Genomic DNA, 56,148 nt, shown 5'->3' with positions numbered 1-56,148 from the left:
GATGAAAGGCTGACGGACCCGGCCTCCCCCCGCACGCATCGCGCCCTTGATGAACAGCATGGCACAACCTGCTCCAAGCGCGCAGGTCGCGGGCCACTTTCGCCCCTTGTGCTCGCTGAACGCCCCTTCACTGGTACAGGCGTCGTGGCCGATAGTATGCTGGCGGCTTCAACCTTTACCAGGGAAGGGTTTACATGAAGCTGTGCGCCGTCCAACTGGCATCGCTCAAAGGCGAGGTCTCAGCCAACCTGCAGCGCCATCTGGCCTGCATCGAACAGGCTGCAGCGCTTGGCGCCGAACTGGTGGTGTTTCCCGAGTTGTCGCTGACCGGCTATGAGCCCAGTGTGGTACGCCAGGCGGCCATGCCGGCGCTGCTGGCAAACTGCATCGGCGAAGGCCTCATCGTCGATACCCGCCAGGCCAATGCCATTGCCCTGCCACTGGACCCGGTATGACCTATTTCGTACTGGCCCTGCTCAGCTATGCGTGTGCCTACTACCTGACCGGCCTGATCATTCGGGGGCAAATGGCCGACGTGGCCGAGCATTTGCGTCACCGGCCCGATGCGCCGACACCCGGCGCCTACCTGCGTGAAGTGCAACAGGCTGCGCGGCGGGCCCACCGGCACTACACCCTGATGGCAGGTTCGGTACTGGCGGTGCTGGCTTGCCTGATCGCCAGCTGGTTCGGTTGAACCGCTACAGGTCCAGCGCCAGGCTCTGCCGCCCTTCCAGCGCCAGCAGGTATTGCTTGGCCGCCAGCCCGCCGGCAAACCCGGTCAAGTTGCCTGATGAACCGATGACCCGGTGGCAAGGCGCGATGATCGAGATGGGATTGCGGCCATTGGCCGCGCCCACCGCACGCACCGCACCGGGGTTGCCGACCTGCCGGGCAATTTCGGCGTAGCTGCGGGTTTCACCGAAGGGTATGGCCAGCAACGCGGCCCACACCTGGCGCTGGAACCCGGTACCGGCAAAATCCAGCGGCAGCTCGAACTGTCGGCGCTTGCCGCTGAAGTACTCACCTAGTTGGCGAGCGGTTTCCAGCAGCACCGGGCATTGATCGTCACTGTGCAGTGCGCCCAGGCGCACGCGGTTTTCGCGCTCGTTCTCCCACAGCACGGCTGCCAGGCGATCGCCGCGCGCTACCAGGGTAAGCGTGCCGACAGGCGATTGCATCATGGTGAATGCGCTGGACATCAGCGGGCTCCTGCAGATTGCGATGCCGCCACTGTAAGTCTCTACCGTCTGTGGCGCATCCGCTTTCTTGCTCGGGTAACTGCCCAGCCGGCACTGATCCGCACCGGACGGGCGGACTGAGGCGTCCACACTATCACTTTGTGATTAACCCTAATCGAACTGAGTCACGCGTTCTTCTGATGGGTCGAGAATTATGAATGCAGTCAATTCATGAGGTGAACCATGACCATCGTGGCAGAAACGCTCGCCCAGCTCGCCCAGGCACTCAAGGCTCAGGGGGCGCGGCGCATCGCGGACCTTACCTTCATCCGTGCGCCCTATCGCTGCGGCAAGCGCTGGATATGCAGTGTGGTACGCCGAGGGGCCGGGCGCAAACTGATCAAGCAATCGTAAGCCCGGTTGAAACCTGGCGCGGTCTGAAAGGACCCAGCCGCGCTCGGCGCTGTTTCAGTCCAGGCATTCCTTGGCCGCCTGGCGCAACTTGTCCCCGGACAAGAAACTGCCTTTGTAGAACGTAGCACGGCTGCCTTCGCCTGAATCGATCACCTCCAGTACATCGTCACTGGCCACGGCACTGGATGCCGTCAGCCGATAGCCGTGGGCAATCGATTTCTGCGTGGCTTGCGGGGCCACAGCCTGCCATTTCGGCAACACGCAGGCCGCATATTCCTGGGGCTTTTTCGAACTGAGCTTGCTGGCCGTCGGCTTGCCAGGCGTCGCACAACCGGCGAGGCCGGCGATTAACAATGAACTGATAAAAATACGAAAAGTATGCATTTGCAATTGACTCGTATGGATATGCTGCATTCTAACGAGACCGATACCGACTGACCAATCAACCAAAGGTCTTGCATTGAGTAGCCTGTTGTTCAACGGCAGCGCATCACAGCGATTATTTGCGTCTAACAACGGAACGAATTGAATCCGCTCCGCTTCTGATGAGCAACAGGCAGCGCAGATTCGGGCTGGCCCTGTTCACTTACCTTGACTCAGTGCTCGCTTCGTTCAGGAGATTGCCATGCTCTGGTGGCTGGAACTACTCACCCAATATGCAACCGCCACTGGCTTGGCTGTCCTCTGCATCCTGGTGTTCTGGGCTTTTGGGCTGGCGTTCGGACGCGCCTATCTGAAGTTGCTTTCTGGCTTGCTAGCCACCATGCTGCTGATGATCGCCGCGTTCCCGCACGGCGTGGACTTCGCCCTGAGGAACCACCTCACTCCGGGCGACGTCAGCGCCCTGCTATTGTTCATTGCCGACGCATCGGGCGTAATCACCGCGGTGCTGCTGGCCTCGTTCTTCTTCGATCCGGAACTGTTGCTGGATGAGGCCTGATCACTCAGGCCGGCCTTTGCTGACCCCAGGCGCAACAGCATCAGACAATCAGGCCCCGCATTATGGAAACGCTTCGCACCATCAAGTCAGATCTGGTCAGGACAGCAGAGCACCTGGACCAGCTTAGCCAGGCCATGAGTGGCCATGTGCGCTTCATGCTGGCTCGCGGCAGTTCGCCAGGCGACATCGATGTCACCGCGCACGTGCGCGCTATTGATGGGGTTGCGGAGCAACTGCGCGCCGTTGCTGCGAGAATGGACGGCGGCGAGCGCGCAGGTGAAAGCTGGCCGCAGCGCCAGCCTAGCGAAACTTGAGCTTCACGACTTTACTGAGTGCCCAGCCGCTGAAAACGTAGAATGCGTCCAGATAAAAACGGCCTGCATAATTGGGCAACGGCGCGTTGTTGAGCAGCACATCAGGATCAGGCGCTGGCGGAAACAGCGCATAGATACCATTGGGCAGCACTGCCAGTGCCAGCAACAACAGGTAAGTCGATACTTGCAACAGGGCGGCCCGGCTGCCGAACCTGACCGACCATTTCAAACCGTAATAGGCTACCAGGCCGGCCACCGGCAATACCCAGAAATGCGTCGGGATTCCAATGAACATTTCGGCGACAACGCTTCTTGCTTCCACCCGCTGCTCTCCATTCAAACTGCTTTAATAGTGCGTAATGCTGTATCACCCGTTAAGGGGCTGCTGGGCAGCCCATCGCAGGTCAGCCAGCTCCCGCAGGTACCGCAGGCGCTGGTTCGTGGTTTCAAAGCGCGTGGGCAATCAAGCTTTCGAGCACAGCAGAGCGGCATCAAGCAGCCTGCCGTGGTCGTACCAGGCGTCACGCTGGTAGGCCGCGTATTGGCGCTGGGGCCCTTGCCCCTTCAACTCGACAAGGCCATCGGCCTTGTCAGGATCGGTGCTTTCAACGAACAGCCTGACCGAGTCGCTACTCTGGATTTCATAGGTTTTCACCTGGGCTGGAAGTTCGCTTCTGACGCAACCCAGGTACGTGGGTGGGCTTTTCGCGGTGGTCCCGTAAGTGTTGTCATGACTGTCGCGCACATCACCATCATGGGCACAGCCTGCCAACAACAGGGTACTTACCCCAACCATCAACACAGCGCCTGCCAGCGATTGGAATTTCATCATGCGACACGCTCCTGTTACCCCCACGAGAAACCGAGAACGTACTACCAGGTAAGCCGCCTTTTTAATTGTCTTTGCGCCATCATACTACCGAGTCTCACTCGGAAAAACTGACAGGTCAGAAGTGACTACGCCTCAGTGGCCGGGCGCTCCTTGTACAACTGAACCATGAAGGTAGTGCCGTACACGGCATTGGAGGTCATGGAGATGTGCCCGCCGTGGGCGTGGGCAACTTCCTTGACAATGAACAGACCAAGGCCGATGGACCGCAGCCCTTCCTGGCGGTCGCTGCCGCGCGTCATTGGCTCGTACAACGTGGGTATCACTGCTTCGGCGATGGCGGGGCCGTGGTTGTGCACACTGATCAGCACGCTGTCCGCAAAACAGTCAGTGGTCACCGTAATCGGCTGGCGCAAGTCACCGTAGGCAACGCTATTGGCGACCAGGTTGCCGATCATTTGCTGCAGCCTGTCCTGATCCACTTCGAACATGGCCTGCCCGCGGGAAAGATGACGAATGCTGGCGTGGCTGAAGGTGATCCTCAGCTCGCTGACACATTGATCCACCACCCGCAACAGGTCGACTCGCTGACGCTTGATGCTGATGCCCTGGCCTAGCCTGACCGAGGCGAAATCCAGCAGGTCGACGATCATGCGCTGCGCGCGCTCGGCCGATGTGTTGATGCTGCCCAACAGGCGCCGGGCCCGCTCGCCCTGGGCATCACGCCCCAGCAGTTCGGTGGCCATCCGGATAGCGGTCATGGGGTTTTTCAAATCATGGCTGGCAACCGCCACCATCTGCTCGGCCAGTAGCGCACGCCGCTGGGCCTCGGCGTAGGCCAGGGCCAGGTCGTCCTGTGCGCGCTGCAGGGCATGCTCGGCGCTGATTTTTTGCGCCAGCAGTTCCTCGGCCCGTTGCATGGCCTGAAACACCGTGTGCTCGTTGCGATCACGCTCGCTGGTACTAAACAAGGCCAGCTGAAAGCGAACCCCTTCAGCGGTTTCACGGCGCACGGCATTGAGCAGCATGGCCACCACATGACCATCGCGGTGACGCAGGCCGACCTTCACCTCTGAAATCGAGCCCTGCAAGTTCAGCAAAGGCCCCCAGTGGGTAAGCTGGAAGGTACGGCCCACGGTGGTCAGCAACTGATCGAAACTGCGCTGTTTCAACTGCGCTACGTCATACCCCAGCCAGTTGCCAAAGGTGGCGTTGCAGCGCAGCAGTGTGCCGTCCGCCTCCATGACGACCAGGCCGCAAGGCGCATGCTCGAAGTAAGACGCGTCGAACATCACGGTCGGATCATTCACGGCCCAGCCCCAGGCGGGCGAAAAACCCGTCCATGGCCGCGGCGCAGGCGCTGGAGGCGCTGAGCTGCGGGTAATGGCCCATGTTGTCCACCAGTACAAGCTGGCTGCTGGGCATCACCCTTTCCAGGTACTCGCCCACGGCCACTGGAACTACCGGGTCCACTCTGCTCTGCAGGATCAGCGTCGGCACATTCAAGCCTTTCACATCCTCGCGGTGGTCAGACAAGAAGATCACGCGGGCGAAATGCCGGGCGATCTCCGCGTTGGTGCGACGGAAGCTGCTGGCCAATTCTTCCTGCATCGCGGGCTCACCCGACGCACCCATCAGCACAGGCGCCATGGTGCTGGACCAGCCCAGGTAATTCTCATCGATCATCGACAGCAGCCCCAGCACATCCTCCTGGCTGAAGCCGCCGTTGTAACCGTCCGAGTCGATGTAACAAGGCGACCCCCCGATCAACACCAGCCCCGCGATTCTGCCTGGCTGCCGTAGCTCGGCCAGCACACCGATCATGGCACTGACCGAATGCCCCGCAATAATGACCGGGCCCTGGCCGAAATCATCGATGATTGCGTTCAGGTCATCGGCATAGCCCAACAGGGTCGAGTATTTCGCTCTGTCGTAGGCAGCGAGATCGGACTGCCCAGCACCGACCAGATCGTAGGTGATGACACGCATGTGTGGAATGAAATGCGGCGACAACGCCTTCCACATCGACTGGTCGCAGCCAAAACCGTGAGACAGAATCAGGGTAGCCGGGCCGTCACCCTCGATATGTACATTGTTACGCTGCTGTACAGTCATACATATCCCGATTTCGGTCGACATTGCGCTGATAAAACCAACCAGTCCATGCTGCCTGAGAGCATAGTGGACTGCAGATCAAGCTGCCTGTAGTGCTTGCTGAACGACATTGAGCGCGAAGCCGATCCACTTTCGAAGCCTTAAACCGGCACCATACAGGATGCAGATGGATAGTTCCGAAAAAACCATCGATCACGCAGCTTTTTGTATGCCTTAGCGCTCGGTCAGGTGAACGCCGATAGCAAAAGCCGCCACGACCAGCACCACCTCGACCACGACATAAGCAACCAGGAATTCATCGGAAAACATGACAGGGTCTCTGAGACGCCGCAGCGCACAATGCGCTGTGGGAATGGCTCAGAGCCATCAACGCCGGCAAAAGTTCAGCCATGGTGCGGCGCTGCCCAGCAGGGGGCTGGGGCGGCTGAAGCCGTGCACCGTTTTCGGGAAAAGGCTCGGCTGCGACAGGCAGGTTTTCGAACCGCATTTGCCCGGTTTGCGCAATAATCTATGCGCTGTAATCGCCTATTTCCGCGCATACCAATCGAATAGCCTGGCGCCATCACATTCAAGGAGCCTGACGATGGCCGCTATGAAATTGCACTTTCTGTTCGACCCGCTCTGTGGTTGGTGCTATGCCAGCGCCGACACGCTGAGGCACCTGGCAGAGCGCTTCGCCGGTGAGCTGGAGATGCACCCTACAGGGCTTTTCGCAGGGCCAGGTGCACGGCAGATAAACGCTGAGTTTGCCCACTTCGCCCGGGCCAACGACTTGCGAATCGCTTCACTCACCGGCCAGCCTTTCAGCGAGTTGTATTTCAAGCAGATTCTCGGTGGCCGCTCGCTGCGGTTCGACTCAATGCCGGTCAGCCGTGCGCTTACCCTCGCCCGAGGGTACGGCAAGACGCTGGAGCCAAAGCTGTACGCGGCACTGCAAACAGCGCGCTACGTGGATGGCCTTGATACCTCGTCGCCCGACGTAGTGGCGGCCTGCACTGCCAACTTCCTGGGCCAGGTGGGTTTCACGGCCGATACGCAGGCACTGCTCGCGGCGCTTACCCAGCAAGCGCGACTGGCCAGCCAAACCTCGGCCCGCTTCACCGAAGCGCAGGCACTGATGCGCAAAGCGGGCGCAAATGGTGTGCCGCTGTTGCTGGTCGAGCTCGACCAGCGCATGCATGCCTTCAGCGGGCCAGACCTCTACAACCAGCCAGACCGCCTGATCGCTACGATCGAGCAGTTCAGGCAGGCTGCAGTCTGAAGCCGCCGAGCACGGTGTTTGCCGCCAGGCTGCACTAGAAGTTGGCGCCCACGCTGAACGGCAAAGTGCGCATCGGGTGATCAGTGCGACAGTGCAGGAGCCTTCCAGTACCCGCACCACTTCATCCACCGACAGCCGCGCATTGATCGGCACCCTGACCATCGCCGCCTTGTACAGCGCCACTTCCGCTTCGACCAGTTCCACGCGTTTGGCGGCAAGAATCGCCACATGCTCGCCAACGCCCACGCCAAGCGTACCCAGCGCGCACGCCAGGCGGTTGCTGCGCCGTTCCAACTGCGCGTAGGTCAGGCGCGTCTGGCTGACCGCCACGGCGATGTGGTCCGCCCAGTAGCGGGCACTTCGGGTAATGATCGATCCAAGGTTCACGTTATTGTTCTCGTCGACAGAAAGACATCGACGATGCTAATCAGCTGTGCGCGCGCAGATGAAATGCCAGATTCAGATGTGGCCCATACCTTTATTGGCTGGCGTACCGCGAGTGGCCGCCGACAGCTCGTAAGCTTTTCCCCTGAAGCCATCTCCAGGGAGCTTACGAAGCGTAAGGTTTTTGTAGCTTTGTTCGGCGACGACATTGTTGGCACTGCCGGTCTTGACGGCGAGGTGGTCAGGAGTGTTTTCGTTGACCCGGCCCGCCAGAAACGCGGTATCGGGCGGCATTTGATGGATGTCATTCATACAGCTGCTGCCAGTGCAGGCGTTGAGGCTGTACGTGTGCCATCGTCAATTACGGCTGAAGCGTTTTATACCGCGTTGGGGTATGAAAAAATCCGCGACGTGTTTCATGGGGCGGAACGCACCATCGTTATGGAGAAGCGGCTGGGCTGAGGGCGTTTCTCGCCATGGTTGCGCCGAATTGAAGGCATTCCTGAACGACCCAGGCCTTGAGCGGTTTTGGCCAAGAGCTCCGAGCGTCATCAACCAGGCGCTATCGACCCATTGCAGCCCTTCGCATGGGGCGGCAGTCGGCCAGAAGTACACGCTAGACAGGACGGCTACCCAACCTCGCTCAGATTCGAATTGGATCTACTAAATTGCCGTATGGCCGGGGTATCGTTATCAGTGGCTGGCGAATTCACAAGTATTGAGGGAACATTCGGAGTATCAGGTACTAGCCTCCAAGGAACGGAAATGGCACTGACCAGCAAGATCATCCCCTATGACCCCACTTGGCCCACCCGCTTTCTGGCAGACAAGCCACTCATCGCTTCGGCCTTTGGCGATGAACTGATTGCCATACAGCATATTGGAAGTACCTCCGTTCCAGGGCTCGCGGCGAAGCCTGAGATCGATGTGCTCATCGAGGTTCACGATCATAGCAACGCCTCGGCGCGGGACGAGGTGTTGATGGGCCTGGGATATGTGCGAGGAAGCGACTTATCGGAAGGGCATCATTTCTATCGACGTAATGTGAATGGGATTCGCACGCACAAGCTCCACGCTTGTGTCAGTGGACACCTTGCGATCACCCAGATGGTGGGGTTCAGAGATTTGCTTAGATGCGATGCCTCGATGCGCCAGCAGTATGAAGCACTGAAGCTCCAACTTGAGTCGAGCAATACAGGTGGGATGGCTGAGTATCTGGAGAAAAAGTCTCCGTTTATTATCGCGGCACTAGTGCATGCCGGCATCGTACCTGGATGACCGATGGGTTGCTAAGCGCCGCCGGTATCAAGTGTCTGCATTGGATCGGGAGCAGCCGATCACCATTGCCTTTCTCGGCCCAATGCGCACGCTTATGCCCGATGGCGGCATTACCGTTGGCTAGGTTGCCCATCATCACGATCAATGGCCTGAGATACGGGAGTCTGTTCGCAGCCCGCTACTCAGCCGCCTGCATCAGCTCCAGCGTAATGTTATCTGGCCCGGTCACATACACCACCAGCGTACCCTTGCGTGGGCCGGCGGGAATCGGTTGAGGCGTACCCCTGGCCTGCCAGCCCGCTTGCTCGATGCGACCGAGTACGGCGTGCATGTCTTGCACGCTCAATGCCAGATGCGCTGAGCCAATCGCAGATGCCGTAGGCGGAGTGACACCGTGGCGGGCACCCTGCGAATATTCCAGCAACTCCACTCGGCTGCCATCCGGCCCTTTCACTATCGCCGTTCGCACCTTCGGGTCGTCGGTGCCGGTTACATCGAGAATGAATGGTCCTCCCATTTCCGACTGGCGTTCGAGCGTGAAACCAAGCCCGATTGTCCAGAAGCGAATGGCTTCTTCCAGTGAGCTGACGGCGAAGCCAATATGATCGACGGCATAGACGCTGTGGTTGGAATTCATCAAGTCATCCTTCAAGTGGGGAACTGTCACGTCGGACCGGCATCAACCATGGCGGCCGATCTTCGCAGGTTTGGGGATCAGGTACCGCCCCCGTATAACTGCCGCCACACCTATGCGACAATACGCTCAATGTCTGGTCTCAACCCCACATTTATCGCCCAACAGCTCGGGCATGGCGTGCAGATGCTCTTATCGACTTATGCGCGCTGGATTGACTCGTCCAACCACTGGTCAGAACTGGAAAAGCGCCAGACTGGTCCCAAATTGGTCCGCAGCTGCGAAGAAGCCACGTAAGTTATTGATAGGTAAGCTCCTTGATCTCCACCGCCAACATCACCATGCAGTTCGGCTCCAAGCCGCTGTTCGAAAACGTTTCTGTCAAATTCAACAACGGCAACCGCTACGGCCTGATCGGCGCCAACGGCTGCGGCAAGTCGACTTTCATGAAGATCCTCGGCGGTGACCTGGAGCCTTCGGGTGGCCAGGTCATGCTCGAACCCAACACCCGCCTGGGCAAGCTGCGCCAGGACCAGTTCGCCTACGAGGAATTCACCGTCATCGACACGGTGATCATGGGCCACGGCCAGCTGTGGAAGGTCAAGGCTGAGCGCGACCGTATCTACTCGCTGCCGGAAATGTCCGAGGAAGACGGCATGGCCGTCGCCGAACTGGAAACCGAATTCGCCGAAATGGACGGCTACACCGCCGAGTCGCGCGCCGGCGAACTGCTGCTGGGCCTGGGTATTCCGCTGGAGCAGCACTTCGGCCCGATGAGCGAAGTGGCCCCTGGCTGGAAGCTGCGTGTGCTGCTGGCCCAGGCGCTGTTCTCGGACCCGGACGTGCTGCTGCTCGACGAACCGACCAACCACCTGGACATCAACACCATCCGCTGGCTCGAAACGATCCTCACGGCGCGTAACAGCACCATGATCATCATTTCCCACGACCGCCACTTCCTCAACAGCGTGTGCACCCACATGGCTGACCTGGACTACGGCGAGCTGCGCCTGTTCCCGGGCAACTACGACGAGTACATGACGGCCGCCACCCAGTCGCGCGAGCAATTGTTGGCGGACAACGCCAAGAAGAAAGCCCAGATCGCCGAACTGCAGACCTTCGTCAGCCGCTTCTCGGCCAACGCTTCGAAAGCCAAGCAGGCCACTTCGCGCGCCAAGCAGATCGACAAGATCCAGCTGGCCGAGGTGAAACCGTCCAGCCGCGTCAGCCCGTTCATTCGCTTCGAGCAGACCAAGAAGCTGCACCGCCAGGCCGTGGTCGTCGAGAAAATGGCCAAAGCCTTCGATGACAAGGTGCTGTTCAAGAACTTCGACCTTACCGTGGAAGCGGGTGAGCGCGTGGCGATCATCGGCCCGAACGGTATCGGCAAGACCACCCTGCTGCGCACCCTGGTCGGCGAAATGGCCCCGGATGCCGGTTCGGTGAAGTGGACCGACAGCGCCGAAGTCGGCTACTACGCGCAAGACCACGCCCACGACTTCGAAGACGACATGACCCTGTTCGACTGGATGGGCCAGTGGACATCCGGCGAGCAGGTGATCCGCGGCACCCTGGGGCGCATGCTGTTCTCCAACGACGAGATCCTCAAGTCGGTGAAGGTGATTTCCGGTGGTGAACAAGGCCGCATGCTGTTCGGCAAGCTGATCCTGCAAAAACCCAACGTGCTGGTGATGGACGAACCGACCAACCACCTGGACATGGAGTCGATCGAAGCACTCAACCTGGCGCTGGAAAACTACCCAGGCACCCTGCTGTTCGTCAGCCACGACCGCGAATTCGTTTCGTCGCTGGCTACCCGCATCATCGAGCTCTCGGCCGATGGCGTGGTGGACTTCAGCGGTACCTACGACGACTACCTGCGTAGCCAGGGTGTATTGGTCTGATTGAGCGGTAAGGCCTGGCCGCCTTCGGCGGCCAGGCCTTGCGCCACAGCGCAGGCCTCTCCACGAAAAATTCGTTAGCCTGCTTTCATTTCCTTCGCGCAACGGCCATGATGGGTTCACGCCCAACCGCCCGCCCGCGAACGAGCCCATGACCGCGCAACAACCTGCTCCCCCCAGTGATAGCTTGCACATAACCCTGCAAATCCTGTCGATCGTCTTCTACACCTTCATTGCCTTCCTCTGCATCGGCCTGCCGATTGCGGTACTGCCCAGCCATGTGCACGATCAGCTGGGCTTCGGCGCCGTGATAGCGGGCGTGACCATCGCCTTGCAATACCTGGCCACCCTGCTCAGCCGGCCATTAGCCGGCAGGGTGGCCGATACCCTGGGCGGCAAGCGGGCAATACGCTATGGCCTGCTGGGTATCGCCGGCTGCGGTGTGCTGACCCTGCTGTCCGCCTGGGCGCTGAACCTGCCAATCCTCAGCCTGGGCCTACTGCTTGCCGGGCGCCTGCTGCTGGGCATAGCCCAAGGGTTGATCGGCGTGGCGACCCTGAGCTGGGGAATCAGCCAGGTCGGCCCTGAACACACCGCCCGGGTCATTTCATGGAACGGCATCGCCTCTTACGGTGCCATCGCCATCGGCGCGCCGGTGGGTGTGCTGGCCGTGGACGGGCTGGGCTTCAGCGTGCTGGGCCCGGCGCTGCTGGGGTTGGCAGCCATTGCCCTGCTGGTGCTGCGCAAACGCCCCGACGTGGCGGTGACGCGCGGCGAGCGCCTGCCCTTCTGGTCGGCGTTCGGCCGGGTGGCGCCGTGTGGTGTTGGCCTGACCCTGGCTTCCATCGGGTACGGCACCCTGACCACCTTTGTCACCCTGTATTACCTTGAGCGTGGCTGGGCCGGAGCAGCCTGGTGCCTGAGCGCGTTTGGCGTGTGCTTCATCATCTCCCGGCTGCTGTTCGTCAACGCGGTCAACCGCTTTGGTGGCTACAACGTCGCGGTCGCCTGCATGGCCACCGAAGTGCTCGGCCTTGGCCTGCTGTGGCTGGCGCCCTCACCACCGTGGGCGTTGCTGGGTGCCGGGCTGACCGGCTTTGGGCTGTCGCTGGTGTACCCGGCACTGGGGGTCGAAGCCATCAGGCAGGTACCCAGCAGCAGCCGGGGTGCCGGGCTGAGCGCCTACGCGGTGTTCTTCGACATGGCCCTGGCCCTCGCCGGGCCGGTAATGGGGGCGGTTGCCGCGCACCTGGGCTATGCCTCGATCTTCTGCGTGGCCGCCCTGCTGGCATTGGCCGGCGTTGGGCTGACGCTGCTACTGGCGCGGCGTGGCCGTGGCCGCTGAGCGCTCGGCCAATTGCGGCGCCCCCAGCGCCTCGCTGAAGAACGCTGCGGTTTCACGTTGCAGTGAGTGGTGGATATGCCGACGGTCAACGCCTTCGGCATCCTTGCACAGCACCGGCATGCGCTGGTATTGCTCGGCATCGCAACGGGCCATGAACACAAAATGCCCGGCACCGGCCAACAGCCGGTAATCCGGTGTGACTGGCAGCTTGCGGGCCAGCGCTGCGGCGTTGCGGTCCACGGCCACCAACTGGTCGCTGTCGCCGCTGTAGATCAATGCCGGCACCTGCACCCCGGCCAGGGCATGCCGCCCGAACAGCAGGCTGAGCGGCGCCATCAACATCACCGCGCCGACACGCGGGTCGGCCTTGGGGCCAAGCTCACTGCGGTCGGCTATCAATATGCCGTGGGTCTTGCAGGCGTCGGCGTCGTTCGGGCGTTCCAAGCAGTACTGGCGCAAGCGCTCCAGGTCCGGATGCGCGCCAGACAAGATCAACGCCGTTTCACCACCCGCCGAGTAGCCGATCACACCCACCTTGCCGTCCGTCAGGTACGGGCCCACCACGCCGTCTGCGCGGGCCGCAGTGATCGCGGCGCTGAGCTGCAACGGCCGGCCATACAGATTGCTCAGGGTGCCCAGGCGGCTGTGGTCGCGGGTGTTGTCCCCGGGGTGGACCACCGCCACCACCACGAACCCTGCGCGCGCCAACGCCGTAGCCAGATAATGCAACGCCAGCGGGCTGCCGGTATTGCCGTGCGACAGCACCAACAGCGGGAAGCGCCCCATGGCGATGGGGGCCTCTTCGGCCACGTCGAGCGGGTAGCCATCGATACGGCTACTGCGGGCCGGGCCCAGCGCTGGGTAGAACGCCAGCGCCTGCATGGGCCGGTTATCGACCGGGTCGGTCAGGGTCATGTGATGCAGCCCTGCTGCCCATTGCGCAGCCTCGGCATGGGCCAGCAGGCAGGCGCACAGCGCCAGCGCCAACACGCAACGGGGGAGATTCATCAGCCAGCGGCTCCTTGCGTGGCAATGCGATAACCCAGCATAGGCCTGGCCCCGCAGGCGCCGCATGAAAACTGGATGAAACCAGCGTTATGCCAGGCCTGCACGCGCACCCTGCATTTGCACCTGGCGGCGAACCCGTGGCATAGATGACGGTCAACGGTTTTATCTGACCGCTTCAGCGCCCTTGAAGGAGTTTCATGCATGAGCAAACCTACCTACGTGCCACCCAAGGTCTGGCGCCCTGACGCTGCATCCGGGGGCCAGTTCGCCAGCATCAACCGCCCTGTCGCCGGCCCTACCCACGACAAGGACCTGCCCAAGGGCAAGCAACCGCTGCAGCTGTATTCGCTGGCCACACCCAACGGCGTGAAGGTCACCATTGCCCTGGAAGAGCTGCTTGAACTCGGCCACGCTGGCGCGGAATACGATGCCTGGCTGATCCGCATCGGCGAAGGCGACCAGTTTTCCAGCGGCTTCGTCAAGGTCAACCCCAACTCCAAGATCCCCGCACTGCTCGACTGCAGCCAGGAACCACCGGTGCGAGTCTTCGAGTCCGGCTCGATCCTGTTGTACCTGGCAGAAAAGTTCGGCGCCCTGCTGCCGACAGCGCCTGCTGCCCGCACCGAGTGCCTGAACTGGCTGTTCTGGCAGATGGGAGCGGCGCCCTACCTGGGTGGCGGCTTCGGTCATTTCTATGTGTACGCGCCGGAGAAGTTCGAGTACGCCATCAACCGCTTCACCATGGAAGCCAAGCGTCAGCTCGATGTGCTTGACCGGCGCCTGGCCGAAAGCCGCTACCTGGGCGGTGAGGCATACAGCATCGCCGATATTGCCGTATGGCCCTGGTACGGCCAGTTGGTACTGGGCAACCTGTACGGCGCAGCAGAGTTCCTGGCGGTGCACGAGTACCCGAACGTACAGCGCTGGGCCCAAGAGATTGCCCAGCGCAAGGCAGTGCAACGCGGCACCCGGGTGAACCGCACCTGGGGCGACGAAGCCAGCCAGGTGCCTGAACGGCATTCGGCTGCGGATCTGGACAACTGATACAACGCACGCCGAAGGTGGCCCTGTGGTGATACAGGGCCGCCGCTGCCAATGCCCGCCGCGTACTCGGGCATGACAATGCCCACCTGCACAAAACCGTTTGCCCCTGCGCAAACCTGCGTCCGCGTAGCCCTTCTTGTACACTCCCCGCAATAGCCCCCACCTGTACATTGTTTGGTGAACGCATGATCGAGGTAACCGAGGTTTCCATTGCCGAGCTGCGCGACGCGCTCGAATCGGGCCGCACGACGGCGGTCGAGCTGGTCAAGGCCTACCTGGCCCGCATTGATGCCTACGACGGCGCCGACACGGCCACCGCCCTGAACGCCGTAGTGGTGCGCAACCCGCAGGCGCTGCAAGAAGCCGAGGCCTCCGATGCCCGCCGCGCCAAAGGCCAGCTGCTGAGCCCGCTGGACGGCATTCCCTACACTGCCAAGGACAGCTACCTGGTCAAAGGCCTGACTGCGGCATCGGGCAGCCCGGCCTTCAAAGACCTGGTGGCCCAGCGCGACGCTTTCACCATCGAGCGCCTGCGCGCCGCCGGGGCCATATGCCTGGGCAAGACCAACATGCCGCCCATGGCCAACGGGGGCATGCAGCGCGGTGTGTATGGCCGCGCCGAAAGCCCGTACAACGCCCATTACCTGACCGCGCCGTTCGCCTCGGGCTCGTCCAACGGCGCCGGCACGGCTACCGCCGCCAGTTTCAGCGCCTTCGGCCTGGCCGAAGAAACCTGGTCCAGTGGCCGCGGCCCCGCCTCGAACAATGGCCTGTGCGCCTACACGCCCTCGCGTGGGGTGATTTCGGTGCGCGGCAACTGGCCGCTGACCCCGACCATGGATGTGGTGGTGCCCTATGCGCGCACCATGGCCGACCTGCTGGAAGTACTCGACGTGGTGGTCGCCGATGACCCCGACAAGCGTGGCGACCTGTGGCGCCTGCAGCCCTGGGTGCCGATCCCCGCGGCCTCGGCGGTGCGCCCGGCGTCGTACCTGGACCTGGCCGCCGATGCCGGCGCCCTCAAGGGCAAACGCTTCGGCGTGCCGCGCATGTACATCAATGCCGACGACGCAGCCGGCACTTCGCAAAAGCCCGGTATCGGGGGCCCTACCGGCCAGCGCATCCACACCCGCGCGAGCGTTATCGCCCTGTGGCAACAGGCCCGTCAGGCCCTGGAAGCGGCCGGCGCGCAAGTGGAGGAAGTCGATTTCCCGCTGGTGTCCAACTGCGAAGGGGACCGCCCCGGCGCACCCACGGTGTACAACCGCGGCATCGTCAGCAAGGAATTCCTGCACGACGAGTTGTGGGAGCTGTCGGGCTGGGGCTTCGATGATTTCCTGCGCGCCAATGGCGACCCCAAGCTCAACCGTCTGGCGGATGTCGATGGGCCTCAGATTTTCCCGCACGACCCGGGCACCCTGCCCAACCGCGAAGACGACCTTGCAGCCGGCATGGACGAATACGTCAACATGGCCAAGCGTGGCCTGAAAACCTGGGACCAGATCGAGACCCTGCCCGATGGGCTGCGCGGCCTGGAGCGGACCCGCAAGCTGGACCTGGAAGACTGGATGGACGCCCAAGGCCTGGACGCCGTGCTGTTCCCCACCGTGGCCGATGTCGGCCCGGCCGATGCCGACGTCAACCCGGTATCGGCGGACATCGCCTGGAGCAACGGCGTATGGGTGGCCAATGGCAACCTGGCGATCCGCCACCTTGGCGTACCGACCGTGACCGTACCGATGGGCGTCATGGCCGACATCGGCATGCCGGTGGGCCTGACCTTCGCCGGGCGGGCCTACAGCGACAATGCCCTGCTGACCTTTGCGGCCGCCTTTGAAGCGACCGGTTCGCGCCGCATCGTGCCGCCGCGCACCCCCGCCCTGGGTTGAGCCCCCCACGGCAACGACCTTCAGGCAACCGTCGCTAAAATCAACGATTCGTGTAAATATACACAAATCGTTGATTTTTTCGGCTCGTTGCCCATGACACCCACTGCCGAGCGCCAGCTCACCCTCACCGTGCTCAAGGCCGCCATCCAGGCCTTGGGCAGCGTTGCCGCGCGCAACATGGAAATCCTCCTGCACGACCTCGACCACCCCGAGCACTCGGTGGTGGCTATCGTCAATGGCCACCTTTCCGGTCGCAGTATCGGCAGCCCGATCCTTGCCGCCCCGGAACAGGACCAGGGTTTCAAGGCCCTGATGCAGGCCTCGGCCGACCAGCAGGGTTGTGAGCCGGTGGTGCTGCCCGACTACCCCACTACCCTCAAGGGCCGCACGCTGCGCAGCGCCACCGCGATATTCCGCGACAGCAGCGGGCACCCGTTTGCCAGCCTGTGCGTGAACACCGATGTCACCGGCCTGGACGCGGCCATGCAGTTCCTCCAGCACTTCCAGCCCCTGGGCGCTACGCCAACCGCCACCGAGCCTGCCGACATGGCGCTGCTGATGAGCGAGATCATCCAGGGCGCACTGCAGCGCAACGGCCAAGGGCGAATGAACAAGCAGGCCAAGCTCGAAGCTGTGCGCGTGATGCAGGAGCGTGGCCTGTTCATCGTCAAGGGCGGCGTCGAGAAGGCCGCCAGCGCGCTCGGCGTGACCCGCTACACCATCTACAACTACCTCGAACAACTGCGCGGAGCCAGCCTATGACCTTGCACATCCCTACGCCCCTGATCGAATCACGCCCGCTGTCGCTGGCTGCCGGGCGCAACATCTGGCTCAAGCTTGACGCCCTGCAGCCTTGTGGCTCGTTCAAGCTGCGCGGGGTGGGCCACGCCTGCGAGGTTCACTACGCGCGGGGTGCCAGGCACCTGGTGTCGTCCTCGGGGGGCAATGCCGGCCTGGCGGTAGCCTACGCCGGGCGCAAACTGGGGGTGCCGGTGACCGTGGTGGTGCCCGAGACCACCACCGAACGGGCCAAGGAACTGCTGCGCCTGGAAAATGCCAAGGTACTGGTACACGGCAGCTCGTGGCAGGAAGCCAACGAACTGGCACTGACCCTGATAGGCGCTGGCGATGCCTTCATTCACCCCTTCGACGACCCGCTGCTGTGGGCCGGGCATGCCAGCCTGGTCGACGAAGTGGTTGCGGCCGGCTTCAAGCCCGATGCGGTCGTGCTGTCGGTGGGGGGTGGCGGGCTGCTCAGCGGCGTGGTCGAAGGGCTGCAACGCAATGGCTGGGCGGACGTGCCGGTGCTGGCCGTGGAGACGACCGGCGCTGCCTCGCTGCACGCGGCCATGCAAGCCGGGCACACCGTGGCGTTGCCGCGCATTGCCTCGATCGCCGGCTCGCTGGGTGCCAAGCGGGTGGCCGAACAGGCGCTGGCCTGTACGCATCGGCAACCGGTACACAGCCACCTGGTCAGCGACCGTGCCGCGCTGCAGGCTTGCGAGCGCTTTCTGCAAGACCATCGGCTACTGGTGGAGCCCGCCTGTGGCGCCGCGTTGGCGCTGGCCTATGACGCCAGCGCCATGGCGCGTTACCCGAACGTGCTGGTGGTGGTATGCGGGGGTGCTACCGCCACTTTGGAACAGATACAGGCGTGGTTGCGACAGGTCGACTGATACGGGCTGTCATCAGTCTGTTTCCTTTGCCGTGTATCACTGAACCCGACCCTGCCGGCGACTCTGCCCGGCAGTGGCAGCCACGCAAAGGAAAAATGCCCTGCGCCCTTTCGATCTGCGGCAAGGGAAGGCACAATGCATGTCCTTTTTTTGGCCGGCCTGGCCGGGGGCCTTTAAATGATCAAGACGCCGTACTACCTCATCGATAAAACCAAGCTGCTCAGCAACATGGAGAAGATCGCCTACGTGCGCGAGCACTCCGGTGCCAAGGCACTGCTCGCCCTCAAGTGCTTTGCCACCTGGTCGGTATTCGACCTGATGCAGCAGTACATGGACGGCACCACCTCGTCTTCCCTGTTCGAGCTCAAGCTCGGCCGCCAGAAGTTTGCCGGCGAGACCCACGCCTACAGCGTGGCCTGGGCCGACGACGAGGTCGAGGAAATGCTCGATAACTGCGACAAGATCATCTTCAACTCGATCGGCCAGTTGCAACGCTTTGCCGACCAGTCCGAAGGCAAGGTGCGTGGCCTGCGCGTCAACCCGCAGGTCAGCAGCTCCGACTACCTGCTGGCCGACCCGGCCCGGCCGTTCAGCCGCCTGGGCGAATGGGACCCGGCCAAGATCGAGCAGGTGATCGGCCAGATCTCTGGCTTCATGTTCCACAACAACTGCGAGAACGGTGACTTCGGCCTGTTCGACAAGATGCTCACGCACATCGAAGAACGCTTCGGCCACCTGCTGCACCAGGTCGAGTGGGTCAGCCTGGGCGGCGGCATCCACTTCACCGGTGAAGACTACGCAGTAGACGCCTTCTGCGCGCGCCTCAAGGCCTTCGCGCAAACCTACGGGGTGCAGGTGTACCTGGAGCCTGGCGAAGCCGCCATCACCAACAGCGCCTCGCTGGAGGTGACCGTGCTCGACACCTTGTACAACGGCAAGCACCTGGCCGTGGTCGACAGCTCGATCGAAGCGCACCTGCTCGACCTGCTGATCTACCGCCTGAACGCCAAGATGGCCCCCAATGACGGCGAGCACACCTACATGGTCTGCGGCAAATCGTGCCTGGCCGGTGACATCTTCGGTGAGTACCAGTTCGACCGCCCATTGGCAATTGGCGATCGCCTGTCGTTCGTAGACACGGCCGGTTACACCATGGTCAAGAAAAACTGGTTCAACGGTTTGAAAATGCCGTCCATCGCGGTCAAGCAACTCGACGGCAGCGTCGAGGTCGTCCGTGAGTTCGGTTTTGAAGACTACGTTTCCAGCCTGTCGTAAGGCAGGCTTCCCAAGTAAGGAGCAACAGGTAAATTGAAGAAGAACGTTCTTATCATTGGTGCAGGAGGTGTCGCCAAGGTGGTGGCCCACAAGTGCGCGCAGCATAACGACGAACTGGGTCGTATCGCTATCGCGTCACGGAACATCTCCAAATGCCAGGCCATCATCGACAGCGTCAAGGCCAAGGGTAGCCTCAAGGTTCCCGCCGACATCCAGGCCTTCTCGCTCAATGCCCTCGATGTCGAGGCGACCAAGGCGCTGATCCGCGAGACCGAGTCGCAGATCGTGATCAACGTCGGTTCCGCCTTCCTCAACATGTCGGTGCTGCGTGCCTGCATCGATACCGGTGTCGCCTACCTGGACACCGCCATCCACGAAGAGCCGGGCAAGATCTGCGAGACCCCGCCGTGGTACGGCAACTACGAGTGGAAACACCTCGAAGAGTGCCAACAAAAGAACATTACCGCCATTCTCGGGGTCGGCTTTGACCCGGGTGTGGTCAACAGCTACGCAAAACTTGCGCAGCAACAGTATTTCGACAGCATTGATTCGATCGACATTCTCGACGTCAATGCCGGCTCGCATGGCAAGTACTTCGCCACCAACTTCGACCCGGAAATCAACTTCCGCGAGTTCACCGGGCAAGTGTGGAGCTGGCAGAACAGCCAGTGGACCAGCAACACCATGTTCGAAGTCAAGCGTACCGACGACCTGCCGGTGGTCGGCTCGCAAAACCTCTACCTCACCGGCCATGACGAAGTTCACTCGATTTCGAAGAACCTCAACGTGCCGAACGTACGCTTCTGGATGAGCTTCGGCGAGCACTACATCAATGTGTTCACGGTGCTGAAAAACCTTGGCCTGCTCAGCGAGCAGCCGGTGAAAACGGCCGAAGGCCTGGAAGTGGTGCCGCTGAAAGTGGTCAAGGCCGTGCTGCCAGACCCGGCCTCGCTGGCCCCGGGCTACACCGGCAAGACCTGCATCGGCGACCTGGTCAAAGGCACCAAGAACGGTCAACCGCGGGAAGTGTTCATCTACAACGTGGCCGACCACGAAGAGGCCTACGCCGAAACCGACAGCCAGGGCATCTCCTACACCGCAGGCGTACCGCCAGTGGCTGCCGCCCTGCTGGTTGCCCGTGGCGAGTGGGATGCCAAACGCATGGTCAACGTCGAGGAGCTGCCAGCCGAGCCGTTCCTCAAGGCGCTGGACGTGATGGGCCTGCCGACCCGCGTCAAGGATGAAAAAGGTGATCGTCCTTGGGACGCTGAAGCCTAAGCGGTAAACAAGAAGGGGCGCCACTGTGGCGCCCCTTCTGCTTTGGCTGGCCGCTTACGCTTCAGTTGGCCTCGGCCGTGAGCTTCGCGCGCTCACCGAGTTTTTTCAGCAACGCCTTGGCCAGGGCCTTGTCCGAGAACGGGTTCTGCCCGGTAATCAACTCGCGATCCACCACCACATTCGGTTGCCAGGGCTTGGCATAACCCATGTCGCCGCCGGCCATCGCCATCGCGTTCGCCGGGTAGAACAACAAGCGCTGGCCGTTGAGCGAACGCTCGAACACCTGCTCCTCCGGGTCAGAGAAGATAGTCATCTTGTAGCCCTGGTACACCCAGTCTTTGGCTGCCGCCCGCTCGCCACGCGCCAGTGCGGCCTGGTAGCCAACCGGGTCTTGCTGCGCCGACAGCAAAGCGATTGGGCCGTGGCAGATAGCCGCAGTGGGTTTGCCTGCCTGGTGGAAATGCCGCAACAAGGCGCCGACATCCGGGTTGTTGGCCAAGTCGATCAAAGGCGCGTGGCCGCCGGGGATGAACAGCCCGGCATAGCGGTCGAGGTCGCCAGCCAGCACTTCTTTCACCGACAGGGTATCGCCGATGTCTGGCAGCCCCTGCACCACCTTTTCAATCCGGCGCATCTCTGTGGCATCACCGGCGAAATACTGCGGGTCGACCGAGCGTGGGTCCACACGCGGGGCATTACCCTTGGGTGTCACCAGCACCAGGCGGTAGTCAGCCTTGAGCAATTGGTCGGCGGGCACACCGAACTCATTGAGGTAATAGCCGGTGGCGTAGTGTTCGCCGTTCTGCAACGGCAGCTGGTGTTCACTGGACAGCAACACCAGTACCTCGCCCTTGGGCGCCGATTGGGCACCACCGGCAAGCAAAGCGCCGGTGACTGCCAGCGCCAGTGTGGTCGGCTTCTTCATGCGTTAACTCCTGATCAGGCAAGCGCCTGCAATACCAAAGTGGCGGAGCGCAGGGTGTAATTGGCAGCTCCGGGTCAGTCATCACTGGGGGAATGCTACCGCTGCGGCTATGATTCGATAATTCTAAAGTGATCATGGCTGCCATTCGGAATATGAATATCGCCAACAAGGACTTGAACCTGCTCTATCTGTTCCATGTGCTTTACCAGGAGCGCAGCGCCACACTCGCCGCCCAACGCATGGCGCTTAGCCAGCCCGCACTCAGCCACAAGCTCGGCAAACTGCGTGATCAGCTCGGCGACCCCCTGTTCGTGCGTGCGCCCAGGGGGCTTACCCCCACACCACGGGCCCATAAGCTGGCGCCGGAGGTAGAACGCCTGGTAGCGGGCCTGGAAGGCTTCTATGAACGCTGCGAGGGGCAAGACTTTCTCTCCCGCCCTGCCCGCGTACACCTGTACAGCACCGATTATGTGGAGCAGACACTGCTGCCCAGGCTGTTACCAATACTGCGCAGCCAAGCGCCCAACCTGACGCTGATCACACACAACACCCGCGGCATGCTACCCCGTGAAGCGCTGGAAAAAGGCACCTGTGACCTGGCTGTCGCCGGCTTCTACACCGACTTGCCCGATACCTTCCACCAGCAGCGGCTGCTCAGGGAGCAGTTCGTAGTCCTTGCCTCGCGCAGCCATCCGGGCCTGGCCAGCGGCTTGGACTCGGACTTGGACTTGGACACATTTCTGGCCAGCGACCATCTGCTCACCACCCTGACCGGTGACCTTGATGGGCTGGTTGATCGCGCCCTGCACAGCCAGGGCAAGCAACGCCGGGTGGTGGCAGGCCTGTCCAGCTTCATCGCACCCATGCGCTTGCTGCGGGGTACCGACCTGCTTCTGACCTGCCTGCGCTCGCTGGCCCTCGAAGCTATCGACCGTGACCAGGACCTGCGCATGTTCCCGCTACCGCTGGAACTGCCGCCCGTGGAGGTGATGCAGATCTGGCATGCGCGTACCCATGCCGACCCCTTGCGGCGCTGGCTTCGCCAGCAGCTGTGGGCCGTGGCCCAGCAATAGGGATGTTTCCGACGAAAGTAGTCGGGTATGGCGAACAACTTCTTGCAATCCGGAAGATCTCAAAATACTGTATGAATATTCAGTACAGCGAGACGCCCCCATGCAACTCATCGCCAAACTCGGTATTTTGGCCGACGCTGCCAAGTACGACGCTTCCTGCGCCAGCAGCGGCGCGCCCAAGCGCAATTCGCGCGGTGGCGATGGCCTGGGTGCTACCAACGGCATGGGTATTTGTCACAGCTATACGCCCGACGGCCGCTGCGTGTCGCTGCTGAAGGTGCTGCTGACCAATTTTTGCCTGTACGACTGCCAGTACTGTGTCAACCGCCGCTCCAGCAACGTGCCTCGGGCACGTTTCAGCCCGGAAGAGGTGGTGCGCCTGACCTTGGATTTCTATCGGCGCAACTGCATCAGCGGCCTGTTCCTCAGCTCTGGCATCATCCGTTCGGCGGACTACACCATGGAGCAGCTGATTCGCGTGGCCCGGCTGTTGCGCGAAGAACACAACTTCCGCGGCTACATCCACCTGAAGACCATCCCCGACGCCGACCCGCTGCTGATCGAAGAAGCCGGGCGCCTGGCCGACCGGCTCAGCGTCAACATCGAGCTGCCGACCGACGACAGCCTCAAGCGCCTGGCACCCGAAAAGCAGGCACACACCATTCGCCAGGCCATGGGCGTCATTCACCAGGGCCAGCTAGCCATAGCCAATGAGCCCAGGGCACCGCGCTTTACCCCGGCGGGGCAAAGTACCCAGGTCATCGTCGGTGCCGACAGCACCGATGACAGCACCTTGTTGCGCAATGCCGAATCGCTTTACCAGGGTTACGGCCTCAAGCGGGTGTACTACTCCGCGTTCAGCCCGATCCCCGACAGCCCAGGTAGCGTGCCGTTGGCCGCACCCCCACTGTTGCGCGAGCACCGCCTGTACCAGGCTGACTTCCTGCTCCGGGGCTATGGCTACAAGGCGGGTGAACTGTTGGGCCAGCACGGTAACCTGGCACTGGACATCGACCCCAAGCTGGCCTGGGCGCTGGCCAACCGCGAGGTATTCCCCTTGGACGTGAACCGCGCCGAGCCGGCACTGCTGGCACGCATCCCCGGCATAGGCCTGCGCAGCGTGCAGCGCCTGGTGGCCTTGCGCCGGGAACGGCGTATCCGCTATGACGACCTGATTCAGCTGCGCTGCGTGCTGGACAAGGCGCGCCCGTTCATCGTCACCAGCGATTACCGCCCGGCACAGGCCGAACTGCGCAGCGGCTTGCTGCGTGCACGCCTGCGCGAACCGCAGGCACCGGTGCAAATGGGGTTGTGGGGGTGATTGCGCTCGACTGCGACGACCTGTTCGCCACATGGCGTGAACAGGCGCGGGTGTTACTGGGGCATGGCATCGACCCTTCGGAAATCACCTGGAACCAGGGCCCCATGTCGGATTTGCTGGCTGTACCCGCAGCGCTGCCTACCGGCCCTGGCCCCTTCCGGGCCAAAGTCCCGGCCCAATTGTTGGCTCAGTTGGAACTGGCCTCTCGCTACCGTGGCGAGCAACGCTGGAACCTGCTGTACGAAGTGCTGTGGCGTGTCGCCCACGGCGACCGCACCGCAATGCTGGCGGGGGACCGCCTGGGCAGTGAGTTGCAACGGCGCATCAAGCAGGTAACGCGCGAAGCCCATCATTTGCATGCCTTTGTCCGCTTCGTGCCGCTGCCCGAAGTGGTGGCTGGGCAATTGCAACTGGACCTGGTGGCTTACCACGAGCCGGCACATGACGTTCTGCAGAGCGCCAGTGCGCACTTCGCCGACCGCCTGGGCAAGTTGCGCTGGCTGATCGCTACGCCTCAGGATGGCATTCGCTTCGACGGTGCCGGGTTCGACTATCAACGGCGCTGCCCGGCGCAATGGCGGCAGTGGGCGCGCAGTGCCGAAGACCCAGGGGCCGAGCTGTGGCGTACCTATTACCGCCATACGTTCAACCCTGCCCGCCTCAACCCTGATGCCCTGCGCCTGCACATGCCGGGGCGGTTCTGGAGGCACTTGCCGGAAGGCATGCTGATACCCCAGCTCGAGGGCCTGGCACGCCAAGGCAAGCAGCGGGACGGCCAGGCGCTGGAAGTGGCTGCGCAGGCCGGCAAAAAGATCAGCAAGACTGGGCGGTGATGCACGCCAGCCATACCGTGCGCGCAAATCGCCTCACTCCAGCAACCAGCCTGCATCGCCTTCGTCCAGCACGCCGCCATGATCAGTCCTGTCCCCCTTGCGCGCGACAGCAGCCCCCTCGATCAGGAAGTGCTCGGCCCCGCTTTCGATTACCGCACCGCAGGTAGTCCGGTCCCCCACCCTGGCCACTGCGCTGCCGTTGAATGTATACCCAGCACTCCCGCTCTCGACCTGGTTAGCGCCATGCAATGGGCAGAGATGTCGATGACCAACAAGCACAACAGGTTTCATCGCGCTTCGCCTGCGTGCGGTGCGGTACGTGATTCGCGATCAATCGCCACTGGCCAGTAAACCTTCGGCGCCAGGCAGTGCATGTGGCTCAGACCATCATCATCATTCCAGTCGCGGGCGGGGTGTACGAACTTCGGGAGGGCCTGGGGGCCTTGCTGCATGAACAGTCTGGCGATGGCCCAGTAGGCCTCGCCGTGGTAGAGGTCGTGGCTGAAAAACACGCGGTCAATGACTTCGTTGGTTTCCGGGTTACGGACCGACAGCATGACGTTTTCGATCAGACCGCCGTGGCCGGGGGCATAGATTCGGTAAACCTCGGCGGTAACGTCATCCCAGTTGTAGGCAACGGGTTTGACGCCCCAATGCTTTCGGCTGCAAACAAAGAATCGATTGAACCTGTATTGGTAAAGATAAATTCTTCGGCGCAGTCTATTGAAACGAATGGGCTCGTCTCTTGGAAGCACAAAATCAAGCTTGATGTAGGGCGATAGCACCCACGCCACGAGTAGCGGTGTAAGCAAGATAACAATATTCGTTATCCAGTCCCCCTGCCAATTGTCGAAAACCAGCCAATACGTGAACAACGTCATCCCACCACCCGCAATAAGAGCGGCAGAGCCTATCAGCGCACCTAGCCCCCGCGGACGAACAGTAGCCCTTGGCAACTCCAAATAGACATCATCGTAATAATTGGGCGGAGGGTTAATTTTTTGTGGTTCATGCTTGAACGTTGGCCTTTCTTCGATACCGGGTAAATCATGACTCCAACCCAATTGCCGATATGCTAATGGTCTGTGCTTGACGCTCATGCATTCTCCGCCTGCACCCGACTTTCGAGGCGTGCGCTTGAAATATTTTTATCTGGCCAATACGCAACCGTCAGTGTGGCCGATTTAATGGTGTGCGCACCAGCGGTCGGCATTAGCGCTATCACACCAGTCAATTCTAATGACGGCGCGCTTTCTAGATGCGCATGCACACTTTCCATCAATGAAACATCGGGGCGATAGTCCGGAAAACGTGGAGCGACGAAATTTGAAAACTTGTTTGTTTGGGTGAGAAACTCCGGGCAATCAGAATTACGGCTGCCGGATGCTACCAACTCTCCACTATCGCAGTCAGGAAACTCGCCATCACCTGCGCGATGTACTAGTAACGCCCAATCGTACCCTGAATTGACCTCGTCATACCGGGGCAAGCTAATTTGAAATTTTATTTTTTGCTCAACAACCAAGCCGGCCACCCCACCGACTTTGCGCATTGCGATATCGCTGGCCAGAACCGAGTCGAAATTCAGTCCAATTTGAAGTCCAAGAGTTGCAGCATTAAGCTCCGCAATGGCTATATCTGCCCACACCACCGAATCCCAACGAACGTTAGGAATTTCGCCACCCTTGCCAAACAAACTACGACTGAGCCATAACTCAAGAGGGTTGAGCTCGTTGTTTTCCGCCATCCTTCTATAAGTGTAAGCGGAGAGTGTCAGTACTATTGCAACGCCCAAAGGCCCTGCAATCAAAGGTGACGCGACCGCCAGTGCAAACGCTGCAGAACCACCCAGATAAAGCACGCCTGATACAGCGTATTGTTTGCTCGACAAAATGCTACCCGACTTGACGGCGCGTTTTGATGCGGCAAACGCTTGGGCAACGTCAAACACCCCAGCCACTGAACTTATCAATGCGCCTAAACTTATGAGGAAACCTCCTACAACGGCGGCTCCCCTCGCCCAGGGCGCTTGCAGATGACGAATGCTCGTTCGCAGAACAAGCCCCACCAATTCTATTTGCCCCCCAAGCACACCCAGTTGCGAACCCTGCAGCGCCAATTTGGCTTCGTAAGCCTTGGGCCCAATCTCTGCCTCGGCCTTTTCTTGATTCCTGGTCAGGCTGTCATACTGCAAATACAACCCACCGATCCCGAGTAGCACCTCCCAACTGCCAGCAACCCCGCGCAGGCCTGAGAAACCGCCACGCACCAGCTGGCTGGCCTGGTGCGCAGTTATCTTCATCCCGTCAAGCAACTTGCGGGCATTGCTGTCGAGGGTACCTGCCGCGACCGAGATATCCACCATGGCCGCGTGCGCCGCACTGCTCGCCTGAGTCAGCTTGATGCTGGCCGCTTCGACTAACCGGCCATGCACTTGCGCAGCCGTGCCTTCGACCCAGACCGTGACACTGATCACGGTGTTGGTCAGACGAGGGTCGAGCAGCGCAAGGCTCATCAACCCGTGCTGCAGGATCGGCCGGACCTTGCGCATCGCCTTGAGCGAACCAACTTCAAAGTCATCGACACTGCGATACATACCGTCTCTCGCCTCAGCGAGGGTGGCATGTGCGCGGTGCTGCAACTGGCGTAAGTGCGCACTCTGCAAGGCGTAGTACTCGCCTAGCTTCATCTTCACTTCAAGCTCGATCAGTTGCACCCCGTTGTAAAGAAACTGGATTGCGCTGTTCAGGTGCCGAACAGCGTTGTGAATGCCTGGCCCGAGGCTAGGCGCCAGGCGTTGACTGGCGGCATTCACCGCGCTCTGCGTTTCGGCGATGGCCTGCTTCAAGCTATTTCGCATGCGTAAACCGGCATCGTCGCTGGCGATGACCTTGCTCAACATGCCGAAGAGCTTGTCGCTGTCGTTCCAGTTGATTTCCTGGTCACCTGAAAAACTGGGGAACAGCGCGGCCAGCAAAGCGTTGTCACGCATCAGCAGCGCGCGGTAGGGAGGGCTGTCGGGGTTTTGTAGCCATACCTGCCACAGCCGTTCGCTGGTACCGGCTGGGGGCTGGCGGGGTTCAAGGCTGGCCACCACGGCCTCTGTGACACCACCGCCCAAGCACAGCCCCATGGTCTTGGTATAGGCCACACCGGACTCGCGATCACGGCCGTCATAGTCGTGGCGCTCGGCCACCTTGAACATCGGGGTATCGAATAATGCAACATAGGCCTGCGCGTCCTGGTCGATGTAGCGCTGGAACTCGGCATCCTGCGCCTCGTACTCAGCTTGGAAAGCAGCCCGCTGCGGCTCGTGGTAGCGCTCTTCTAGACGGGCATCACTTTCCAGCTGCGCACGCTCGACCAAACGCTGTCGCTCGACTGCCGGGTCCACGAAAATTGGTGGCCCGTCGCCGGTCACCGGCTGCAGCGACGGCACCCCTTGTGCCGCCCACTCCCGGTGCGTGGCGCGGATCACCTGTACTATCTGCGACGTCTGCAACTGGTACGCGCGTTGTGGGTCCTCACGCCAGACCTGGCGCTTCACTACCCAGCTCAGCCGCTGGTGGTTATATTCCTGGATGAGACCTACGGTGTCGTCCAGCACCAGCGCCAACACACCGCTTGCCAACTGGTGGCGGTCCGATGCATTGACCACGTAACCACGCAGGGCAAACCTGCGCAGCCAACGACTGTGGAAACCATGCACGCTGTCGAACGGTGCGCACGCCTGCTGGCTGTACTCGAACACCTGGTTGTCAACTTGCAACTGGTCGGCCGTCATCGCCAGGCCCAGCAATTGCGGATGGGTACGCGCCTGGGTCAGATCAATCCCTACGAAGCGGTGCCTTGGTGCCACGCCTTGCTTGTAGGCGTTCAGCACGCTCACCGGCCAGGCATCACTGGAAAAGGCCAGCCAGGCACTGTTGTATTTGTCGGTGTCGATCGTGACGAAGGCCGCCGGAATATCGTGGTTTTCCTGCGCACATTTTTCCGGCAGTGGCCCAGGTGGGCCAGCTGGGGGCGCATAGGGGTCAAAGCGTCGCAGATGGCCCTGTGCGCTGACGGCGTAGGCTTGCCAGACCTGCTGGTCAAGCAAGACATACAGGTAGCCCATGCGTAACGTGCGCAGGCCAGGCTTGGCGCAGATGTGCAAATGCCCCGCCACGGTAGTGACGCACTCCGGTCGGGTATCCGGGACCAGCGCACGGCGCAGGGGCAGAATGGGCAGCCCCTGGCGCTGACAAGCCATGCAGTGGTCATGCGGCAGCCCGGCTTCAGCGACAGCCAGGGCGATTCGTTGACTGATGGTCATGCAAGGCGCTCCGCTTCCGGCAGGAGTTGGATCAGGTGCCGCCATTGCGCCTCGGAGTAGCAGGCAAGCAACGGCGCTAGCGCGCGCTGCTCTTGGCAGGCTACATCTATCAGGCCGCGCACGGCGGCAAGGGAGGTTAGCTGGGGATGAATGCACAGCTGGTGCAGGGCCAGCACCACGATATCTTCCGAGTCGGTCAAGCCCAATGCGCGTGCTTCCTGGATATGGTTGCCGGCTCGTACAGCCGCAAACGACGGTATCTGACACTGAAAGCTATTGTTCACGCCTGCTCGCAGAGCGCTCAAGCTCCGCAATACGCGCTCGACCAATGCTCCATCCGCTTGCATGCGCCAAGCAGACGCGGGCAGCAGACAGCGCTGCTCGCTCTGCCCCTTGAGGTTCAGCAACTGCCCACTGCTGTTGAGGAACAACCAGCGGCTGATGGGCCACCACGGCGCACGCTCCCCTTGCTTGAACGTTGCCGCAAGCAGCTCCAGGCGTATCGGCTCGTAGACCGGATAGAAGCTCAGTGCCTGGGCCCTGTCGGGTAACCGGCACAAGCGACTGAGGTGAGCTGCGATGTCGGCCGCTGGCTGTTCACTGAACACCCAGCCGCATAGGTAGCGCCTTGGCTGAAACAACCCACGCACGGCTGCCCGGGCGGTCAATTCCAATACTGCGCGGTTGGGCAGCGCCCCGGGCACAGCCAGGCATACCAGTACAGGATGCAGGTGCGGCACATGCGCCAGGTCGGGCCTGGGTACACGCATCAAAGCGCTCGCCCCCAATGCCTCGCGAAGCTGGGCGAGCAAGGCTGGATCGCCTTTGTCCTCGGGCGCGAGGGGGTCGACCAACACATAGCTGTACAGGGTGGGCGCATGCTGCTGTTCGATCACGTGGGTCAGTTCATCAGCCGTCATCAGAGCTTTCCCTCACAGGTGCTGGCAGCGTTCGGCGTCAATGTCAGCGATGTAGCGCTGCCTGCCCCCTGCGCAGTCGCCTGGGTTTGCCCCAACAGGTTCAGGGTCTGGCCGTTGAGAGTGATGCCGCGCCGGTCCAGCACGATGCAGCCACCTGGGGTTTTCAACTCTATTCGCTCACTGGCATGCAGCTGATACACGGTAGTGCGCTGCTGCATGCCGTTGCCGACTTCGACCCGTTGAGCACCTTTGACCACCAAGGCGCTGTCCTTGCCGACGAGAACCTGCTGACAGCCCAGGGTCGCTTCACTGCGGTTGTTACCGACCTGGTGCGTCAGGTCATGCTTGATTTCGACCTGGCAGTTCTGCCCGATGAACTGGTTGTGGTTGCCCCCGGTTTCCTGGCGATAATGGTTACCGATGCTAAGTTGCTGATCATTGCCCACCTGCTCCAGCCGATCGCGCCCGACACGCGTGGTCTCGTCGTTGCCGACCACCGTGTTGTAGTCGCGCTGGGCATGAATGAACACCTCCTCCCTGCCCAGTTCATCCTCGAAGCGCAGCTCATTGAAGCCATTGCCCTTGTGAGTCTGGCTCTTGATGGTCATGCGGGTTTTGTGCTCCGGCAGGTCATACGGCGGAAGCTGATCACCGCAGTAGGTACGCCCGATGATCAGCGGCTGGTCGGGGTCGGCATTGACGTACTGGATGATCACGTCCTGGCCAATACGCGGGATGGCCATCGAGCCCCAACTGCCGCCTGCCCAGCTTTGCGAAACCCGGACCCAGCAAGAGCTGAACTCATTGCCCTTGCTCTCCCGATCCCAGGGAAAACTGACCTTGACCCGGCCCCACTCGTCACAGTCGATCTCTTCGCCGGGCGGGCCGACCACGGTGGCCATGTGCGGGCCATCGATACGGGGTTTGGCCAGGGGGGCCGGGCGCCATTCGCGGGTGCCCGGCACCAGCATGGCACGCTGCACGTAGCGGGTGCCCTGGTCGGCGCTGCCTGCCTCTTCCTGCAGGCTGGTGAACTGCACGCCTTCATGGTGCACGCGGATCGGCCGCCAATGCACGTTCAGGTCTTCGCGCGGGTGCCCGACAAGCGTGAAACTCAGCCCTGGTTGCAGGCGTACATCATCGCCCTGCACCTCGGCAACATGCGCGTCGTGGCGCAGCGCCGCGAGGCGCGTGGCCGTGAACGGTACGCCGACCGCGTCCCGCTTGTAGCGCCCAGGGTAGTCGAAACGCTCGTAGGCCAGCGTTTGATGGGGGATGCTGCTGTCAGCGGCCCGATGCTCCTGGCGGTAGCGCGGGTGGGTGAAGGTGTAGTCCCGCTGCACCTGCCGGGTGCTGCGGACCTGCTCGCTGTAACGCAGGCGCCGCAGGCACGGCACGGCCTGATCACCACCGCTGTTGGCGTGATACAGCACGTGGTCGGGGTCGATATCACCCTCATCTACCGCTTGCAGGTCATCGGCCCGGACCGCGCCGCGGCTGATAGTGCCAAACGCCAGCAGCCGATCGGTAATGACCAGGCGGTGCTGTTGTGGCGTGTGCTCGAAGCGGTAGACAAAGCCTTCTTCGGCTGCTAGCCGGGCGATGAAGTCGAGGTCGGTTTCACCGGCCTGGACGCAGAACTCGCGAACCTGATGCTCGCCGAGGCTCTTGATTTCGAAGCGGTTGATGCCCTGGCGCTGCAACATCAGTTCAATAATCTGCGGCACAGTCTTGTGCTGGAAGATGCGCCAGTTCGAACGCAGCCTGGCGCGGGCCAGTTGCGGCTCTACCAACGCGTGGTAGTAGGTACGAAACCTGCCGGTCTCGCCTTGGCTGAAACTGCTGACCAGGCCGTGCACATGGCGCAGCGGCTGCTCGCCACGCCAGACCGTGAACAGCCCGGGCTTGTCGAGCAGCAGGCCGAAGTCGACATCCGCGTCGAAACTGATCAGTTCCAGGTGCAGTTGGAACGGCGCGCTGATGGCCTCTTCGAGTTCGAATGAAACCACTTCGAACTCAACCCGGCCGGCCAGGGCCTCAAAGCTGAACCGCAGATCGGACTGGCTAGGCATGCGGACTCCCGGCTACCACCTTAAGACAAGGCTGTCGAGCGACTGCAGCACTCCGGCGCTGCTCAGCGCTCAGGCGAAATCGGTAGCAACAGAAGGCCCCGCGGCCTTGAGGTGGGTGGTGCATGAAGAGGTCCTTGTCTTCCGGCAAACTGAAGACATGAACGCTAGCGGGGAACCGATTCTGCGAGAAGTCCAGCACTTCCCGGCGTAACGTAGGAAATGTCGGCTGAGTTTTCGATGACAGGCGCGCGCCGAGAGACCGAGCGCTGCGCGAGGGCCGCTCGATCTCTGCGAGGCTCGTAAATGTTCAGGGCCGAAGGCGTTCAAAGCTTGAACTGCCCGACCAAGGTCGTCATCTCCCCCACCAGGCCCGACAGTGCCTTGCTCGCAGCGCTGGTCTGATGCGCCCCGGCCGCCGAATGGTTGGACAGTTCACGGATGTTCAGCAGGTTGCGATCCACTTCGCGCGCAACCTGCGCCTGCTCTTCGGCGGCGCTGGCGATGACCAGGTTGCGTTCGTTGATTTCGCCAATCGCACTGTAGATACCCTCCAGCACCTGCCCCGAGGCCAGGGTGACGTCCAGGGTCGACTGCGCACGGTGGGTGCTGGCCTGCATCGACGCCACTGCCGCTTCGGTGCCGGCCTGTACGCGGCCGATCATCTGCTCGATTTCCTGGGTCGACTGTTGCGTGCGGTAGGCCAGCGTACGCACTTCATCGGCCACCACGGCAAAGCCGCGGCCCGCCTCCCCGGCACGCGCCGCTTCGATGGCGGCGTTCAGCGCCAGCAGGTTGGTTTGCTCGGAGACCGAGCGGATCACTTCCAGCACCTTGCCGATATCGCGCACCTGCCCCACCAACTGCTCCAGGTGGGTACTGCTGGTCTGGATCTCGCGGGTCATGGCCTCGGTGCCGTCGATATTGTCGCTGACCTGGCGGCGGCTTTGCGTGGCTAGCTGGTTGGACTCGCTGGTGGTCTGCGAGGTGCTGATCGCATTGCGTGCAACCTCCTCCACGGCGGTGGTCATTTCGGTCACGGCAGTGGCTGCCTGTTCCAGCTCCAAGCCTTGTTGGCGCAGGTTTTTGGCGCTTTGCTCGGTTACCGCGTCCAGCGCAGTGGCGGCTTCGTCCAGTTGCCGGGCACAGCGGCCGATCTGGCCCAGGGTGTCGCGCTGGCTTTGCTGCATACGCTGCAACTCGTGGAACAGCTGGCCGATCTCGTTACTGCCTTGTGCCTGCACTGGCATGCTCAGGTCGCCCCCGGCAATACGCTGAAAGTGCTGGCCGGCCTCACGCAGGGGGTGCAGCACGCGCTGCGCGATGAAGCCCCAGCACAGGGCTGCCAGGGCCAAGGTCAGCGCCAGCAGGCCGAGGCTGAGCAACTGCGCACGGGCCAGGCGGCGATCGGATTCGAGCATGATCTGCTGGCCACGCTGGCCCAATTCGCCAACCAGTTGCTGACGTAGCGCCTGCAACCGGCCCATGGCGTTACCGGCGTCGACGTTGACCTTGAAGTATTGCTCCAGCGAGCGCTGGCGGGTGGCCTCACGCTGCCCGGCCACCGCGGCGGCGTATTCGGCGAAGGTCGCCTGCAACTCGGTCGCCAAAGTGCGCAGGGCCGGCTCGCGGCTGTTTTCGACGAATTCGTCGACCAGCTTCTGGCTTTTTTCGTTCAACTCGAGCGACAGTGCCATGCGCTGGGCAGCACTGTCGTCGTGGCCGCCGAGTTGCTCGATGAAGCCCGACGACACGTTGGCGCTGGAACGGATGGCCATCAGCAAGGCATTGTTCAAGCGGTCCGACTGGTGCGCAGTCTGGTCCAGTTCGGTGATCTGCTGGTCACTGCCAACCGCCGCTCGCCAGGCACTGAGGGTGGAAAACAGCAGGGTCAGGCTGAACAGCGACAATACCCAGAACATTCCGGTGCGGATCTTCAAGTTGGCAAGCATGCGGGCAGTACTCCTGGTTGGCACCACTTCTGATCGATGATGCGACGGTGGGTGTGCTGCTATCGGAGCGGCGCGGCGCCGGCTTGAGGGGCTCAGGCATGCTTGTGGGCGGTAACCGCACAGATGTTGCCTGCATGCGGGGCCTCGCCAAGCAACCCGCGCGGTGCCTGGCAGCGCATGCGTTGGCGGGCTCGGCAGGGAAAGCCTGGGTTTGCCAGCCAAGCCGCGATGCGGTTAAAGTCGAGCCCTGGCGCTGGCTGCGCCTGCGGTCCGCGCAAAGGGGTTACCCGAGCCATGCGATAACCTGTTTCCATACCAGCTCCAGGCTTGTCGGCGGACCGAGCCTCAAAGGAGTTGGCATGCCCACCATCCATGCATCCCGCCACCATGGCCTGCTCGATCTTGCCGCTTTGCGCAAACGCGCCAAGCGTTTGCTCAACGCCCTGAAGCACCACCAGGCCGACGACGCCCGGGAACAGTTGCGCACCCTTGGCCTGCCTGGCCCCCATTATCGCCTTGCCGATACCCAATGGCTGGTGGCCCGCGAAGCCGGCTTCGCCAGCTGGCCCAAGCTCAAGGCGCATGCCGATGCCGTAGCGTTCGCCGCACGCCAGCCTGGCTTCGCTGCCGATGACGAAGCCGCCGTGCAGCATTGGCGCTGCGGTAACGATATTGCCCGCAGCTTGCGGGTTGCGGGGTTTGCCGGCGCTTTCCAGATGTTCGACGACCCCATGGTGATGGGGCCGGTGCCGGCCCTGCCAGAAGATCGGTACTGGCCGGTGCGCGGCGCGTTCATACAGCAAGCGTTCAACCTCAGCGCCGAGGCTGTCGCCCCGCGCCAGGCTGCACAGCAAGCCGCATTGGCCGGTTTGAACGGCGACAGTCAGCTGGTGCTGTGGTGCGAAGCCGACGCTTACGACCAGTTGTTCCTGATCCGCGTGCTCGCCAGCCTGCCCTGTTTGCCGCGACGCCTGGAGCTGATCGAAATCGACCAGGTCCCTGGCGTAGAGCGCTTCATCGGTATCGGCCAACTGGCCCCGGATCTGCTGGCCTGGCTATGGCCACAACGTCGCGCGCTGGGTGAGGATGCACTGACCTTGGCGCGCCAGGCCTGGGCTGCCTACACCGCCGCTGAACCCCAAGCCTGGGCCGCCCTCGCTGGCCGCCAGCACCGGCCTTTGCCGCTGTTGGGCCGGGCACTGGCGCGCCAGCTGCAAGAGCTGCCTGGCGCCAGCGACGGCTTGAGCCTGACCGAACGCCTGCTGCTGCGCGTTCTGGCATCGCATGGGGAGCTGCCAGCCGGACGCGTGTTTACCCAACTGATGCAGCAGGATGAGCCGCTCCCTTACCTGGGCGACATGATGTTCCATGCCCTCCTGCAGCCGTTGCTCCATACACCCCACCCGCTGCTGCGCGAAGGCCCGGGCGACGCCTGGGCCCATCGGCCATTACGGCTGACCGCACTCGCCGAACAGGTGCTGGCCGGCCAGCGCCACTGGCTCGACCAGCGCCCTGCTCAGCGTTGGGTAGGCGGGGTATGCATCGACCCGGCTGACAAGCCTTGGGTGGTTAGCGAGCAAGGCGAGGTCTGGCGACGACAATAGCGACGCGGCTTGGCTGCAAGGGTTGGCGGGAAGCCTTATTCCGCCAGCACCTCCTCCAGCGCCTGCTCCAGCGTGCTGACGGCGCGCTCGATATGCTGCAGTTTTTCCAGCCCGAACAGGCCAATGCGGAAAGTCTGGAAATCTGCCGGCTCATCGCACTGCAGCGGCACCCCAGCGGCGATCTGCAGCCCGTGGTCGGCAAATTTGCTGCCGTTCTTGATGGCGGCATCATCGGTGTAGCTCACCACTACACCCGGGGCCTGGAAACCGCTGGCGGCCACGCTCTTGATGCCTTTGCCGGTCAACAGGGCGCGCACCCGCTTGCCGAGGGCCTGTTGCTCGGCCCGCAGTGCGTCGAAGCCGTAGGCGCGCATCTCGTTCATCACGCCGTTGAACCTTGCCAGTGCATCGCTAGGCATGGTCGCGTGGTAGGCATGCCCGCCCTGCTCATAAGCCTGCATGATCTGCAGCCACTTTTTCAGGTCGCAGGCAAAACTGCTGCTCTGTGTCTGCTCGATGCGTTGCAGGGCCAGGGCACTGAACATCACCAAGGCGCAGCATGGGGAAGCACTCCAGCCCTTCTGCGGGGCGCTGAGCAGCAGGTCGACGGCGCATGTGTGCATATCGACCCACACCGCGCCGGAGGCGATGCAGTCCAGCACGAACAAGCCGCCCACTGCATGCACGGCCTCACCCACCGCGCGCAGGTAGTCGTCGGGCAGCATGATCCCGGATGACGTTTCGACATGCGGGGCAAAGACCACCTGCGGTTTGTGTGCCGCAATCGCCGCCAGCACTTCATCCAGCGGCGGTGGCGCATAGGCTGCCTGGCGCCCGGTTTCCACCGGCCTGGCTTTCAGCACCGTGGTAGCCGCCGGAATGTTGCCCATCTCGAGAATCTGGCTCCAGCGATAACTGAACCAGCCGTTGCGGATCACCAGGCACTGCTGGCCAGTGGCGAACTGCCGCGCCACTGCTTCCATGCCAAACGTGCCACTGCCCGGCACCACGGCCACGCCCTGGGCGTTGTACACCTGTTTCAAGGTGCCGGAGATGTTCTTCATCACGCCCTGAAATGCCTGTGACATATGGTTGAGGGAGCGGTCGGTGTACACCACCGAGTACTCGATCAAACCCTCGGGGTCGACACTGGGATAAAGCTTTGACATGGGCTGGCTCCTTTGGCAGAGACGTCATTGCCCTCGACCCTGCCTCAAGCCCCGGCAAATGACAAGGCGCGGCCGCGGCGGCAGCTCACAAATCCGCTTGGACAATACATATGGAAATACGTATATTCGGATTTCCATATGTAAAGACCCTGCCATGATTACCCCACCTGAAGTGTTCAAATGCCTGGCCGACGAAACCCGTGCCCGCGCCACCCTGCTGATCGCCAGGCTGGGTGAACTCTGCGTCTGCGAGTTGATGTGCGCGCTGAACGACAGCCAGCCGAAGATAAGCCGCCACCTGGCCCAGCTACGCAGCAGTGGCCTGTTGCTGGACCGACGCCAGGGGCAATGGGTGTATTACCGCCTCAACCCGGACCTGCCCACTTGGGTCAATGCGGTTCTGCTGGCGACGCTACAGGCCAACGAGCAATGGTTGGCACACAACACCCAACGCCTGCAGAACATGGATGGCCGCCCTGTCCGGGGCTCTGCCTGCTGCTGATCAACAACGAGAAAGAACCCTATGCTGGTCGCCATTGCAGTCTTCGTTTTCACCCTTACCCTGGTCATCTGGCAGCCCAAAGGGCTTGGCGTTGGCTGGAGCGCCGCGCTCGGCGCGGTCATCGCCCTTGCCACAGGTGCCGTTTCGCTGCACGACATCCCGGCGGTCTGGGGCATCGTCTGGAACGCCACGTTCACGTTCATCGCCGTCATCATCATCAGCCTGCTGCTCGACGAAGCCGGGTTTTTCGAATGGGCAGCCCTGCATGTGGCGCGCTGGGCAAATGGCAGCGGCTACCGCCTGTTCGCCTTTTGCGTACTCCTCGGTGCTGCCGTGTCGGCATTGTTCGCCAACGACGGTGCGGCGCTGATCCTCACCCCCATCGTAATGTCGATGCTGCTGGCACTGCGTTTCTCGCCGGCTGCGACGCTGGCTTTCGTCATGGCCGCCGGCTTTATCGCCGATACCGCCAGCCTGCCGCTGGTTGTCTCCAACCTGGTGAACATCGTTTCGGCCGATTACTTCGGGTTGGGCTTCGCCGAGTACGCTTCGGTGATGGTGCCGGTGAACCTGGCCAGCGTCGCCGCGACGCTGGTGGTACTGTCGCTGTACTTTCGCCGTGACATACCGCAGCACTACACCGTTGCAGCCCTCAAAACGCCCGGCGAAGCGATCCACGACCGTGCCACCTTCACGGTCGGGGGTTGGGTGTTGCTGGCGTTGCTGGTGGGCCTGTTCGCCCTTGAGCCACTGGGTATCCCGATCAGTGCAGTGGCAGCCGTGTGTGCCGCCCTACTGTTCGCGGTCGCCGCGCGCGGGCAGCGCATTGCGACCCGCCGCGTGCTGCGCGAGGCCCCCTGGCAGGTGGTGATTTTCTCGCTCGGCATGTACCTGGTGGTCTACGGGCTGAAAAATGCCGGCCTGACCGACATGCTCACCCAACTGCTCGACCGCCTGGCTCAACAAGGGCTGTGGAGTGCCACCCTGGGCACCGGGTTGATCGCAGCGTTGCTGTCTTCGGTCATGAACAACATGCCCAGCGTGCTGGTCGGCGCGTTGTCGATCCAGGCCAGCGAAGCGCAAGGCCTGGTGCGCGAGGCGATGATCTACGCCAATGTGATTGGCTGCGACCTGGGCCCGAAAATTACCCCTATCGGCAGCCTGGCAACACTGCTCTGGCTGCATGTGCTGGCGCGCAAAGGCGTGCGGATAACCTGGGGTTACTACTTCAAGGTCGGCATTTTGCTGACCCTGCCCGTGCTGTTGATCACCCTTTCGGCTTTGGCACTGCGCCTTAGCCTCTGATAGTCCGCCAGCAAGCGGAGGAGCCCCTATGCGAGTTCTGTTCATGTGCACGGCCAACAGCTGCCGCAGCATCCTTTCCGAGGCCGTGTTCAATCACCTGGCGCCTGACGGCTTTGAAGCCGTCAGTGCCGGCAGTTTTCCCAAGGGCCAGGTGTTGCCTCGCAGCCTGACCACCCTGCAGCAGGCCGGCATTTCGACCCAGGGCCTGAGCAGCAAGGGTAACGAGGCATTCGAGGGGTGCCCGCCCGACATCGTGGTCACCGTGTGCGACAAGGCCGCCGGCGAAGCCTGCCCGGTGTACTTCGGCACGGCACTGAAGGCGCACTGGGGCCTGGAGGACCCGTCCGATGTAGAGGGCGATGCAGCGACCGTCGACGCGGCTTTCCACGCCACGTTGGCGCGGATAACAGCCCGTTGCGAAGCATTCTTCGCCCTGCCCTTCGACACGCTGCAACGCGATCAGCTGCAGCAAGCGCTGGCTCGCATCGGTACGCTTTAAGCATCACGGGCAGGAGGTCGCCGCTACAGGCCTGAACCCCTGCCACCAACCCTCACGCTTTTGCGGCCGGTCGCAAGCGGAAGCTGACACCCATGCGGTTGAACGCGTTCATCGCGGCAATGGCCGCGGTGAGCTCGACCAAATCTTTTTCTGTGAACGCGGCCGACGCGGCGGCGTAGGCATCGTCCGATACGTGCGTCTCACTGACCCGGGTCACTTCCTCTCATGCGTGTTGCCCCTGCGGTAGCGGCTTGGAAGACGCGGCGAAGAACCCTTGCACTTCAGCCTGTGCAGCAGCCCTGGCCGCTTGCAGAAACTCCGCCCCTCTGGCGGTGCCCTCGAGGGTGAAGTAATTGACCTGCTTTAGGCCAATCGTGGCAAGTACGGCGGACAGGTATGGCCGGAGAAAGTCGGGTTGGCGGGCATTCGGCCCGCTGATGTAGCCCCCGGAGGCTACAGCCACATAAACCGGCCGATCCACCACCGTGCCCACCTTGCCTGCCGCAGTGCTCAGGAACGTGATGCCGACCCGTACCACGTGATCGATCCAGGCCTTGAGCGGTGCTGGCACACTGTAGTTATGCATTGGCGTGGCAATCAGCAGCAGGTCGCAGGCCTGCAACTGGCCAATCAGTTCGTCGGAACGGTTCAATGTGCCGTCTTGCGCTACGGCTTCAGGCCCTCCTGGGTTGGCCAGGGCCTGGGCATACCCGGCGTCGACGGGCGCCAGGTCATTGAGGTCGAAATCGGTGACCTGGATACCGCGTCTGCCAGCCTGCACGGCCAAGCCGAGCAGAATGTGCTGGGACAGTTTGAAGCTTTCTGATGCCTGACCGTTCGGGCTGGCGATCAGGCGAAGAATGCGCAAAGGCGCCCTGGGCTGCTCTGACGACGTCATGAAGTTACCTCGTTGAGAGACGTGCTGCCGCTCAAGGCGCAGCGAACTGTTTTTGGAAGCGCGTGGCACTGTTGTGCAGGCCTTGACGGGAATAGAAGTGTTGGGCGCGGGTATTGGCCAACCCGGTATCGAGCACGAGGCGCGCACACCCCGTGGCCTGGGCCAACCGCTGCAAGGCAGCCAGCAATCGTGCGCCCCACTGCTGGCCACGCTGCGTTTCGGCGGTGACCAGGTCGTCCACATACAGGAACCGCCAGTAGACCAGGTTTTCCTGAAGGCGGTAACCTGCCAGCGCCACGAGTTGGCCTGAGTCGAAGCCCCCGAGCAGCCGATAGCCTTCAGCGCGCATACGCTGGACGCGGCCGATGAAGTCGGCCTCGCCAGCCAGGTGCGGGCGCAGTTGCTGCATGACCGGGAACGCGAGATGCAGGTCATTCTCGCCGTCCAGATAGCGCAGGTCCGAATCAGCCAGGTCAGGCTCACGCGGTACTGAGGGGGCCGGGGTGAACGTCATGGTGGCAAAGCTCGCTCGATGGGTGACGGGGCTATGATGAACCACGTTCAACCCATTTGAATGAGCCAAGAAAGGGTATATGAACTAGGCCATGATGACGTTTTCTTCTCCATCCTTCGCACCGCTCGATGAGCGCTCCGCCGCGCCGCTCTACCGGCAACTCTACAACCGTGTGCTCGCCGCGATAGCAGCAGGCACCTTGGCGCCGGGTGACCGCTTGCCGTCTGCGCGGGCCATGGCCAAGGAGCTGGGGGTGGCACGTGGCACCGTCGAGCTTGCCTATTCGTTGCTCACCAGTGAGGGCTACCTGCTGGGCCTGAAGCAGAAAGGCACCGTGGTCAACCCTGAGCTGCGCCCGCCCGCAGCCGCGGCGACAGCGCAGCCCCCGGCCAGTGATGGTCCCGAGGACCCGGACGCCCTGCGGCGCCCGCCACAGCTTTTTCCATTTCAAATGGGTTTGCCGGCGATGGATGCCTTCCCGCGCAAGATCTGGGCGCGCCTGGGTGCTCGCTACCTGCGCGGGATGCAGCCGGGTGACCTGGACTACCCGCCGCCCCTTGGGCTGCCAGCACTGCGCAGCGCGATTGCCTCGCACCTGCAGATGTCACGGGGCATCGCTTGCACGGCCCAGCAGGTGTTCATCACCAGCGGTTGGCGCAACAGCCTGTCGCTGGTAGCGCAGACGTTGTTGCGCAACGGCGAGCGTGCCTGGGTTGAAGACCCGGGTTATCCCGTCACGCGCCAGGTACTGCACCAATTCGGGCTTGAACTGGAGGGGGTGGCAGTGGATGCCGAGGGCATGAATGTCGAGCAGGCTATCGCCAACGCCAGGGCAGCGCAGGTCGCCATGGTCACACCGGGCCATCAGAGCCCCCTGTCCATGGCCTTGTCGCTGCCGCGACGGCAACTGCTGCTGGACTGGGCCGCCAGCACCGGGGCCTGGATCGTGGAGGACGACTACGACAGCGAGTACCGCTATGTCAGCCGCCCGCTCCCGCCGCTTGCCAGCCTGGATCGCAATGGGCGGGTGCTGTATGCGGGCACCTTCAGCAAAGTGCTGTTCCCCGGTATCCGCCTGGCCTACCTGGTGGTGCCCCTGGCTCAGGTTGCAGCGTTCGAGCGGGTCGCCCACGCACTGTTTTCCGGCGGTTCACCCTCGATGACCCAGGCCCTGGTGGCGCAGTTCATTGCCGAGGGCCATTTCACCCGTCATATCCAACGTATGCGCCGGCTCTACAACGAACGCCGGGCCTTGACCGTCGGCGCACTGGAGCGGAGCTTGCCCAAAGGTTGGCATGTCGAGCGGTCTCCAGGCGGCATGCATTTGCTGCTGCGCCTGCCGCAGGGGGTAAGTGACACCCTCCTGGCGGAGCAATTGCTCGCCAAGGGGATCGCGGTACAGGCCCTGTCGCGCTGGCATCTGGCGCTTCCCCGCCGTTCAGGGCTGCTGCTGAGCTTCACCAATTGCGCCAGCGCTGCCCAGGCTGAGCAGCTCGGCGCATTGATCAGCGAGAAGCTAAGCCACTCGCCGCGGCCCCTCGCACCGGCTGCAAATCTTCTGGCAAATAACCGTGAGCCCTGATGCGTTCTGTGGGCAGGGCTAGCTCGCTAACGAAGACGCTCAGGCGGAAGATCACTTACAGCCCGAGCTCGCTCAGCCCAGGGTGGTCATCCGGGCGGCGGCCCAATGGCCAGTGGAACTTGCGCTCGCTTTCCTTGATAGGCATATCGTTAACGCAGGCGAAGCGACGGTGCATCAGGCCATCCGCTTCGAATTCCCAGTTCTCGTTACCATAGGAGCGGAACCAGTTACCGGAATCATCATGCCACTCGTAGGCGTAACGCACGGCGATGCGGTTATCGGTAAACGCCCAGAGCTCTTTGATCAGGCGGTAATCCAGCTCTTTTTTCCACTTGCGGGTCAGGAAACCTTTCGCTTCTTCGCGGTTGGTGGCGAACTCAACGCGGTTACGCCATTGGGTATCCAGCGTATAGGCCTGCGAGACTTTCTCCGCGTCACGGCTGTTCCAGCCATCTTCAGCGAGTCGAACTTTCTCGATGGCTGTTTCACGGGTAAAAGGTGGAAGTGGCGGGCGAGCTTGGGCATTGGACATGATCATGTCTCCAGTCGAGTTGGGCAGCAAAGTGTGATTACAACTTCAGGCATTCAAACGTCAGGGCGCAAACTCTTTCAGCAAAAGTTGCGCAACTTCCATGGCATCATCAGCAGCGTGATAATCCCCCATGACACGCGCCGTGGTGATCGCGCCCTCGATCAGGACAAACAACTGCCGGGCCAAGACCAACGGTTGCCGAACATTCAATTGCTCAGCCAGTTCAAACGTGTAGTCCAGGAGTTTCTGCTTGTGCAACTTAGCGATCTGGCGGATGGGGTCTTCAGGGTCCCCGACCTCGCCTGCCGTGTTGATGAATGCACAACCGCGAAAACCATCCGACTCGAACCAGCCTTTCAACACAGTGAACATGTTCAGTATGCGAGCGTATGGCGTGGCTGCTTTATCGCATTCAGTCCTGAACCACTGCATCCAGCGTACGTCGCGGGCACCCAAGGCCGCAGCGGCAATATCATCTTTGGTGGCGAAGTGGTTGTAGATGCCCTTTCTCGACACGCCCGAAGTTTTCACCAGTAAATCCATGCCCGTTGCATGAATCCCGTTTTCGTAGATGAGTTTCTCGGCGGTCGCCAAGATCTGGTCTCTGTGATCTATCGTTGGTCTGCTCATGGGGCCAATGTAGAACGATCGTTCTCTACGGTCAAGCACCTTTCGGTGATTTATGTTTTCAGGCCAGCGGGGCAGTGACGCAACGCTCCGGGCAATCCCCCCGCGATTGCAGACATCAGCAATCAGCCTGTCAGGGCGATATCCAACAGCCAGCCCAGGCCACCGCTGCCGAGTACAACCAGCCACGGCGGCAATTTCCAGAACATCAAGGCAACCAGCGCCACAAGGGCCAGGCCGACGTCATGTGGGGCGCGAATCGCGCTCGTCCATACGGGCTGATACAAGGCGGCAAGCAATAGCCCTACCACTGCCGCATTGATGCCCAGCAGTGCCGCTTGGGTGCCGCTGTTGCGCAACAGCCGCTGCCAGAACGGCAAGACACCCACAACGAGCAGGAACGCAGGCGCGAAAATCGCCACCAGGCAGCTCAGGCCCCCCACCCAGCCGCTGGGCGCCTGGTTCATCGAGGCGCCAAGGTAGGCTGCGAAGGTGAAAAGCGGCCCTGGGACGGCTTGAGCCACGCCATAGCCAGCCAGGAATGCGTCTTTGTCGACCCACCCAGATGGCACGACTTGCGCCTCCAATAGCGGTAGCACCACATGCCCGCCACCGAAGACCAGCGAGCCCGAACGGTAGAAAGCGTCCAGCATCGACAGCATCTGACCGGGGAACAACGTTGCCAGGAGCGGCAGGCCCAGCAGCAAGGTCAAGAACAAGGCGAGCCAGCATAAGCCTGCACGACGGCGAATGCTGATGGGCAGTGAATCATGGCATGCCCCTGGCTGGGGCTTGAACAGCAATAGACCGATGAGTGCGGCAACGCCAATGACGCCCACTTGCCCTAAAGCGGACGGCAGCAGCAGCACGAAACAAGTGGCTGCCGCCATGATGGCCATACGCGGTGCATCGGTGCACGCATTACGCGCCATACCCCATACCGCCTGTGCGACTACCGCCACCGCCACCACCTTCAAACCGTGCAACACGCCAGTGGGCACCGCATCGCCATAGCTGGCCAGGCCCTGAGCGAAGAGGATCAAGGCAATCGCCGACGGTAGGGTGAAGCCCATCCAGGCAACCAGTGCACCGCCATAGCCCAAGCGGCCCAGCCCAAGCGCGATGCCGACCTGACTGCTTGCAGGCCCGGGCAGAAACTGGCAAAGGGCGACCAAATCCGCATAACTGCGCTCGCTTAGCCATTGTCGACGCACAACGAATTCATCCCGGAAATAAGCCAAGTGTGCGACGGGGCCGCCAAACGAAGTCAGGCCCAATCGCAAAAAAATCAGGAAAACAGCCCAGTGGCTACGGTCGGCCTGAAGGGTATCGCTCATATTCGTTTGATCCATGACTGGCGATTGCGCCAAACGATAATCCAAAATCCGAACGCCACAGCATGAACCTGGCATTGCGACCTGATGAAGCAGATGCCACTGAACCTTACGGGTCACCGCCCGGCCGGGCAACGGGGATGGCGCCGGGCCCTAGACCTCTCAACCGCGCAACGCCCGCGCCAACACGTCCCAGATTCTGTCATCTGCACATTGGGCCACGTTGAAACGCAGGAAATCACCGGCAGTACCGGCTTGGCTGAATGCATTGCCAGGGGCCAGCACCACGCCTTCGCTCAAGCAGGCCTTGGCCAGCGTGGCGGCATCTTTACCGTGGGGCAACTGGCACCACACGTACATGCCTGCCTGGGGCGTTATCCAAGGCTCGATGCCCAGGGCGCGCAGCCTGGCGACCGTTGTGGTCATTGCCTGGGCCAGGCGTTGGCGAACACCCTCCATGTGTTTGCGGTAGCCACTGTCGGTAATGGCCTGGTAAATGATGTCTGCACCGAGGCGGCCACCGCCGAAGGTGGTGGCAATCTTCAGATCGACCAGGCTCTCGATCCATTCACCACGCGCAGCAATGTAGCCGCAGCGAATGGAGGCGGAGATGGTCTTGGAAAAGCTGCCGATCTGGATGACCCGCGAAAGCCCGTCGAAGGCCGCCAGGCGAGGCGCCGGTGTGGCCTCGAAATCCGCGAAAATCTCGTCTTCCACGATCACCAGGCTGGAGCTGTCGGCCAACTTCAGCAGCCGGTGTGCCGTGACCGGCGACAGGCTGGCGCCGGTCGGGTTGTGAATCCCGGCATTGGTTATGTACAACCGTGGCGCATGCTCACGCAAGGCAGCACCGAACGCCTCGATGTCCGGGCCTGCCGGCGTGTAGGGCACACTGACGATGTTCACCCTGTGTGCCTTGAGCAGGGCGTGGAAATTGAAATAGCACGGGTCGTCGACCAGCACCGTGTCACCCGGCTGCAGCAGAAAGCGGCAAATCAGGTCAATGGCATGGGTGCCGGACTCGGTGAGCATGATGTGGTCTGCCGGGGCTTCGATCCCGGTCCCCGCCAAACGCCGCGACAAGAACTGCCTGAGCGGCGGATGCCCAAGCGGTGAGGCGTAGTCGGTCAGCTTCACGGTGTCGGAACGCGCCAGGGTGCGCAACGCTTTGCGCATGCCCGCCTCGTACATCCAGGCGGCAGGCAGCCAGCCACACCCCGGTTTCATCGCGTCGCTGGCAGTTTCCAAGGACTGGCGCGAGATCCACAACGGGTCCACTTCCCGGTCGAGCCTGGGCGCCAGTTCGGTCAGCACCAATGGCGCGACCGGCCCGGCGACGTAAAAGCCAGAGCCCGGGCGGGAATTGAGCAGCCCCTCGGCCATCAAGCGTTCATAGGCTTCCAGCACGGTAGACACCGACACCTGCAGGGCCCGCGCCATGGCCCGCACCGAGGGTATTCTGGCACCAGGGGTATAGGTTCGCGAGGCTATCCGCGATTTGATTTCGCCCATCACCGCATCAATCCGCGTTCCGTTCCGGCTCATCACACCCTCGACTGTACTGGTTTCATAGGCATAACAGTTCGGTTCAACTGTACTGGATTGTACATGGCCTTCCTCGTGTTGTCGGTGCTGTACTGGGGCCTGAATGAACGAAGGGTATGGCCATGGAAAAAACAACAAGCGGGTGGATCAACGGGTTTATCGGCGTCGCCATCTTTGCTGGCTCGTTACCGGCAACGCGGGTGGCTGTGGCAGCTTTCGAGCCCACCTTCCTGACCTGCGCCAGGGCGTCCATCGCCGGCCTGCTGGGTGCGCTCGTACTGATCTTGCTGAGGCAGCCTCGCCCGCAACGTGCTGACTTGCTGCCGTTGGCCGTGACCGCACTGGGCGTGGTGATCGGGTTTCCGCTACTCACGGCATTGGCCCTGCAGCACATCAGTTCTGCCCACTCCATCGTGTTCGTGGGGCTTTTACCCCTGTGCACCGCCGGGTTTGCCGTACTGCGTGGCGGGGAGCGGCCGCGGCCGTTGTTCTGGCTGTTCTCGTTTGCAGGTGCCGGGCTGGTCGCAGGCTACGCATTGCTCAATGGCGCCGAAGCGTCGGCAAGCGGTGACCTGCTGATGTTGGCGGCGGTGCTGGTTTGCGGGTTGGGTTACGCCGAGGGCGCGCGCCTTTCCAGAAGGCTGGGGGGCTGGCAGGTGATCAGCTGGGCCTTGATCGTGGCGCTGCCGCTGATGCTGCTGCTGACCATCGCCAACCTGCCGACCGCGGATGTGTTGGCCAGGGCAGGCGCCCCTGCATGGTTCAGCTTTGGCTACGTGTCCCTGTTCAGCATGCTGATCGGCTTCGTGTTCTGGTACCGGGGGCTGGTGCAGGGTGGCATTGCGGCCGTGGGCCAACTGCAACTGCTGCAACCCTTCATGGGGCTTGGCCTGGCAGCCTTGTTGCTGCACGAACACGTCAGCTGGATGATGCTGGTGGTCACGCTGGGGGCGGTGATGTGTGTGGCCGGGGCAAGGAAGTACGCACACTAGCCGAACCGGCTCAGCGAGGGCCGGCCTGGTCCTTGAGCCATTGCAGCACGGTACCAAGCGCCTTGGGTTGCTGCAGCTTGCGTGGCCATACCAGGTAGAACGACTTGTCGAGCCGCAATTCATGGTCGAACACCTGCCTCAACCTGCCAGCGGCGATGTCCTCGTTGACGAAGGCCAGGCTGGCCAAGGCAATGCCCTGCCCGCTGAGGGCGGCGTCGATAGCCAGCGAGGTCTGGTTGAAGCGCAGATTCCGGGCGCTGGGTTGACCGTGCTGGGGGAACAACTCGGCCAGGAACCTGGGCCAGAAATCGTGGGCGTCGTGCAGCATGACGAACGCTTGCAATTGCGCGAAGCTAGTGGGCGCGTGGGCCCCCTTGAACAGGGCCGGGCTGGCTACCGCGACAATCCGCTGCTCCATCAACCGTTCACTGTTCAGCCCCGCGCCGACGTCCGGGTTGCCATAGCGCACGGCAACATCCACGCTGTCAGTGCCGAAGTGCGACAACCGATCGGTCGCCAACACCCGCAAATCGATGTCTGGGTGGAGCTGGGCAAACGCGCCGAGCCGGGGTATCAGCCATTTCGAGGCAAAGGTCGGGGTCACGCTGACCGTCAGGTGGGCAGCCTGTGGCCGGAGCAGGCGCGTCGCCTCATCGATCATGGCCAGGGCGTTGCGGATGCTGGCGCTGTAGCCCAGGCCCGCATCGGTCAGCGCCAGGCCGCGGGGCAGGCGCTCGAACAGGCGCAGGCCAAGGCTCGCCTCCAGCCCGCGTACCTGTTGCGCAACAGCGGCCTGGGTCACGCCCAGCTCCTCGGCCGCCAGCCGAAAGTTCAGGTGGCGGGCGACCACTTCAAAAACACGTAGCGCGTTAAGCGAGGGCAACGCTGGGAAACCGTCTGGCATGGCTGTGGCAAGGCTACCGGGTCGAGGGGGCGTGATGCCTTCTGACACAGCTCCAGGTCGAAAACCTGGACGCGGTGAAGGCGGATGGGGCCGATGCTACTCCCCGTGCCCCCGTGAAGATACCCTGGCTCAGGCGCCGAATGCGGCCAGCACCTCTTGCAGCTTGCCCCGGGTCGCCGCCGTGCACGCCTGCATAGGGGCGCGCACCTCATCGCCAATCAGGTTCTGCAGCATCAATGCCGCCTTGACCACAGCCGGGTTGGGCTCGGCAAAGGCCATTTTCAGCCATGGCAGCAGTTGGTAGAAAGTACCGCGTGCCGCCGCCCAGTCACCTGCGTCCACCTGGCGCAGCATGCGCACGTAAAGGTCCGCCCGCACATGCGCCGAAGCCGAAATGGCCCCCGCGCCCCCCAGGCACAGGTTGTTGAAGATCTGCAGGTCTTCACCGGCCAGCACCTGGGCGTTACCGTCCTGGATCAGCGCCAGGGTGGTTTCCAGGTCGCCACTGCAGTCCTTGACCGCAGCAATGCGCGGGTGGCGCACGATACGCAGCAGGGTTTCCTGCTCGATGCGTACGCCGGTACGGTAAGGTATGTCGTAGACGATCACCGGCACGCGGGCGGCATCGGCGACGGTGCGGAAGAAGGCTTCGATACCCGCTTGCGAAGGGCGGATATAGCACGGTGCGGGAACCAGCAGCCCGCCCAGCGGCCGCTGCTGGACCTGCGCCTGGAAGGCCAGCAGTTCATCCAGGTTGTAACCCGACAACCCCATCACCACCCTGCCCGGCTCCACCCAGCCCAGCACGGCATCCAGCACCGCCAGTTGCTCGGCCTTGGACAGCGCCGCAGCCTCACCCGTAGTACCGCACACCACAAAACCGGCCACGCCCTCTTCGAGCAAATGCTTCACCAGCTTTTCCAGCCCGGCGAAGTCGATTTCATTCGCGCGCATGGGCGTGACGAGGGCGATCCAGATACCACGGAAATTCGACATGCAAAAACTCCTGATGTTGACCGAAAGTCAGCGTCAGCAGGGCGAAGAGTGGAGGGAGTCGGGGCGGGGTTGCCTTGCGCCTTCTGTCTCGTCAGCCCACCTGACGAGACAGCGCGCCTCGGTCAGATGAGCGGCTGTTTCTTGGATTTCTTGGCAACGGCAACGCACGCACCAGCCTGGGCATTGAAGCCCGAAGCGAAGATGGCGTGGTTGGTCATGGACATGCTGGCAAGCCCGTTGCGTGGAGATGGCTGGATAATGGTAGGGGAAGCAGACACCTGTCAAGCCCGCCGGCTTGATCGAATGTGCGCCGCAGGTGTCTATTGGCAGGCGGATTGCGCCCAGTGCTGTATGGTTATCGGTTACGCCAAAGCAGATGCCCGGAGACAAGCATGCTTCGTATTTTTGAGCGCAGGCTCGACCCCTTCCCGCCCGACGAGGTGCCGCCGCCGCCCATGGGGCTGTTGCGCTTCATGTGGGCCTGTACGCGCGGCGCCCGTGGTTACATCCTGGTGCTGGCATTGCTCAGTGCCGGGGTATCGGTCTATGAGGCCTGGCTGTTCGCCTTCCTTGGCCAGGTAGTGGACCTGCTGGCCGCCTGGCAGGCGGGCAGCACCGTCAGCCCCGAGGAAAGCCGCGTGCTGTGGGGCATCGGTATCGTGCTGGTGGTCAGCGTCGGGCTGGTGGCCTTGCGCACCATGGTGCAGCACCAGGTGCTGGCAATCAATTTGCCGCTACGGTTGCGCTGGGACTTCCATCGGCTGATGCTGCGCCAGAGCTTGTCGTTCTTCTCCGACGAATTTTCTGGCCGGGTCACCACCAAGGTGATGCAGACAGCACTGGCAGTACGCGACGTGTTGTTCACCCTTATCGAGATCCTGCCCGGGATCGGCGTGTACTTCATCGCGATCATCGCCCTGGCCGGTGGTTTTGCCCTGAAACTGATGCTGCCCTTCATTGCCTGGGTGCTGTTGTTCGGCCTGGCCATGCTCTATTTCGTCCCCCGCCTGGGCAAGGTCGGGCAGGAACAGGCCAACGCCCGCTCGTCGATGACCGGGCGGGTTTCCGACGCCTACACCAACATCACCACGGTGAAACTGTTCTCACATTCAAACCGTGAAGCGCATTTCGCGCGTGCCGCCATGGAGGATTTCAAGCAGACCGGCTTTCGCCAGATGCGCCTGGTCAGCCTGTTCGAAATCGTCAACCAGGCGCTGGTCGTGGCCTTGATCATGGGCGCCGGCGGTTATGCACTGTGGCTGTGGCACCAGGGCCAGGTCGGCGCCGGTGCGGTAGCCGCGATCACTGCCATGGCCCTGCGGATCAACGGCATGTCGCACTGGATCATGTGGGAGATCACTTCGCTGTTCGAGAACATCGGTACCGTACAGGACGGCATGGGCACCCTGACCCGCGGCCCCAAGGTGCAGGATGCAGCGGATGCGACCACGCTGGTGAGCAAAGGTGGCGCGGTCAGTTTTGACCAGGTCAGTTTCAACTACAACGGCGAGCGCCAGGTGCTCAACGACTTGACCCTGCACATACGCCCCGGCGAGAAAGTCGGCCTGGTGGGGCGCTCGGGTGCCGGTAAGTCCACCTTGATCAACCTGTTGCTGCGCTTCTATGACGTGGACCAAGGTGAAATCCGCATCGACGGGCAGAACATTGCCAAGGTCACCCAGGACAGCCTGCGCAGTGCGATCGGCATGGTCACCCAGGACACCTCACTGCTGCACCGCTCGATTCGCGACAACATTGCCTATGGCCGCCCGGATGCGACCGACGCGCAGATCCGCGCCGCCGCCGCCAATGCCCAGGCCGATGGGTTCATCGACCAGCTCAGCGACCGCCAGGGCAACAGTGGTTACGACACGTTGGTGGGCGAGCGCGGCATCAAGCTGTCTGGGGGGCAGCGCCAGCGCATTGCCATTGCCCGGGTGATGTTGAAGAACGCGCCGATCCTGCTGCTGGACGAAGCCACCAGTGCGCTGGACTCGGAAGTGGAAGTGGCGATTCAGGAGAGCCTGGATGAAATGATGCAGGGCAAGACGGTCATCGCCATTGCCCACCGCTTGTCGACGATCGCGGCCATGGACCGGCTGATCGTGATGGATGAGGGCCGCATCATCGAGCAAGGCACCCATGCCGAACTGCTGGCCAAGCAAGGGACCTACGCCCGGCTGTGGCAGCACCAGAGTGGCGGCTTCCTGGGCGAAGACCAAGTTATGGCCGACGCCCTGTAGACCCGGCGGCCTGCGGTGCTGGGCTCAACCCAGCACCGGCCGCAACAATGCCTGGGCCTCGTACAGTGCCGGTAGATAGCGCAAGCGGATTTCATCCATGCTCAAGCGTGAGGCATGGGTGGTAATGGTCAGGGTCGCCTGCAACTGGCCGGCGCGGTCCAGCAACGGCACACCCAGCACGCGCATGCCGATTTCATATTCCTGGTCGACGATGCAGAACCCTTGCGCCTTCACCCGCTGCAACTCGGCCTGCAGCAGCACAGGGTCAGTCTGCGTATACGGCGTCAACGCCTGCAGCGCGTTACGCGCAAAGTATTCGGCCTGCGCGCCCTCCCCCAGCCAGGCCAGCCACACCCGCCCCCCGGCCGTGCAATACATCGGCACCCGCGAACCTGGCTGGATCGATAACGACGCCACATGGCTGTAGCGGCTGCGCACCAGGTGAATGATTTCGTCCCCATCGCGGGTGCCTACCGACACATGCTCCTGGGTATGCCGCGCCACCTGCTCGATGATCGGCCGCAGCATGCGCGGCAATTGCGCCGAGTCCACATAGGCCTGCCCAAGGCGCAAGGCCTTGGGCGTAAGCCAGTACTCACGGCTGTCGGTCTGGGCGAAACCCTCATGCACCAAGGTCAGCAGAAAACGCCGCGCAGCGCTGGGGGTGAGACCTGACAGGCGGGCGGCTTGCGGCACACTGAGGCGCGGCTGCTCGGCACTGAACACCTGCATCAGGGCAGGCCTGGCGGCCGCCGTGACTGCGGCACACCATGGCCAGCAGGTAATCATCGCCGAAAAGGCCACCCACCTGGGTGGCACCAGCGCCTGGTCGGGCGGCTGGCTGTGGATACCCCGCAACCCGCTGGCCGTTGCCGAGGGCATCGTCGAGACGGGCGACGCCCCGGAGCGCTACCTGCGCGCGCAAACCCATGTCAGTGAACTGGATGCACGCCAACGGGCGTTTCTGCACCACGGCCCGGAAATGGTGGCGTTTTTCCAGCGGCACACTGCCGTGCAGTTTCAAAGCGGCAGCCGCATGCCCGACATGCACGCAGGTGACGGCAGTGCGCACGGCGGCCGCTCGCTGTGCGCACTGCCCTACGACGGGCGCCGGCTGGGGCCTTGGCTGCGCAAGCTGCGCCCGCCGCTGGACATTCTCAGCCTGGCCGGCATGGGCATTGCCGGGGGCGCCGACATGGCCGCCTTCTTCAACGCCACCCGCTCGCCCAAGGCGGCCATGCATGTCGGCAGGCGGCTGCTGCGCCATGGCCGCGATCTGCTGCTGCACCGTCGCGGCCAGCAGCTGGTCAATGGCAACGCGCTGGTGGCACGCCTGCTGCGCAGTGCGCTCGATCTGGGCGTGACCGTGCTGACCGGCAAGGCGGCCACGCGCCTGCTGGGCTCAGGCCGGGTCGGCGGCGCACAGTTTGCCGACGGCGAGGTGATTCATGCGCGCCGTGGCGTGGTGCTGGCTTGCGGGGGCTTCCCGCATGATCGTCAGCGTATTGCGCAACTGGTGCCGCATGCGCCGCAAGGTCACCAGCATTATTCTGCCGCGCCCCGGGAAAACACCGGGGACGGCCTGCGCCTGGGCGAACAGGCCGGTGGCCAGGTACATAGCTGCGGTGCCCATGCCGGGGCTTGGGCACCCGTGTCGCAGGTGCCACGCCGCGATGGCAGTCATGGCCACTTTCCACACCTGGTCGACCGCGCCAAACCCGGTTTCATTGCGGTACGCAGCGATGGCCGGCGCTTCGCCAACGAGGCCGACTGCTACCACGACTTCATGAATGCATTGTTCGCCGCCACGCCGCAGGGCGAGCCGGCGCAGGCCTGGCTGATCTGCGACCATGCCGCGCAACGGCGCTATGGCATTGGCTGGGCCAAACCCTTTCCGTTCTCCACCCGCATCTACCAACGCTGTGGCTACTTGCACAAGGGCGACAGCCTGGCCCAACTGGCGCAGCGCTGTGGCATCGATGCGGCGCAGTTGCAGTGCACGGTGGCGGCGTTCAACCAGCATGCGGCCCAAGGCCTGGACCCCGTTTACGGCCGAGGCGCGTCAGCCTATAACCGCGCCCAAGGGGAACCGTTGCACGGGCCCAACCCCTCGCTACGGCCCCTGCTGAACGGGCCGTTCTACGCGGTCAAGCTGTTGCCCGGCAGCCTTGGAACGTTTGCCGGCCTGGCAACAGACGCGGCGGCCCGGGTGCTGAACGAGCAGGCGCAGCCTATTCCCGGGCTGTATGCGGTGGGCAACGATATGCACAGCGTGATGGGCGGGCACTACCCGAGCGGCGGTATTACCCTGGGGCCGGGCATGACCTTTGGCTATATCGCTGGCAAGGCGTTGAGCAGTTCCGGGGCGGGTTTGCCCGACATGCTGCATGCCTTGCCAGCGCCATTCAGCGCTGTCTAAAGCCGCTATCAGGCGAAGCGGGCCCGCGCCGCATGCAGCTTCTTGTAGCTCTCGATCAACCGCAGGTGCCGGTCGAGGCCTTCGAGCTTCATGCTGGTCGGGGTCAGGCCATGGAAGCGGACGCTGCCGTCAACCGAGCCCAGCACCGCGTCCATGCGCGCATTGCCGAACATGCGGCGGAAGTTGGCCTCGTAGTCGCCCAGCTCCAGTTCGTCATCCAGTTGCACCTCCAGCACCACATTCAGCGCCTGGTAGAACAGGCCGCGTTCGACGGTGTTGTCGTTGAACTGCAAGAACGCCTCGACCAGTTCCTTGGCCTCCTCGAAACGTTGCACGGCCAGGCAGATCAGCAGCTTGAGTTCAAGAATGGTCAGCTGGCCCCAGGCGGTGTTTTCGTCGAACTCCACACCGATCAGCGTGGTGATGGTGGTGTAGTCATCGACATCGCAGTTGTCCAGGCGCTTGAGCAGCAGTTTCAGCGAGCGGCTGTCGAGGCTGTGCAGGTTGAGGATGTCGGCACGGAACGCCAGGGCGCGGTTGGTGTTGTCCCAGATCAGGTCTTCGACCGGGTAGATCTCGGAATAACCCGGCACCAGGATACGGCAGGCTGTGGCGCCCAGGTTGTCGTACACCGCCATGTACACTTCCTTGCCCATGTCTTCCAGAATGCCGAACAGCGTGGCCGCCTCCTGCTGGTTGGAGTCTGCGCCGTGGCCAGAGAAGTCCCACTCGACGAACTCGAAGTCGGCCTTGGCGCTGAAGAAACGCCACGACACCACCCCGCTGGAATCGATGAAGTGTTCGACGAAGTTGTTCGGTTCGGTCAGCGCATGGCTTTCGAAGGTCGGTTGCGGCAGGTCGTTCAGGCCCTCGAAGCTGCGCCCCTGCAGCAGTTCGGTAAGGCTGCGTTCCAGCGCCACTTCCAGGCTTGGGTGGGCACCGAACGAGGCGAAAACGCCACCGGTGCGCGGGTTCATCAGGGTCACGCACATGACCGGGAACTCACCCCCCAGCGAGGCATCCTTGACCAGTACCGGGAAGCCCTGCGCTTCCAGACCCTGGATACCCGCAAGGATGGCCGGATACTTGGCCAGGACTTCGTGCGGCACATCCGGCAGGCACAATTCGCCTTCGAGGATTTCACGCTTCACCGCCCGCTCGAAGATTTCCGACAGGCACTGCACCTGCGCCTCGGCCAGGGTGTTGCCAGCGCTCATGCCGTTGCTGAGGAACAGGTTTTCGATCAGGTTGGACGGGAAGTACACCACTTGCTGGTCAGACTGGCGCACGAACGGCAGCGAGCAGATCCCGCGCGCCGTGTTGCCCGAGTTGGTGTCGTACAGGTGAGAGCCGCGCAGTTCGCCATCGGGGTTGTAGATTTCCAGGCAATGCGCATCGAGAATCTCGGCCGGCAGCGCGTCGCGCGGGCCGGGCTTGAACCACTGCTCGTCGGGGTAATGCACGAACGCGGCATTGGCCAGGTCTTCGCCCCAGAACTGGTCGTTGTAGAAGAAGTTGCAGTTCAGCCGTTCGATGAACTCGCCCAGCGCCGAGGCCAGTGCGGCCTCCTTGGTAGCGCCCTTGCCGTTGGTGAAGCACATGGGCGACTGCGCGTCGCGAACGTGCAGCGACCACACATTGGGGACGATATTGCGCCATGAGGCGATCTCGATCTTCATCCCCAGCCCGGCGAGAATGCCCGACATGTTGGCGATGGTCTGCTCCAGCGGCAGGTCCTTGCCGGGGATGCAGGTGCTGGTATCGGACACCGGCATCAGCAGGCCCTGCGCATCGGCGTCGAGGTTGTCGACCACCTCGATGACGAACTCCGGGCCGGTCTGCACCACTTTCTTCACCGTGCAGCGGTCGATGGAACGCAGGATACCCTGGCGGTCCTTTTCGGAAATGTCCTCGGGCAGTTCCACCTGGATCTTGAAGATCTGGTTGTAGCGGTTTTCCGGGTCGACAATGTTGTTCTGCGACAGGCGGATGTTTTCTGTCGGTATGTCGCGGGTCTGGCAGTAAAGCTTGACGAAGTAAGCCGCACACAAGGCCGAAGACGCCAGGAAGTAGTCGAACGGGCCCGGGGCCGAACCATCGCCTTTGTAGCGGATCGGCTGGTCGGCGATCACCGTGAAGTCGTCGAACTTCGCTTCGAGGCGCAGATTGTCGAGAAAGTTAACCTTGATTTCCATGCGGGATTACCGTGATTTAAGCGTGCAAGACGAAATTGGCCGGCATTATCCGGGTTTTTACCGCGCACGTCCTGCCTGGCTGCCCAGTTGCGCATTCCAACGGATTACTTGCCTGAT

The 56,148-nt window shown here is 62.4% G+C and carries 52 protein-coding genes and 4 pseudogenes; 28 read left to right on the top strand and 28 right to left on the bottom strand.

What is annotated here, in order from left to right:
• Positions 1-194: 194 nt before the first annotated feature.
• Positions 195-368, top strand: a pseudogene (locus QME24_RS01975) (nitrilase-related carbon-nitrogen hydrolase); the annotation flags it as partial.
• Between the two features lie 83 nt (positions 369-451).
• Entirely contained in the window at positions 452-694 is a 243-nt protein-coding gene (locus tag QME24_RS01970) for a hypothetical protein (protein ID WP_009686629.1), read from the top strand.
• Between the two features lie 4 nt (positions 695-698).
• Here the strand turns inward: QME24_RS01970 and QME24_RS01965 are convergent, their stop codons facing one another.
• Positions 699-1,199, bottom strand: coding sequence for a methylated-DNA--[protein]-cysteine S-methyltransferase (locus tag QME24_RS01965; RefSeq protein WP_054904469.1), 501 nt, complete (start codon positions 1,197-1,199; stop codon positions 699-701).
• A gap of 222 nt (positions 1,200-1,421) precedes the next feature.
• On the opposite strand from QME24_RS01965, the gene QME24_RS01960 reads away from it, so the two are divergent.
• Positions 1,422-1,592, top strand: coding sequence for a hypothetical protein (locus QME24_RS01960; protein ID WP_009686627.1), 171 nt, complete (start codon positions 1,422-1,424; stop codon positions 1,590-1,592).
• Positions 1,593-1,646: 54 nt separating this feature from the next.
• Here the strand turns inward: QME24_RS01960 and QME24_RS01955 are convergent, their stop codons facing one another.
• Positions 1,647-2,006, bottom strand: a complete 360-nt coding sequence (locus tag QME24_RS01955; protein WP_054904470.1) for a hypothetical protein — start codon at positions 2,004-2,006, stop codon at positions 1,647-1,649.
• A gap of 211 nt (positions 2,007-2,217) precedes the next feature.
• Between QME24_RS01955 and QME24_RS01950 the strand changes: the two genes are divergently transcribed.
• The gene (locus QME24_RS01950) at positions 2,218-2,532 is read left to right on the top strand and encodes a hypothetical protein (protein WP_054904471.1); all 315 of its coding nucleotides are present in this window, start codon (positions 2,218-2,220) and stop codon (positions 2,530-2,532) included.
• 62 nt (positions 2,533-2,594) lie between these two features.
• On the top strand, positions 2,595-2,846 hold the full coding sequence (locus tag QME24_RS01945) for a hypothetical protein (protein ID WP_054904472.1): 252 nt from the start codon (positions 2,595-2,597) through the stop codon (positions 2,844-2,846).
• Here the strand turns inward: QME24_RS01945 and QME24_RS01940 are convergent.
• The 4 genes from QME24_RS01940 to QME24_RS01925 form a co-directional block, all read right to left on the bottom strand.
• Positions 2,833-3,141, bottom strand: coding sequence for a hypothetical protein (locus tag QME24_RS01940; protein WP_280091126.1), 309 nt, complete (start codon positions 3,139-3,141; stop codon positions 2,833-2,835). The two genes, QME24_RS01945 and QME24_RS01940, sit on opposite strands and share 14 nt — an antisense overlap.
• A gap of 168 nt (positions 3,142-3,309) precedes the next feature.
• Entirely contained in the window at positions 3,310-3,678 is a 369-nt protein-coding gene (locus QME24_RS01935; RefSeq protein WP_054904474.1) for a hypothetical protein, read from the bottom strand.
• 125 nt (positions 3,679-3,803) lie between these two features.
• Positions 3,804-4,967: a PAS domain-containing sensor histidine kinase gene (locus tag QME24_RS01930; protein ID WP_192441797.1), complete on the bottom strand. Its 1,164-nt coding sequence runs from the start codon at positions 4,965-4,967 to the stop codon at positions 3,804-3,806.
• Between the two features lie 10 nt (positions 4,968-4,977).
• Positions 4,978-5,790 (bottom strand): alpha/beta hydrolase, encoded by an 813-nt coding sequence (locus tag QME24_RS01925; RefSeq protein ID WP_054904476.1) that lies wholly within the window; start codon positions 5,788-5,790, stop codon positions 4,978-4,980.
• Positions 5,791-6,373: 583 nt separating this feature from the next.
• Here QME24_RS01925 and QME24_RS01920 point away from each other — a divergent pair.
• On the top strand, positions 6,374-7,051 hold the full coding sequence (locus QME24_RS01920) for a DsbA family protein (protein WP_054904477.1): 678 nt from the start codon (positions 6,374-6,376) through the stop codon (positions 7,049-7,051).
• 75 nt (positions 7,052-7,126) lie between these two features.
• Here the strand turns inward: QME24_RS01920 and QME24_RS01915 are convergent.
• A pseudogene (locus QME24_RS01915) lies at positions 7,127-7,438 on the bottom strand (AMP-binding protein); the annotation flags it as partial.
• 78 nt (positions 7,439-7,516) lie between these two features.
• Between QME24_RS01915 and QME24_RS01910 the strand changes: the two are divergent.
• Together QME24_RS01910 and QME24_RS01905 are read left to right on the top strand one after the other, a co-directional pair.
• A complete protein-coding gene (locus QME24_RS01910) occupies positions 7,517-7,897 on the top strand; it encodes a GNAT family N-acetyltransferase (RefSeq protein ID WP_247722066.1) in 381 nt (126 codons plus the stop codon).
• Positions 7,898-8,200: 303 nt separating this feature from the next.
• Positions 8,201-8,713: a GrpB family protein gene (locus QME24_RS01905; protein ID WP_125855629.1), complete on the top strand. Its 513-nt coding sequence runs from the start codon at positions 8,201-8,203 to the stop codon at positions 8,711-8,713.
• A gap of 178 nt (positions 8,714-8,891) precedes the next feature.
• Here QME24_RS01905 and QME24_RS01900 read toward each other — a convergent pair whose 3' ends face one another.
• Positions 8,892-9,350 (bottom strand): VOC family protein, encoded by a 459-nt coding sequence (locus QME24_RS01900; protein WP_280091909.1) that lies wholly within the window; start codon positions 9,348-9,350, stop codon positions 8,892-8,894.
• A gap of 28 nt (positions 9,351-9,378) precedes the next feature.
• On the opposite strand from QME24_RS01900, the pseudogene QME24_RS01895 reads away from it, so the two are divergent.
• The 3 genes and pseudogenes from QME24_RS01895 to QME24_RS01885 form a co-directional block, all read left to right on the top strand.
• A pseudogene (locus QME24_RS01895) lies at positions 9,379-9,644 on the top strand (site-specific integrase); the annotation flags it as partial.
• A gap of 20 nt (positions 9,645-9,664) precedes the next feature.
• Positions 9,665-11,251, top strand: coding sequence for an ABC-F family ATPase (locus QME24_RS01890; protein ID WP_054903979.1), 1,587 nt, complete (start codon positions 9,665-9,667; stop codon positions 11,249-11,251).
• 148 nt (positions 11,252-11,399) lie between these two features.
• Positions 11,400-12,593: an MFS transporter gene (locus QME24_RS01885; RefSeq protein WP_054903978.1), complete on the top strand. Its 1,194-nt coding sequence runs from the start codon at positions 11,400-11,402 to the stop codon at positions 12,591-12,593.
• Here the strand turns inward: QME24_RS01885 and QME24_RS01880 are convergent.
• On the bottom strand, positions 12,564-13,601 hold the full coding sequence (locus QME24_RS01880; RefSeq protein WP_054903977.1) for a dienelactone hydrolase: 1,038 nt from the start codon (positions 13,599-13,601) through the stop codon (positions 12,564-12,566). The two genes, QME24_RS01885 and QME24_RS01880, sit on opposite strands and share 30 nt — an antisense overlap.
• A gap of 201 nt (positions 13,602-13,802) precedes the next feature.
• On the opposite strand from QME24_RS01880, the gene yghU reads away from it, so the two are divergent.
• The 6 genes from yghU to QME24_RS01850 all read left to right on the top strand — a co-directional run bounded on the left by yghU (position 13,803) and on the right by QME24_RS01850 (position 20,763).
• Positions 13,803-14,645, top strand: a complete 843-nt coding sequence (yghU, locus tag QME24_RS01875; RefSeq protein ID WP_235767764.1) for a glutathione-dependent disulfide-bond oxidoreductase — start codon at positions 13,803-13,805, stop codon at positions 14,643-14,645.
• 185 nt (positions 14,646-14,830) lie between these two features.
• A complete protein-coding gene (locus tag QME24_RS01870) occupies positions 14,831-16,534 on the top strand; it encodes an amidase (RefSeq protein WP_161892565.1) in 1,704 nt (567 codons plus the stop codon).
• 87 nt (positions 16,535-16,621) lie between these two features.
• Positions 16,622-17,296, top strand: coding sequence for a PAS domain-containing protein (locus QME24_RS01865; protein WP_029885775.1), 675 nt, complete (start codon positions 16,622-16,624; stop codon positions 17,294-17,296).
• A complete protein-coding gene (locus QME24_RS01860) occupies positions 17,293-18,210 on the top strand; it encodes a pyridoxal-phosphate dependent enzyme (protein ID WP_054903975.1) in 918 nt (305 codons plus the stop codon). Before QME24_RS01865 ends, QME24_RS01860 begins: the two co-directional genes overlap by 4 nt.
• Positions 18,211-18,387: 177 nt before the next feature.
• Entirely contained in the window at positions 18,388-19,485 is a 1,098-nt protein-coding gene (locus QME24_RS01855; protein WP_192440170.1) for a carboxynorspermidine decarboxylase, read from the top strand.
• A 33-nt stretch (positions 19,486-19,518) separates the two neighbouring features.
• Positions 19,519-20,763, top strand: a complete 1,245-nt coding sequence (locus QME24_RS01850) for a saccharopine dehydrogenase family protein (protein WP_054903974.1) — start codon at positions 19,519-19,521, stop codon at positions 20,761-20,763.
• 61 nt (positions 20,764-20,824) lie between these two features.
• On the opposite strand, the gene QME24_RS01845 is transcribed toward QME24_RS01850, so the two are convergent.
• A complete protein-coding gene (locus tag QME24_RS01845) occupies positions 20,825-21,688 on the bottom strand; it encodes a type 1 glutamine amidotransferase domain-containing protein (RefSeq protein WP_054903973.1) in 864 nt (287 codons plus the stop codon).
• Between the two features lie 152 nt (positions 21,689-21,840).
• Between QME24_RS01845 and QME24_RS01840 the strand changes: the two genes are divergently transcribed.
• From QME24_RS01840 to QME24_RS01830, 3 genes are all read left to right on the top strand, one after another.
• A complete protein-coding gene (locus QME24_RS01840; RefSeq protein ID WP_280091322.1) occupies positions 21,841-22,761 on the top strand; it encodes a LysR family transcriptional regulator in 921 nt (306 codons plus the stop codon).
• Positions 22,762-22,861: 100 nt separating this feature from the next.
• Positions 22,862-24,082, top strand: a complete 1,221-nt coding sequence (locus QME24_RS01835; RefSeq protein WP_054903971.1) for a putative DNA modification/repair radical SAM protein — start codon at positions 22,862-22,864, stop codon at positions 24,080-24,082.
• Positions 24,073-24,915, top strand: a complete 843-nt coding sequence (locus QME24_RS01830) for a TIGR03915 family putative DNA repair protein (protein ID WP_280091321.1) — start codon at positions 24,073-24,075, stop codon at positions 24,913-24,915. Before QME24_RS01835 ends, QME24_RS01830 begins: the two co-directional genes overlap by 10 nt.
• 33 nt (positions 24,916-24,948) lie before the next feature.
• On the opposite strand, the gene QME24_RS01825 is transcribed toward QME24_RS01830, so the two are convergent.
• From QME24_RS01825 to QME24_RS01800, 6 genes are all read right to left on the bottom strand, one after another.
• On the bottom strand, positions 24,949-25,206 hold the full coding sequence (locus tag QME24_RS01825; protein WP_009686597.1) for a PAAR domain-containing protein: 258 nt from the start codon (positions 25,204-25,206) through the stop codon (positions 24,949-24,951).
• On the bottom strand, positions 25,203-26,015 hold the full coding sequence (locus tag QME24_RS01820; RefSeq protein WP_341791103.1) for a DUF6708 domain-containing protein: 813 nt from the start codon (positions 26,013-26,015) through the stop codon (positions 25,203-25,205). The genes QME24_RS01825 and QME24_RS01820 overlap by 4 nt, the downstream gene beginning before the upstream one ends.
• Positions 26,012-29,230 (bottom strand): T6SS effector BTH_I2691 family protein, encoded by a 3,219-nt coding sequence (locus QME24_RS01815; protein WP_280091320.1) that lies wholly within the window; start codon positions 29,228-29,230, stop codon positions 26,012-26,014. The genes QME24_RS01820 and QME24_RS01815 overlap by 4 nt, the downstream gene beginning before the upstream one ends.
• Positions 29,227-30,150, bottom strand: a complete 924-nt coding sequence (locus QME24_RS01810) for a hypothetical protein (protein WP_232892129.1) — start codon at positions 30,148-30,150, stop codon at positions 29,227-29,229. The genes QME24_RS01815 and QME24_RS01810 overlap by 4 nt, the downstream gene beginning before the upstream one ends.
• Positions 30,150-32,222: a type VI secretion system tip protein TssI/VgrG gene (gene tssI / locus QME24_RS01805; RefSeq protein ID WP_280091319.1), complete on the bottom strand. Its 2,073-nt coding sequence runs from the start codon at positions 32,220-32,222 to the stop codon at positions 30,150-30,152. The genes QME24_RS01810 and tssI overlap by 1 nt, the downstream gene beginning before the upstream one ends.
• A 323-nt stretch (positions 32,223-32,545) precedes the next feature.
• Complete coding sequence (locus QME24_RS01800) at positions 32,546-34,171, bottom strand: methyl-accepting chemotaxis protein (RefSeq protein ID WP_232892131.1); 1,626 nt, start codon at positions 34,169-34,171, stop codon at positions 32,546-32,548.
• Between the two features lie 359 nt (positions 34,172-34,530).
• On the opposite strand from QME24_RS01800, the gene QME24_RS01795 reads away from it, so the two are divergent.
• On the top strand, positions 34,531-35,775 hold the full coding sequence (locus QME24_RS01795) for a DUF1835 domain-containing protein (protein ID WP_280091318.1): 1,245 nt from the start codon (positions 34,531-34,533) through the stop codon (positions 35,773-35,775).
• Positions 35,776-35,810: 35 nt separating this feature from the next.
• Here QME24_RS01795 and QME24_RS01790 read toward each other — a convergent pair whose 3' ends face one another.
• Complete coding sequence (locus tag QME24_RS01790) at positions 35,811-36,944, bottom strand: alanine--glyoxylate aminotransferase family protein (protein WP_232892133.1); 1,134 nt, start codon at positions 36,942-36,944, stop codon at positions 35,811-35,813.
• Between the two features lie 154 nt (positions 36,945-37,098).
• Between QME24_RS01790 and QME24_RS01785 the strand changes: the two genes are divergently transcribed.
• From QME24_RS01785 to QME24_RS01775, 3 genes are read left to right on the top strand one after another with little or no spacing between them, the layout of a single operon-like run.
• A complete protein-coding gene (locus QME24_RS01785) occupies positions 37,099-37,446 on the top strand; it encodes a metalloregulator ArsR/SmtB family transcription factor (RefSeq protein WP_280091317.1) in 348 nt (115 codons plus the stop codon).
• A 21-nt stretch (positions 37,447-37,467) separates the two neighbouring features.
• Entirely contained in the window at positions 37,468-38,751 is a 1,284-nt protein-coding gene (locus QME24_RS01780; RefSeq protein ID WP_029885760.1) for an arsenic transporter, read from the top strand.
• Between the two features lie 28 nt (positions 38,752-38,779).
• Entirely contained in the window at positions 38,780-39,250 is a 471-nt protein-coding gene (locus QME24_RS01775; RefSeq protein WP_054903963.1) for an arsenate reductase ArsC, read from the top strand.
• Between the two features lie 52 nt (positions 39,251-39,302).
• Here QME24_RS01775 and QME24_RS01770 read toward each other — a convergent pair.
• The 3 genes and pseudogenes from QME24_RS01770 to QME24_RS01760 form a co-directional block, all read right to left on the bottom strand.
• Positions 39,303-39,473: pseudogene (locus tag QME24_RS01770) on the bottom strand (carboxymuconolactone decarboxylase family protein); the annotation flags it as partial.
• Complete coding sequence (locus QME24_RS01765; protein ID WP_154211011.1) at positions 39,474-40,148, bottom strand: NAD(P)H-dependent oxidoreductase; 675 nt, start codon at positions 40,146-40,148, stop codon at positions 39,474-39,476.
• Positions 40,149-40,179: 31 nt separating this feature from the next.
• Positions 40,180-40,662 carry a GNAT family N-acetyltransferase gene (locus QME24_RS01760; protein WP_280091316.1) on the bottom strand — a complete coding sequence of 161 codons (483 nt, stop codon included), beginning with the start codon at positions 40,660-40,662 and terminating at the stop codon, positions 40,180-40,182.
• A 91-nt stretch (positions 40,663-40,753) separates the two neighbouring features.
• On the opposite strand from QME24_RS01760, the gene QME24_RS01755 reads away from it, so the two are divergent.
• Positions 40,754-42,244: a PLP-dependent aminotransferase family protein gene (locus QME24_RS01755; protein WP_281690737.1), complete on the top strand. Its 1,491-nt coding sequence runs from the start codon at positions 40,754-40,756 to the stop codon at positions 42,242-42,244.
• A gap of 55 nt (positions 42,245-42,299) precedes the next feature.
• Here QME24_RS01755 and QME24_RS01750 read toward each other — a convergent pair whose 3' ends face one another.
• The 4 genes from QME24_RS01750 to QME24_RS01735 all read right to left on the bottom strand — a co-directional run bounded on the left by QME24_RS01750 (position 42,300) and on the right by QME24_RS01735 (position 46,282).
• Entirely contained in the window at positions 42,300-42,776 is a 477-nt protein-coding gene (locus QME24_RS01750; RefSeq protein WP_054904038.1) for a nuclear transport factor 2 family protein, read from the bottom strand.
• Positions 42,777-42,836: 60 nt separating this feature from the next.
• Positions 42,837-43,406, bottom strand: a complete 570-nt coding sequence (locus QME24_RS01745; RefSeq protein ID WP_280091315.1) for a TetR family transcriptional regulator — start codon at positions 43,404-43,406, stop codon at positions 42,837-42,839.
• 122 nt (positions 43,407-43,528) lie between these two features.
• Positions 43,529-44,740: a chromate efflux transporter gene (gene chrA, locus QME24_RS01740; RefSeq protein ID WP_280091323.1), complete on the bottom strand. Its 1,212-nt coding sequence runs from the start codon at positions 44,738-44,740 to the stop codon at positions 43,529-43,531.
• Between the two features lie 159 nt (positions 44,741-44,899).
• Positions 44,900-46,282: a PLP-dependent aminotransferase family protein gene (locus tag QME24_RS01735; protein ID WP_232892135.1), complete on the bottom strand. Its 1,383-nt coding sequence runs from the start codon at positions 46,280-46,282 to the stop codon at positions 44,900-44,902.
• 122 nt (positions 46,283-46,404) lie between these two features.
• Between QME24_RS01735 and QME24_RS01730 the strand changes: the two genes are divergently transcribed.
• Entirely contained in the window at positions 46,405-47,274 is an 870-nt protein-coding gene (locus QME24_RS01730; protein ID WP_054904037.1) for a DMT family transporter, read from the top strand.
• 10 nt (positions 47,275-47,284) lie between these two features.
• Here the strand turns inward: QME24_RS01730 and QME24_RS01725 are convergent, their stop codons facing one another.
• The gene (locus tag QME24_RS01725; RefSeq protein ID WP_054903957.1) at positions 47,285-48,178 is read right to left on the bottom strand and encodes a LysR substrate-binding domain-containing protein; all 894 of its coding nucleotides are present in this window, start codon (positions 48,176-48,178) and stop codon (positions 47,285-47,287) included.
• A 129-nt stretch (positions 48,179-48,307) separates the two neighbouring features.
• On the bottom strand, positions 48,308-49,174 hold the full coding sequence (gene dapA / locus QME24_RS01720) for a 4-hydroxy-tetrahydrodipicolinate synthase (RefSeq protein ID WP_054903956.1): 867 nt from the start codon (positions 49,172-49,174) through the stop codon (positions 48,308-48,310).
• 392 nt (positions 49,175-49,566) lie between these two features.
• Between dapA and QME24_RS01715 the strand changes: the two genes are divergently transcribed.
• Positions 49,567-51,417: an ABC transporter ATP-binding protein gene (locus QME24_RS01715; RefSeq protein ID WP_054903955.1), complete on the top strand. Its 1,851-nt coding sequence runs from the start codon at positions 49,567-49,569 to the stop codon at positions 51,415-51,417.
• A gap of 24 nt (positions 51,418-51,441) precedes the next feature.
• Here QME24_RS01715 and QME24_RS01710 read toward each other — a convergent pair whose 3' ends face one another.
• Positions 51,442-52,206: an IclR family transcriptional regulator C-terminal domain-containing protein gene (locus tag QME24_RS01710; RefSeq protein WP_054904036.1), complete on the bottom strand. Its 765-nt coding sequence runs from the start codon at positions 52,204-52,206 to the stop codon at positions 51,442-51,444.
• Here QME24_RS01710 and QME24_RS01705 point away from each other — a divergent pair.
• Entirely contained in the window at positions 52,115-53,836 is a 1,722-nt protein-coding gene (locus QME24_RS01705; protein WP_054904035.1) for an FAD-dependent oxidoreductase, read from the top strand. The two genes, QME24_RS01710 and QME24_RS01705, sit on opposite strands and share 92 nt — an antisense overlap.
• An 8-nt stretch (positions 53,837-53,844) precedes the next feature.
• Here the strand turns inward: QME24_RS01705 and QME24_RS01700 are convergent, their stop codons facing one another.
• Positions 53,845-56,031 carry an OsmC domain/YcaO domain-containing protein gene (locus tag QME24_RS01700; RefSeq protein ID WP_054903954.1) on the bottom strand — a complete coding sequence of 729 codons (2,187 nt, stop codon included), beginning with the start codon at positions 56,029-56,031 and terminating at the stop codon, positions 53,845-53,847.
• Positions 56,032-56,148 lie beyond the last annotated feature (117 nt).

Source organism: Pseudomonas sp. PARCl1 (genome assembly GCF_947311875.1).
GTDB lineage: Bacteria > Pseudomonadota > Gammaproteobacteria > Pseudomonadales > Pseudomonadaceae > Aquipseudomonas > Aquipseudomonas juntendi.
The sequence above is the reverse complement of the archived record's forward strand: the minus strand, read 5'-3'. Positions and strand labels throughout refer to the sequence as shown.

Coding starts and splice junctions, on each gene's coding strand:
- QME24_RS01970 (WP_009686629.1), top strand. CDS start 452: ATGACCTATTTCGTACTGGCCCTGCTCAGCTATGCGTGTGCCTACTAC.
- QME24_RS01965 (WP_054904469.1), bottom strand. CDS start 1,199: ATGTCCAGCGCATTCACCATGATGCAATCGCCTGTCGGCACGCTTACC.
- QME24_RS01960 (WP_009686627.1), top strand. CDS start 1,422: ATGACCATCGTGGCAGAAACGCTCGCCCAGCTCGCCCAGGCACTCAAG.
- QME24_RS01955 (WP_054904470.1), bottom strand. CDS start 2,006: ATGCAGCATATCCATACGAGTCAATTGCAAATGCATACTTTTCGTATT.
- QME24_RS01950 (WP_054904471.1), top strand. CDS start 2,218: ATGCTCTGGTGGCTGGAACTACTCACCCAATATGCAACCGCCACTGGC.
- QME24_RS01945 (WP_054904472.1), top strand. CDS start 2,595: ATGGAAACGCTTCGCACCATCAAGTCAGATCTGGTCAGGACAGCAGAG.
- QME24_RS01940 (WP_280091126.1), bottom strand. CDS start 3,141: ATGTTCATTGGAATCCCGACGCATTTCTGGGTATTGCCGGTGGCCGGC.
- QME24_RS01935 (WP_054904474.1), bottom strand. CDS start 3,678: ATGATGAAATTCCAATCGCTGGCAGGCGCTGTGTTGATGGTTGGGGTA.
- QME24_RS01930 (WP_192441797.1), bottom strand. CDS start 4,967: ATGTTCGACGCGTCTTACTTCGAGCATGCGCCTTGCGGCCTGGTCGTC.
- QME24_RS01925 (WP_054904476.1), bottom strand. CDS start 5,790: ATGACTGTACAGCAGCGTAACAATGTACATATCGAGGGTGACGGCCCG.
- QME24_RS01920 (WP_054904477.1), top strand. CDS start 6,374: ATGGCCGCTATGAAATTGCACTTTCTGTTCGACCCGCTCTGTGGTTGG.
- QME24_RS01905 (WP_125855629.1), top strand. CDS start 8,201: ATGGCACTGACCAGCAAGATCATCCCCTATGACCCCACTTGGCCCACC.
- QME24_RS01900 (WP_280091909.1), bottom strand. CDS start 9,350: ATGAATTCCAACCACAGCGTCTATGCCGTCGATCATATTGGCTTCGCC.
- QME24_RS01885 (WP_054903978.1), top strand. CDS start 11,400: ATGACCGCGCAACAACCTGCTCCCCCCAGTGATAGCTTGCACATAACC.
- QME24_RS01880 (WP_054903977.1), bottom strand. CDS start 13,601: ATGAATCTCCCCCGTTGCGTGTTGGCGCTGGCGCTGTGCGCCTGCCTG.
- yghU (WP_235767764.1), top strand. CDS start 13,803: ATGAGCAAACCTACCTACGTGCCACCCAAGGTCTGGCGCCCTGACGCT.
- QME24_RS01870 (WP_161892565.1), top strand. CDS start 14,831: ATGATCGAGGTAACCGAGGTTTCCATTGCCGAGCTGCGCGACGCGCTC.
- QME24_RS01860 (WP_054903975.1), top strand. CDS start 17,293: ATGACCTTGCACATCCCTACGCCCCTGATCGAATCACGCCCGCTGTCG.
- QME24_RS01855 (WP_192440170.1), top strand. CDS start 18,388: ATGATCAAGACGCCGTACTACCTCATCGATAAAACCAAGCTGCTCAGC.
- QME24_RS01845 (WP_054903973.1), bottom strand. CDS start 21,688: ATGAAGAAGCCGACCACACTGGCGCTGGCAGTCACCGGCGCTTTGCTT.
- QME24_RS01840 (WP_280091322.1), top strand. CDS start 21,841: ATGAATATCGCCAACAAGGACTTGAACCTGCTCTATCTGTTCCATGTG.
- QME24_RS01835 (WP_054903971.1), top strand. CDS start 22,862: ATGCAACTCATCGCCAAACTCGGTATTTTGGCCGACGCTGCCAAGTAC.
- QME24_RS01825 (WP_009686597.1), bottom strand. CDS start 25,206: ATGAAACCTGTTGTGCTTGTTGGTCATCGACATCTCTGCCCATTGCAT.
- QME24_RS01820 (WP_341791103.1), bottom strand. CDS start 26,015: ATGAGCGTCAAGCACAGACCATTAGCATATCGGCAATTGGGTTGGAGT.
- QME24_RS01815 (WP_280091320.1), bottom strand. CDS start 29,230: ATGACCATCAGTCAACGAATCGCCCTGGCTGTCGCTGAAGCCGGGCTG.
- QME24_RS01810 (WP_232892129.1), bottom strand. CDS start 30,150: ATGACGGCTGATGAACTGACCCACGTGATCGAACAGCAGCATGCGCCC.
- tssI (WP_280091319.1), bottom strand. CDS start 32,222: ATGCCTAGCCAGTCCGATCTGCGGTTCAGCTTTGAGGCCCTGGCCGGC.
- QME24_RS01800 (WP_232892131.1), bottom strand. CDS start 34,171: ATGCTTGCCAACTTGAAGATCCGCACCGGAATGTTCTGGGTATTGTCG.
- QME24_RS01795 (WP_280091318.1), top strand. CDS start 34,531: ATGCCCACCATCCATGCATCCCGCCACCATGGCCTGCTCGATCTTGCC.
- QME24_RS01790 (WP_232892133.1), bottom strand. CDS start 36,944: ATGTCAAAGCTTTATCCCAGTGTCGACCCCGAGGGTTTGATCGAGTAC.
- QME24_RS01785 (WP_280091317.1), top strand. CDS start 37,099: ATGATTACCCCACCTGAAGTGTTCAAATGCCTGGCCGACGAAACCCGT.
- QME24_RS01780 (WP_029885760.1), top strand. CDS start 37,468: ATGCTGGTCGCCATTGCAGTCTTCGTTTTCACCCTTACCCTGGTCATC.
- QME24_RS01775 (WP_054903963.1), top strand. CDS start 38,780: ATGCGAGTTCTGTTCATGTGCACGGCCAACAGCTGCCGCAGCATCCTT.
- QME24_RS01765 (WP_154211011.1), bottom strand. CDS start 40,148: ATGACGTCGTCAGAGCAGCCCAGGGCGCCTTTGCGCATTCTTCGCCTG.
- QME24_RS01760 (WP_280091316.1), bottom strand. CDS start 40,662: ATGACGTTCACCCCGGCCCCCTCAGTACCGCGTGAGCCTGACCTGGCT.
- QME24_RS01755 (WP_281690737.1), top strand. CDS start 40,754: ATGATGACGTTTTCTTCTCCATCCTTCGCACCGCTCGATGAGCGCTCC.
- QME24_RS01750 (WP_054904038.1), bottom strand. CDS start 42,776: ATGTCCAATGCCCAAGCTCGCCCGCCACTTCCACCTTTTACCCGTGAA.
- QME24_RS01745 (WP_280091315.1), bottom strand. CDS start 43,406: ATGAGCAGACCAACGATAGATCACAGAGACCAGATCTTGGCGACCGCC.
- chrA (WP_280091323.1), bottom strand. CDS start 44,740: ATGAGCGATACCCTTCAGGCCGACCGTAGCCACTGGGCTGTTTTCCTG.
- QME24_RS01735 (WP_232892135.1), bottom strand. CDS start 46,282: ATGAGCCGGAACGGAACGCGGATTGATGCGGTGATGGGCGAAATCAAA.
- QME24_RS01730 (WP_054904037.1), top strand. CDS start 46,405: ATGGAAAAAACAACAAGCGGGTGGATCAACGGGTTTATCGGCGTCGCC.
- QME24_RS01725 (WP_054903957.1), bottom strand. CDS start 48,178: ATGCCAGACGGTTTCCCAGCGTTGCCCTCGCTTAACGCGCTACGTGTT.
- dapA (WP_054903956.1), bottom strand. CDS start 49,174: ATGTCGAATTTCCGTGGTATCTGGATCGCCCTCGTCACGCCCATGCGC.
- QME24_RS01715 (WP_054903955.1), top strand. CDS start 49,567: ATGCTTCGTATTTTTGAGCGCAGGCTCGACCCCTTCCCGCCCGACGAG.
- QME24_RS01710 (WP_054904036.1), bottom strand. CDS start 52,206: ATGATTACCTGCTGGCCATGGTGTGCCGCAGTCACGGCGGCCGCCAGG.
- QME24_RS01700 (WP_054903954.1), bottom strand. CDS start 56,031: ATGGAAATCAAGGTTAACTTTCTCGACAATCTGCGCCTCGAAGCGAAG.